53 protein-coding genes (2 of these 53 only partly in view) are annotated in these 57671 nt (G+C 37.8%); 11 read left to right on the top strand and 42 right to left on the bottom strand.

Going from position 1 to position 57671, the window contains the following annotated elements; translation table 11 throughout:
* Positions 1-285 carry the final stretch of a hypothetical protein gene (locus tag RCC89_12860; protein WMJ74047.1) on the top strand. The gene continues 750 nt to the left of window position 1, outside the view, so the window shows 285 of its 1035 coding nt (coding positions 751-1035); its start codon lies beyond the left edge, outside the window; it ends in the stop codon at positions 283-285.
* On the opposite strand, the gene RCC89_12855 is transcribed toward RCC89_12860, so the two are convergent.
* The 8 genes from RCC89_12855 to RCC89_12820 all read right to left on the bottom strand — a co-directional run bounded on the left by RCC89_12855 (position 269) and on the right by RCC89_12820 (position 8404).
* Complete coding sequence (locus tag RCC89_12855) at positions 269-1261, bottom strand: ribose-phosphate pyrophosphokinase (protein ID WMJ74046.1); 993 nt, start codon at positions 1259-1261, stop codon at positions 269-271. The genes RCC89_12860 and RCC89_12855 overlap by 17 nt on opposite strands.
* A 23-nt stretch (positions 1262-1284) precedes the next feature.
* A complete protein-coding gene (locus tag RCC89_12850) occupies positions 1285-1839 on the bottom strand; it encodes a nicotinamidase (GenBank protein WMJ74045.1) in 555 nt (184 codons plus the stop codon).
* Positions 1817-3250, bottom strand: a complete 1434-nt coding sequence (locus RCC89_12845; GenBank protein WMJ74044.1) for a nicotinate phosphoribosyltransferase — start codon at positions 3248-3250, stop codon at positions 1817-1819. Before RCC89_12845 ends, RCC89_12850 begins: the two co-directional genes overlap by 23 nt.
* Positions 3251-3299: 49 nt before the next feature.
* Entirely contained in the window at positions 3300-5405 is a 2106-nt protein-coding gene (locus RCC89_12840; protein ID WMJ74043.1) for a CHASE domain-containing protein, read from the bottom strand.
* Positions 5406-5873: 468 nt separating this feature from the next.
* Positions 5874-6332 carry a DUF6428 family protein gene (locus tag RCC89_12835; protein ID WMJ74042.1) on the bottom strand — a complete coding sequence of 153 codons (459 nt, stop codon included), beginning with the start codon at positions 6330-6332 and terminating at the stop codon, positions 5874-5876.
* A 16-nt stretch (positions 6333-6348) separates the two neighbouring features.
* Positions 6349-7380: an ACR3 family arsenite efflux transporter gene (gene arsB / locus RCC89_12830; protein ID WMJ74041.1), complete on the bottom strand. Its 1032-nt coding sequence runs from the start codon at positions 7378-7380 to the stop codon at positions 6349-6351.
* Positions 7381-8019, bottom strand: coding sequence for a protein-tyrosine-phosphatase (locus tag RCC89_12825; GenBank protein ID WMJ74040.1), 639 nt, complete (start codon positions 8017-8019; stop codon positions 7381-7383).
* A 55-nt stretch (positions 8020-8074) separates the two neighbouring features.
* Positions 8075-8404, bottom strand: a complete 330-nt coding sequence (locus tag RCC89_12820; protein WMJ74039.1) for a metalloregulator ArsR/SmtB family transcription factor — start codon at positions 8402-8404, stop codon at positions 8075-8077.
* A 174-nt stretch (positions 8405-8578) separates the two neighbouring features.
* On the opposite strand from RCC89_12820, the gene RCC89_12815 reads away from it, so the two are divergent.
* Positions 8579-10186, top strand: a complete 1608-nt coding sequence (locus RCC89_12815) for a PAS domain-containing sensor histidine kinase (protein WMJ74038.1) — start codon at positions 8579-8581, stop codon at positions 10184-10186.
* Positions 10187-10452: 266 nt separating this feature from the next.
* Here the strand turns inward: RCC89_12815 and uvsE are convergent, their stop codons facing one another.
* The 6 genes from uvsE to RCC89_12785 form a co-directional block, all read right to left on the bottom strand.
* Positions 10453-11208 carry a UV DNA damage repair endonuclease UvsE gene (gene uvsE / locus RCC89_12810; GenBank protein WMJ74037.1) on the bottom strand — a complete coding sequence of 252 codons (756 nt, stop codon included), beginning with the start codon at positions 11206-11208 and terminating at the stop codon, positions 10453-10455.
* A gap of 432 nt (positions 11209-11640) precedes the next feature.
* Positions 11641-11835, bottom strand: a complete 195-nt coding sequence (locus tag RCC89_12805; GenBank protein WMJ74036.1) for a cold-shock protein — start codon at positions 11833-11835, stop codon at positions 11641-11643.
* Between the two features lie 94 nt (positions 11836-11929).
* Positions 11930-13039, bottom strand: coding sequence for a hypothetical protein (locus tag RCC89_12800; GenBank protein WMJ74035.1), 1110 nt, complete (start codon positions 13037-13039; stop codon positions 11930-11932).
* A gap of 339 nt (positions 13040-13378) precedes the next feature.
* The gene (gene gyrA, locus RCC89_12795) at positions 13379-15892 is read right to left on the bottom strand and encodes a DNA gyrase subunit A (protein WMJ74034.1); all 2514 of its coding nucleotides are present in this window, start codon (positions 15890-15892) and stop codon (positions 13379-13381) included.
* 220 nt (positions 15893-16112) lie between these two features.
* Positions 16113-17990, bottom strand: coding sequence for a DNA topoisomerase IV subunit B (locus tag RCC89_12790; GenBank protein WMJ74033.1), 1878 nt, complete (start codon positions 17988-17990; stop codon positions 16113-16115).
* A gap of 86 nt (positions 17991-18076) precedes the next feature.
* Positions 18077-18298: a CDGSH iron-sulfur domain-containing protein gene (locus tag RCC89_12785; protein ID WMJ74032.1), complete on the bottom strand. Its 222-nt coding sequence runs from the start codon at positions 18296-18298 to the stop codon at positions 18077-18079.
* A 263-nt stretch (positions 18299-18561) separates the two neighbouring features.
* On the opposite strand from RCC89_12785, the gene RCC89_12780 reads away from it, so the two are divergent.
* Genes RCC89_12780 through RCC89_12760 form a run of 5 tightly spaced genes read left to right on the top strand, consistent with a single transcriptional unit; the run spans position 18562 to position 26578 of the window.
* Positions 18562-18933, top strand: a complete 372-nt coding sequence (locus tag RCC89_12780; protein WMJ74031.1) for a globin — start codon at positions 18562-18564, stop codon at positions 18931-18933.
* Positions 18934-18988: 55 nt separating this feature from the next.
* Positions 18989-19969 carry a PorP/SprF family type IX secretion system membrane protein gene (locus tag RCC89_12775; GenBank protein WMJ74030.1) on the top strand — a complete coding sequence of 327 codons (981 nt, stop codon included), beginning with the start codon at positions 18989-18991 and terminating at the stop codon, positions 19967-19969.
* Positions 19970-20010: 41 nt separating this feature from the next.
* Positions 20011-22407, top strand: coding sequence for a PKD domain-containing protein (locus RCC89_12770; protein WMJ74029.1), 2397 nt, complete (start codon positions 20011-20013; stop codon positions 22405-22407).
* Positions 22408-22429: 22 nt separating this feature from the next.
* Positions 22430-23437, top strand: a complete 1008-nt coding sequence (locus RCC89_12765; GenBank protein WMJ74028.1) for a hypothetical protein — start codon at positions 22430-22432, stop codon at positions 23435-23437.
* 12 nt (positions 23438-23449) lie between these two features.
* On the top strand, positions 23450-26578 hold the full coding sequence (locus RCC89_12760; protein WMJ74027.1) for a two-component regulator propeller domain-containing protein: 3129 nt from the start codon (positions 23450-23452) through the stop codon (positions 26576-26578).
* Between the two features lie 426 nt (positions 26579-27004).
* Here the strand turns inward: RCC89_12760 and RCC89_12755 are convergent, their stop codons facing one another.
* The 8 genes from RCC89_12755 to RCC89_12720 all read right to left on the bottom strand — a co-directional run bounded on the left by RCC89_12755 (position 27005) and on the right by RCC89_12720 (position 33751).
* Entirely contained in the window at positions 27005-27412 is a 408-nt protein-coding gene (locus tag RCC89_12755; GenBank protein ID WMJ74026.1) for a DUF2809 domain-containing protein, read from the bottom strand.
* The gene (locus RCC89_12750) at positions 27409-27774 is read right to left on the bottom strand and encodes a diacylglycerol kinase family protein (protein ID WMJ74025.1); all 366 of its coding nucleotides are present in this window, start codon (positions 27772-27774) and stop codon (positions 27409-27411) included. Before RCC89_12750 ends, RCC89_12755 begins: the two co-directional genes overlap by 4 nt.
* A gap of 404 nt (positions 27775-28178) precedes the next feature.
* Positions 28179-28430 carry a hypothetical protein gene (locus RCC89_12745; protein ID WMJ74024.1) on the bottom strand — a complete coding sequence of 84 codons (252 nt, stop codon included), beginning with the start codon at positions 28428-28430 and terminating at the stop codon, positions 28179-28181.
* Positions 28431-28438: 8 nt separating this feature from the next.
* A complete protein-coding gene (locus tag RCC89_12740; protein ID WMJ74023.1) occupies positions 28439-29881 on the bottom strand; it encodes a DUF4173 domain-containing protein in 1443 nt (480 codons plus the stop codon).
* 59 nt (positions 29882-29940) lie between these two features.
* Positions 29941-30246 (bottom strand): transcriptional regulator, encoded by a 306-nt coding sequence (locus RCC89_12735; GenBank protein WMJ74022.1) that lies wholly within the window; start codon positions 30244-30246, stop codon positions 29941-29943.
* On the bottom strand, positions 30243-30863 hold the full coding sequence (locus RCC89_12730) for a hypothetical protein (protein ID WMJ74021.1): 621 nt from the start codon (positions 30861-30863) through the stop codon (positions 30243-30245). The genes RCC89_12735 and RCC89_12730 overlap by 4 nt, the downstream gene beginning before the upstream one ends.
* A gap of 1166 nt (positions 30864-32029) precedes the next feature.
* Positions 32030-32821 (bottom strand): murein L,D-transpeptidase catalytic domain family protein, encoded by a 792-nt coding sequence (locus RCC89_12725; GenBank protein ID WMJ74020.1) that lies wholly within the window; start codon positions 32819-32821, stop codon positions 32030-32032.
* Between the two features lie 486 nt (positions 32822-33307).
* Positions 33308-33751, bottom strand: coding sequence for a peptidylprolyl isomerase (locus tag RCC89_12720; protein WMJ74019.1), 444 nt, complete (start codon positions 33749-33751; stop codon positions 33308-33310).
* A 95-nt stretch (positions 33752-33846) separates the two neighbouring features.
* Here RCC89_12720 and RCC89_12715 point away from each other — a divergent pair, with 95 nt between their 5' ends.
* Positions 33847-34437: a hypothetical protein gene (locus tag RCC89_12715; protein WMJ74018.1), complete on the top strand. Its 591-nt coding sequence runs from the start codon at positions 33847-33849 to the stop codon at positions 34435-34437.
* Positions 34438-34956: 519 nt separating this feature from the next.
* On the opposite strand, the gene RCC89_12710 is transcribed toward RCC89_12715, so the two are convergent.
* The 4 genes from RCC89_12710 to hisA form a co-directional block, all read right to left on the bottom strand.
* Positions 34957-37011 carry a WG repeat-containing protein gene (locus RCC89_12710; protein WMJ74017.1) on the bottom strand — a complete coding sequence of 685 codons (2055 nt, stop codon included), beginning with the start codon at positions 37009-37011 and terminating at the stop codon, positions 34957-34959.
* Positions 37012-37233: 222 nt separating this feature from the next.
* Positions 37234-37833 carry a bifunctional phosphoribosyl-AMP cyclohydrolase/phosphoribosyl-ATP diphosphatase HisIE gene (hisIE, locus tag RCC89_12705; GenBank protein ID WMJ74016.1) on the bottom strand — a complete coding sequence of 200 codons (600 nt, stop codon included), beginning with the start codon at positions 37831-37833 and terminating at the stop codon, positions 37234-37236.
* The gene (hisF, locus tag RCC89_12700) at positions 37830-38585 is read right to left on the bottom strand and encodes an imidazole glycerol phosphate synthase subunit HisF (protein ID WMJ74015.1); all 756 of its coding nucleotides are present in this window, start codon (positions 38583-38585) and stop codon (positions 37830-37832) included. Before hisF ends, hisIE begins: the two co-directional genes overlap by 4 nt.
* Positions 38586-38615: 30 nt before the next feature.
* The gene (hisA, locus tag RCC89_12695; GenBank protein WMJ75659.1) at positions 38616-39338 is read right to left on the bottom strand and encodes a 1-(5-phosphoribosyl)-5-[(5-phosphoribosylamino)methylideneamino]imidazole-4-carboxamide isomerase; all 723 of its coding nucleotides are present in this window, start codon (positions 39336-39338) and stop codon (positions 38616-38618) included.
* 220 nt (positions 39339-39558) lie between these two features.
* Between hisA and RCC89_12690 the strand changes: the two genes are divergently transcribed.
* Complete coding sequence (locus RCC89_12690; GenBank protein WMJ74014.1) at positions 39559-40170, top strand: HupE/UreJ family protein; 612 nt, start codon at positions 39559-39561, stop codon at positions 40168-40170.
* A complete protein-coding gene (locus RCC89_12685; protein ID WMJ74013.1) occupies positions 40170-40682 on the top strand; it encodes a hypothetical protein in 513 nt (170 codons plus the stop codon). Before RCC89_12690 ends, RCC89_12685 begins: the two co-directional genes overlap by 1 nt.
* A gap of 13 nt (positions 40683-40695) precedes the next feature.
* Here the strand turns inward: RCC89_12685 and RCC89_12680 are convergent, their stop codons facing one another.
* The 15 genes from RCC89_12680 to RCC89_12610 all read right to left on the bottom strand — a co-directional run bounded on the left by RCC89_12680 (position 40696) and on the right by RCC89_12610 (position 55941).
* Positions 40696-41277 carry a hypothetical protein gene (locus RCC89_12680; protein WMJ74012.1) on the bottom strand — a complete coding sequence of 194 codons (582 nt, stop codon included), beginning with the start codon at positions 41275-41277 and terminating at the stop codon, positions 40696-40698.
* Positions 41278-41771: 494 nt separating this feature from the next.
* Positions 41772-42662, bottom strand: coding sequence for a formate/nitrite transporter family protein (locus RCC89_12675; GenBank protein WMJ74011.1), 891 nt, complete (start codon positions 42660-42662; stop codon positions 41772-41774).
* A 514-nt stretch (positions 42663-43176) separates the two neighbouring features.
* A complete protein-coding gene (locus tag RCC89_12670) occupies positions 43177-43740 on the bottom strand; it encodes a DinB family protein (GenBank protein WMJ74010.1) in 564 nt (187 codons plus the stop codon).
* 57 nt (positions 43741-43797) lie between these two features.
* Positions 43798-44304 carry a Crp/Fnr family transcriptional regulator gene (locus RCC89_12665; protein WMJ74009.1) on the bottom strand — a complete coding sequence of 169 codons (507 nt, stop codon included), beginning with the start codon at positions 44302-44304 and terminating at the stop codon, positions 43798-43800.
* A gap of 42 nt (positions 44305-44346) precedes the next feature.
* Complete coding sequence (locus tag RCC89_12660; GenBank protein ID WMJ74008.1) at positions 44347-44877, bottom strand: hypothetical protein; 531 nt, start codon at positions 44875-44877, stop codon at positions 44347-44349.
* Positions 44878-44955: 78 nt separating this feature from the next.
* The gene (locus RCC89_12655) at positions 44956-46173 is read right to left on the bottom strand and encodes an ISL3 family transposase (protein WMJ74007.1); all 1218 of its coding nucleotides are present in this window, start codon (positions 46171-46173) and stop codon (positions 44956-44958) included.
* A gap of 137 nt (positions 46174-46310) precedes the next feature.
* Positions 46311-47366, bottom strand: a complete 1056-nt coding sequence (locus RCC89_12650) for a hypothetical protein (protein ID WMJ74006.1) — start codon at positions 47364-47366, stop codon at positions 46311-46313.
* 35 nt (positions 47367-47401) lie between these two features.
* Positions 47402-48124, bottom strand: coding sequence for a hypothetical protein (locus RCC89_12645; protein WMJ74005.1), 723 nt, complete (start codon positions 48122-48124; stop codon positions 47402-47404).
* Positions 48125-48338: 214 nt separating this feature from the next.
* A complete protein-coding gene (locus tag RCC89_12640; protein WMJ74004.1) occupies positions 48339-48707 on the bottom strand; it encodes a hypothetical protein in 369 nt (122 codons plus the stop codon).
* A 19-nt stretch (positions 48708-48726) separates the two neighbouring features.
* Entirely contained in the window at positions 48727-49221 is a 495-nt protein-coding gene (locus tag RCC89_12635; GenBank protein WMJ74003.1) for a hypothetical protein, read from the bottom strand.
* Between the two features lie 105 nt (positions 49222-49326).
* A complete protein-coding gene (locus tag RCC89_12630) occupies positions 49327-50400 on the bottom strand; it encodes an ISAs1 family transposase (protein WMJ74002.1) in 1074 nt (357 codons plus the stop codon).
* Positions 50401-50777: 377 nt separating this feature from the next.
* Positions 50778-53027, bottom strand: coding sequence for a glycoside hydrolase family 9 protein (locus tag RCC89_12625; protein ID WMJ74001.1), 2250 nt, complete (start codon positions 53025-53027; stop codon positions 50778-50780).
* Positions 53028-53516: 489 nt separating this feature from the next.
* Complete coding sequence (locus RCC89_12620; protein WMJ74000.1) at positions 53517-54590, bottom strand: ISAs1 family transposase; 1074 nt, start codon at positions 54588-54590, stop codon at positions 53517-53519.
* A gap of 253 nt (positions 54591-54843) precedes the next feature.
* Positions 54844-55617, bottom strand: coding sequence for a DNA-formamidopyrimidine glycosylase family protein (locus RCC89_12615; protein WMJ73999.1), 774 nt, complete (start codon positions 55615-55617; stop codon positions 54844-54846).
* A gap of 75 nt (positions 55618-55692) precedes the next feature.
* Complete coding sequence (locus RCC89_12610) at positions 55693-55941, bottom strand: hypothetical protein (GenBank protein WMJ75658.1); 249 nt, start codon at positions 55939-55941, stop codon at positions 55693-55695.
* A gap of 738 nt (positions 55942-56679) precedes the next feature.
* On the opposite strand from RCC89_12610, the gene RCC89_12605 reads away from it, so the two are divergent.
* Positions 56680-57096, top strand: coding sequence for a hypothetical protein (locus RCC89_12605; protein ID WMJ73998.1), 417 nt, complete (start codon positions 56680-56682; stop codon positions 57094-57096).
* A gap of 135 nt (positions 57097-57231) precedes the next feature.
* On the opposite strand, the gene RCC89_12600 is transcribed toward RCC89_12605, so the two are convergent.
* Positions 57232-57671, bottom strand: the 3' portion of a protein-coding gene (locus tag RCC89_12600; protein WMJ73997.1) for an MgtC/SapB family protein. It continues 268 nt past the right edge of the window; the window shows 440 of its 708 coding nt (coding positions 269-708); its start codon lies beyond the right edge, outside the window; the stop codon is at positions 57232-57234.

Genomic DNA, 57671 nt, shown 5'->3' with positions numbered 1-57671 from the left:
CCTGCTGAAGAACTTTCATATCTTTCTCTTGAATGTGATATGTTAAATGCCTCTTGGACAGGCCATATAGTTTTACAGGAGTACCAGTCTATAGCACATGATTATTTTCCATCGCATTTAGTTGACTTTTATAAGTCTAAAAGGGCTGTATTAAGGTCTTTACTGTGTTTTAGACACATAACGGAACCTAATGATTACCATAGAGAAAAATGGAAGCACAAAGGCATTAGATATTTGGAAGTAGCATCAGAATACGCTGATAAGGTTTCTAAAGTTCTTCAATGATTTCTGTTACAGAGCCTCCTGTTTGCAAACATTGGATGCATCTTCCTATCAAAGGGGCCACATCAAGCACAACAATTTTTTGCTTTACCAAATCAGGGTTTAGTTTCTCGGGCAATGGAATAGAATTGGTAAGAATGAGCTTGTCTAGTGCTGGGTTTTTCAGATTTTCATTTGCTTTTGAGCCAAAAACGCCATGCGTTACCATTGCTAAGACTTGCTTGGCCCCTGCTTCTTTACACATAGCGGCCGCCCGTGACAAGGTGGTTCCGCTGCTGATGAGGTCATCGATAACAATGACTGACTTGCCTTCTACATTGCCTACCAAAGCACTCCCACTGACAACACCCATGCTGCGCTTCTTTTCCATGAATGTGACGGGGACATATGTACCGATACTTTTGCTCAAAACTTCACTGAATGCTTCTGCGCGTTTCATGCCGCCAGCATCAGGTGAGAGTACCACTACATCACTTTCTTTAATGTTGTTCTTTACATAACAAGCAAAGAGCGCTTTGGCTTCAAGGTGGTCTGTGTAGCACCTGAAGGAGTTTTGGAATGCCTGTAGGTTATGAACGTCTAGGGTCACTACATGGTCGACGCCGGAAGTTTCTAGCAAACGAGCAACGTATTTGGTGGTAACAGGGTCTCTTTGTTTGGTTTTCCTGTCCTTTCTGGCATAACACAGGTAAGGGATAATGGCTGTTACCTTGGCTGCAGAAGATTCTTTTAAAGCGCCGATAAAAAACATCAGCCTGCACAATTTGTCATTGACACTCATTTCAGGGTCTGAGTGCAAAGATTGGACAACATAAACATCCTTATTTCGCACATTTTCTATAGGCCTTATTTTGTGTTCTCCATCCTCAAAATCCCGTTCTTCGTGATCTGCCAATCGAACATTGATTTCGGCCACGGTTTTTTCTGCAAAATATTTCCCTGATTTTAGTGAAAAAACACAAAAAGGGTTAGTTTTCATAACTTAGTTTTTTGTCGATGTTCTTAAACAACTTTTTCGTATACCTTATCAGATGTTACAATTTCGATGTTGTTCTGCCTCATTTCCGAAAAAGCTTTTTCCTCATCTCCTTCTTTTTTCTTTACGCCCTCTACCGCATCTTCTATTACATAAGTTTGGAAACCTTTGTTTACTGCATCTAAGGCAGAATTAAAAACACAGTATTCGGTAGTAAGCCCGGTAATGTAGAGTTCATTTACTCCTTTTTTTTTAAGGTAGCCTTCTAAATCTTCATTAGTTGCTTCAAATGCAGAATACCCATCATCGCGGTTGTCGGTTCCTTTGAGAAAAACCTTATCAATGATGCCTGTCTCAAGCTTTGGATGAAAAGCTGCACCTTGTGTGTTTTTGACACAATGAGCAGGCCACTTTTTGAAATGTACAGTATCAGCTGGGTGCCAATCCTTGGAGGCTACTACCAAAGGAAACCTTTCTGTAAGTTTATTAATGACCGGTATGATTTTGTCTCCCTCAGGTGCTGGAACGCTACCTCCTGGACAGAAATCATTTTGAACATCAACTATAAGTAAAGCTCTCATATTTACTTTTTAATTGGTTGACAATGTTTGATCGTAAATGAATGAGTCCACTGGTGGCCCAAATATTATAATCTGGAAAGTTGAGATATGTTATTTTTTCTTTGCTAAATCTTTGAAACCTGGTGTTTGTGTATTGAGCCTTCGTGTATGGGGCCTTGCTTTCTACAAGTATTTTTCCGTCGTCCATTACTTTTGACAGCAAAGGCTCTGACTGGGAAACCTTAACCGTAAACTTTCTGTCTTTTTCAAAAAGGTCATATACCTCTTCTGTTAAATTTTCATTCTCCATGGCTATGATGTCCGCAAAAAAGATTCCATTATAGTCGCTTGTTCGTATCACTTTTTTATAACCAGGAAGTATAATTTTGTTAAAGTCTTCGGATATTTTCAGTCTAGGCTTGCCATCAAAATATGAAAGCTTATAAACGCCATCCAGTGCGCCACTATCTTTTCCTGTGATCATACTTGTACCTACTCCATAAGCGTCTATTGGAGCTTTTGAGTTTTCTAGTTGGTGTATGACCTCCTCATCAAGTTGACTAGATGCAACAATTTTGACATATGGTAAACCAGCCTCGTCAAGCATTTTTCTTGCTTCCTTGCTTAAGGAGTTTAAATCTCCACTATCGAGTCTTATGCCGTAGAGCTTTTGACCTTTTTGTTCCATTTCTTTTGCTATTGTAATGGCAGCCGGCATTCCCATGCGAAGTGTGTCATAGGTATCTACAAGCAAAACACATTTGTCTGGCCAGTTTTCTGCAAATACACGAAATGCTTCAAGTTCATTTTCATAGCTTTGAACAAAAGAATGTGCCATAGTACCAGATGGTACAAGGTCGAACAGGAATGCACTGTAAACATTGGATGTGCTGTTCGCTCCGCCCGCAACGGACGCTTTGGAACCATGGATCCCTCCTAGCCCTTGGGCTCTTCTAAGGCCAAAATCAATGACTTGTTTATTTCCGGCAGCTTGTTTTATTCGAAAAGCTTTGGTGGCAATAAGTGACTCGAAATTTATGATATTTAATAATAGGGTTTCAATTAATTGGGCTTCTACAATATTTCCCTTTATAGTTATGATAGGTTCATACGGAAAAACAATGTCACCTTCTGTAGCTGCACAGACTTCTCCTTTAAAAGAAAAATGGCTTAGGTATTCCAAAAACCTTTCATCGAACCCTATGTTTTTGAGGTAGTTTATGTCATCATTGGAAAAAGCTAAATTTTGTAAAGATTCAAGAAGTTCCGATAGGCCGGAGAATACTACAAAAGGGCTTGAAAAAGGAGTTTTCCTAAAGAAATAGTCAAAGCTTGCTTGGCAGTTTCCTTTTCCATCTAGTAGAAAGGCCTGAGCCATTTTTAGTTCATATAGGTCTGTGTACAGCCCCAAGTGTTTGTCTAAATAAGCCATACCTTTCTAATAAAAAGAAAGGTAAAATGTTTGCTTTTAAACGGCTGCTTTAATCAGTAGAGTTTAGAGGTAAAGTTATCTTAAATTCAGTACCTTCTCCTGCTTTGCTGTTTACCTCAATTTTTCCTTCTGCATTTTCAACAATTCTTTTTACAATGTAAAGGCCGATGCCCGTGCCTTCTACATGGGTATGTAACCTCTTGAACATGTCAAAGATCTTTTCTTCTTGTTCTTCTGTTAGGCCCAGGCCGTTGTCGGATACAGATAATATGAAATTGCCATTGGTTTGTTCTGTCCTTATAAAAACTTTAGGATCTCTGTCTGGACTACTATATTTAATGGCATTACTTACCAGGTTGTATAAAATGCTACGGAAATGTTTTCTTGAAAACCTTATTTCCTGAATTGGTAAATCTGTAGTAATGGTTGCATTGTTTTGTTCTATTAAATCTTTATGATCTTGTTTGAACTCATCTAGGATCATTTGTATATTTACTTTCTCCTCTTGGTTTTCGTATTCTCTTTGAATACGGCTAATTTCTGTAAGATCTGAAATAGTATTTTTCAATCTTTGTATAGATACATTGATCATGTCAAACAGCACAGTTACGTCACTGCTGCACTGCTCTTTTGTTTCATCATAAACAGTATGGAGCAATCCTTCCATATTTGAAATAGGAGCACGTAAATCATGAGAGGCTGTATAGACGAAATTGTCGAGATCTGAGTTTGTTTTTTTCAGTTCCTCCATCTGAGATTTTTGTTCATGGATATCAATATGGGTGGCCATCCACGATATCAGATTGCCTGATTTGTCCTTACGGGCAGTTACCAAGGTTAAATGCCACCTGTATACCCCATCTTTTCTTTTTAACCGGTGTTCAATTGTAAAGCTTTTGCCAGAAGCATAGCATTCTTTGTAAATGCTTTCTGTTTTGTCTCTGTCATCGGGGTGCACAATGGACTTTAGGTTAGAAAAAGTAAAGCCTTCGGATGGTAATCCTGTATAATTCTTCCATTTTTTGTTGACATAAGTAAAGTTACCTTGCTTGTCTGTCAACGAAACTTTTTCTGGCATGGCTTCAATAATAAAGTTGCGAGCAGCCACAGATTCCATGGCAGCTCGTTTGGCTATTTGAGATCTTCCATGGAACACCATTATAAAAAAAATTAAAATGCTAAAAGCAATTCCTCCGAATAAAACGAAATATGGAAGATTTTGCTCTGATCTTGACATGAAGCCGGCGGAAGCATACCTGATAGTCCAAGTACTCCCATAGATTTGAAGTTGGCTAATTTTTTCCAGATCCTCTGTTGAATTAGTTACGCCAGCTTCTTCGTATTTTTTTTGATATAGCAAGGCGTCATCATTAATATTTTCTCCATCATAAATCTGAATAGAAAGCTCCTGAAACCTGTCCATCAAAATAGCATTGAAAAGGTCAAATGCACGGAATGGGCTGTAAACATATCCCATAGTTTTTGCCCTTCTTTCACTTACATTGGTAATTACCCTCCCCTCGTTCTCATAGACTGGTACATATAATAAAAATCCAGGTTGTATATCAGCACCGGCTTCTTGCACCAAAGTAACCTTGCCTGATAAAGCGGACGTTCCACTGTCGCGAGCCCTTTTCATGGCTTCTCTCCTGACAGGCTCGCTAAACATATCATACCCAATAGCCCTTTGGTTGGCCAGAGTGAGAGGTTCAAGGTAAATGATTGAGGTATATACCGACCTTTCGTCTTTTGGAGTGATCTTATAGTTTGAAAAACCTCCTTCATGTCTCATAAACCGGATGTGGTCCTCAAGTTCATCAGGAGCAATGAAAATGGAATGGCCTATCCCTTGAATGCCTGGGTAGTTTTCGTTGACATCTAAGGTTTTGTAATAGTTTCTCCACTCCTCATGGGTAACGGTATCAGACTCTTCAATGAACCCTTTAGCTCCCAACAATATCTGGTTGTAATCAATCATTCTTTTCTCGACTACCATTTCAGCTCTGTCAGATCTTTCTTGGAAAAAGACATTGCGTCTTTCGTCCCTTACACTCTGCAGGTACCAGAAACTAAAAAGGGTGATCAATAAAACTATTATTGAAGAAAATGAAGGCAAAAAATCGGTTTTTAGAACATTGCCCAAGATCGTATTCATTTAATGCTATCTGTGTTAGATAACAGTTAAACAGGTAAGTCTTAAAACTGTTTAAAGAAAACAATAGATTAAAAAATACTTAGTCCTTAACGTTCCAATATGTTTGGAACATAAAAATATATAAGATTTTCTTATTAATTAGGGTCTGCTGAAAAAGTCACAAGTGTGCAAGATACGCATGGCCTTACATGAAGACGTATTGGAATACTTTGATTGTAAGGCATTAGGGCGCGATGAAAAACGCCCAAAATACTGATCTGTTCATATTTGTATAAAAATTATGAGCTATAGGTGCAAGAGTTTTTCGGTTATTTCTTATTTTCCTTGTACAGTAAATTGATAAACTTTTAGTCCAATACTTATTTTGGGCTAGCCACAAGCGCACAACCTACTTTAATTATATATCCTTTTCAAGCCCATGGATCTGTAGAGCTCTGTTTAAGCATTAGCAAAGATTTGTTTTCTGGATTAACAACAGCCTCCACCAGGGGTGCACGAAGTTTGATCCTGCTGGTGTTTTATATTGGTTTCTGAAGGGATATTACATTTGTCCTGAGCTAAACATGTGGTGTGTAATCGCTCGAGATGGAAAAGCTCTCCGTCAAAACTAATCCCAAATTTGGTAATAGAGTCTGTCTGATACTCTAACTCAATTTCATGATCTTCGATTTTTAGTTCTCTTTCTGCTAGTGTAATTATTCTCAAGAGTTTTTCAGCGCTTAAACGGTGATTGTAATCAACGGAATGCCATAATTGAAAACTAATTACGGATTCATTTCTTATTGTGCCACCACAGTCAATATACTTTTTGTCTATTTGGCCTATTTCAGTTACATGAAAATGATCAGGAACTATAGTACCATCCGGTAGTTTAAAGTTTACCTTTTTTAAATCAGTCAAATGTTCTTTTAGTTGGCTTAGTTTCATAAAATATAGGGGTCGGTTAATATTTCCACTTTTTAGCTAATTGCACTAAGGATAGCATAATTGGTACTTCTATCAATACACCTACTACAGTGGCCAACGAAGCACCTGAGTTTAAACCAAAAAGAGCGATTGCCACAGCTACAGCTAGCTCGAAGAAATTGCTCGCACCAATCATAGAAGCAGGCGCACAAATTCGGTAAGGAAGTTTTAAAAAACGTCCAGAAAACCAGGTCAAAAAGAATATGAAGTAAGTTTGAGTGGTCAGCGGAATGGCTATTAACAGGATATTAATAGGCTGATCTACAATTTGACTCCCTTGGAAAGCAAACAGCAATACCAGTGTAGTAAGCAAGGCAACTATTGAAAATGGCTTTAAGCCTGGCAAAAACTTGCCTTTCAAGAACTCCTCCCCTTTCGTTTTCAGGATCCACTGATTGGTCAAGTAGCCTGCCAACAAGGGAATTACTACAAATACCAAAACAGAGGTAACGAGTACACCATAAGGAATCTGAAAGTCTGTAATGCCGAGAAGCAGTTGGACAATAGGTATAAATGCTACCAATAAAATCAAGTCATTTATTGATACTTGAACCAAAGTGTAATTTGCGTCTCCTGATGACAGATAAGACCATACAAAAACCATGGCAGTGCAAGGGGCAGCCCCTAAAATAATGGCACCTGCTATATATTCGTTTGCTTGCTGGGGTGTAATCCATGCTTGATATAAATTATCAAAAAACAACCAAGCAAAAAATGCCATACTAAAAGGTTTGATCAACCAGTTCACGATGACTGTTAAACTTAAACCTTTAATGTTGCTACCGGCCTTTTTCAGTGAACTAAAATCTACCTGTACCATCATGGGATAGATCATCATCCAAACCAGGATGGCAACAGGGATATTTACGTGATATACCTCTAGTGTTGATATGATTTCTATATCCTCTCCTGTATAGTGGCCAATCACAATGCCACCTACTATACACAAAAGCACCCAAACAGTCAGGTACCTTTCAAAAAAGCCTATTCCCTCAGATTTCCCTTCCATTTATTTCTTATTTTTGATTATTGACATAAGGTAAAACATTTCAGTGGCAATCTGTCTACAACGTTCATCATACCTTTCTTGCTCCATTGGGGTATTATCTGCTTCTTTAGGATCTTTGTACCTGAGGGGAAATCTTAAAATTGCCCCAGGTATTATCGGGCAGTTTTTGTCTGCGTCTGAACAAGTCATCACAGCTATAAAGTTTTTGCTAGGGTTAAACTTGTCATTATAAATTTTAGAAAAGCATTCCATTGGAGGGATGTTTTGCCCCATATATACTTTATAGATCGGGTTGTTGCCGCCAGGGTTCTCTATATGAAAACCAGCACGCTTAATAGCGTCAACAGCCCGCGGATTAAAAGCAGTTGTTTCAGTACCGCCCGAATATGTTAAGATATTTTGAATGCCGTGATAAGCCGCAGCAGTAGCCGACCAAATTTGACCTAAATGGCTCCTACGGCTATTGTGCGTGCATATAAAATTCAGCTTTACATTACCCCCACTTTGAATGCTGTGGTCTATATGAGTGGCTAAATCTTTAATGGCATTAGACCTTTCGTTAGAAATAGAATCATAAGATTGTTTTATTTCATCGATATAGTTTTGCAATGGAGAAAAAAATGCAGGACTGTTTTTCATTATTTGATCAAGTGAATTAATTTAAAATATTGCAATATAGCGATTATAAAAACTGCTAACAACATGTATTCTTTTGGGGGTATTTATCAAAAAAGTCAGTAAAGAGTTTTTTGATCTCATCCCACTTTTTTTCATCGATACAGTAGCAGACAGATGTTCCTTCTATACTCCCTTTAATGATACCAATATTTTTTAGTTCTCTCAGGTGCTGGCTAATAGTTGCCTGTGCTAAACCTGTTTCTTGAACAATATCACCGGTGATACATTGTTTACATTGTACCAAATACTCCACAATTGCTACACGAGCAGGGTGGCCAAGAACCTTAGCTATAGTGCTGAGGTTGTTCTGTGCAGTTGAAAATAGTTCTTTCTTCGTGACTCCCATATTTTATTGCAATATAACGATTGATTTTCTTTATTAGACCATTATATGAAAATATTTTTTTGTTTTGTCAGCGACATGAATGTGTAACTGTCTATTTTTTTTGCTGTATATTAATTTGTGTTAAACAATTTAGCTTACATTGAGTTTTAACGTTCCTTTGTTTTTATTTTTTTCATGGATCATACATTTCATAGAGATTTTATGCCCCACGGGCATTGTTATTTTTGGGAGCCTGGAATTGTCTGGACTCATGCAGTGAGTGATTCTATTATTGCTCTTGCTTATTTCATTATCCCTTTCATGCTTGTACATATTGTTAGAAAAAGACGAGATTTTAAGTACATCTGGATGGGGGTGCTATTTGCTGTTTTTATTTTAGGCTGTGGCACTACACATGTGTTCGATGTCATTAATATTTGGAAACCTTATTATGTTGCTGATGCGAGTATTCGGGTCATTACGGCACTAGCTTCTATTGGCACTGCTATCATGCTAGTTAAAATTACGCCCAAAATATTAGTGATACCCAGTACAGAGAAATGGAAACAAGTGAACGAAGAGCTTTTGACTAATCAGGAAAGTTTACTTAAGTCCAATGAAGAACTTTCTAAGACGGAACAAATCTTGAAAGACCTAAATGCCGACTTAGAAAACCGGGTTAAGCAGCGTACGGAAGAATCTCTAAAAAAAGCTGAAGAGTTTGAGTTTTTGTCAGATACAATTCCTCAATTAGTATGGACTACGGATGCTGATGGACAGTTTGAGTATTTGAATAAAAGGTGGCTACAATATACTGGGCAATCACTTGAAAAAGCAAAAGGTAGTGGATGGTCAGAAGCTATCCACCCTGACCATGTTGAATACGCGATAGAAAAATGGAGAACCTGTGTGCAAGAAGAGGTAGAGTTTCAAACAGAGTTTTGTTTGAGAAATGCTTCTGGAGCTTATAGATGGTTTTTGGCCAAAGGTATCCCAATGAAAAATAAAAATGGGAAGGTCACTAAATGGTTTGGTACTTGTACAGACATCCACGATCAGAAAGTACAGGCAAAGGAGTTGGAAGCGGCTAACATCGATTTAAAAAGAATTAATAATGACCTAGACAATTTTATTTACACTGCATCTCACGATCTAAGAGCGCCTATTTCTAATATGGAGGGCTTGCTGAATACGATCTATGGTGAAGCGAAAGATGTTTGCTCCACTGAAGTAAATACGCTCTTTATGATGTTAAATACATCGGTTGCCAGGTTAAAAACTACCATTGATGACCTTACTGATATAAGTAGGGTGCAGAAAAATGTCAATAAAGACCTTACTACCATTGATATTAGTGAAGTCCTTGAAGAATTCAAAGAGAACCATAAAGACCAAATAGCAACACACTCTGCTGTTATTCAAGCTAACCTTGCAGAGAACTTTGTGGCATTTTCGAAGAAAAACTTTAGGAGCGTGTTCTATAATTTGGTAAATAATGCTATAAAATACCACCACCCCGACAGGAATCCTGAAATTACAATCTCTACTGGTAAAGAAGGTAATTACATTACCCTGACCATAGCAGATAATGGAATAGGTTTTGACAACAGTCAGAGAGATAAACTTTTTGGCATGTTCAAAAGGTTGCATTCGCATGTTGAAGGATCTGGTATTGGATTATATATTGTAAAGCGGATTATGGAAAATAGTAATGGTAAAGTAGAGGTGGATAGCGAAGTGGGAAAAGGTTCTACGTTTAAATTATACTTCCCTATTTTGGGTATTGAGGAAGAAGGCAAATAAGGCAGAATGAAAGGCCTGCCTTACCAAACACTTGCCCTTAAATTTATCAAAAATGAAGCGCTAATCTGCTATAACCAGCTTTTTTTTCAAGGTAGCAGGAATCAAATTTAGGAAGCTTATTTGGTTTGCTGCAAATAATCTTTGGCATACTGTGCTATAGCCAATTCTTTAGCTTTGGCCTCTAGCATAAGGTCTACATTTTTACCATAGGTATTGATGTGTTCATATATATAATCAGCGTGTGCTTGTGCTGGTGCAGTAGGGTCTTAAAATAGTTTTTTGGAGCTAGAGTAATGGACAACCGGTTTTATATTTTCCGGCCAAGTACCGTAAGCCATTAGCATAGCTTCCTCTTCTGATAACCCTCCTGTGCAAAATGTGTGATGCAAGTAATCAAATACCAATGGGATGCCGGTTAAGAAATGAATTTCCTGTAAATCTTTTATGGAAAATAGGTTCGCCCTATCATCATTCTCTACCGTCAGTCGGCTTCTGGCAGAAAAAGGCAATTTTGAACAGTTTTCTGCAAACCTTTTTATTGCTGCTTCTTTGTTGCCATAAGCGCCGCCTACATGAATATTGGCATAAGGCGATATTGGCAATCCGATCATATCCATCACTTCCCCATGTTGTCGTAATTCTTTCAAAGTATTCTGTAATACCCTTTCATTCGAAGTAGCAAGTACATTAAAAGGGCCTGGATGGTATGTAAGCCGTAATTTATGGTATTTTGCCTTTTTCCCTACTCTTTCTAGAATGCTCTTAATGGAAGAATAGTCTGGGAGATCAGGAAGTTCATACTCGCTCATCCAGGGAAACATATCGCTACTCATTCTGTAAAGCTTGATATCGTGTTCGATATTCCAGTCAATGACCTGATCTAATGCTTTGATATTCTTTGTAGCTATTTCTGATGCATAGCTTAGCCCTTTGTTGGTAAAGGTCCTTTTTACCATGGACTTATTGACCTTAATATTTTGTCCTGCCAATGTTAGGTTGATGCAAGCATATCCTGTGTTCATACTTAATGAACAAGCATGACTGGAAAACAGTTTTTTGCGGCTTTCTTATTCTGTTTTAGCTCTGTCTAGAAAAACAAAAAAGGCAGACTTACAGGCCTGCCTTTTTTACATGTTAAACTTAATTTATAACTATCCATCCTATTCACCCCCTCTGCATTCAAACTTCATCACACCAACTTCACAAAACCAACACCGCTACCAACTTCTCGTCCTCTTTTTGAATGCCTTTAATATAACAACGAATGATAGAAAAAAATGTTTACCTCTTGTTCCTGCCTCTTAAAGAAATTTAAAATATGGGGGCCTGCGGAAGATACAGGTGGAGGTTTTTCGGTTAGGTACGAAATGAGCAAAACAAAAGAGCCACCCTGTAGAGGTGGCTCCTGTTTAAAAGACTTAAAATTACTTATATATGTTAATTATATAAAAATCTTAATCTGCTAATTCAACATTGACTGCGTTCATTCCTTTTCTGCCTCTCTCAACTTCAAACTGAACTTTGTCATTTTCACGGATTATTTCTGTTAATCCTGAAGAGTGAACGAAGATGTCTTCACCTTCAATTTCTGGTTTAATGAATCCAAAACCTTTGGTCTCATTAAAAAACTTTACTGTACCTTTTTGCATTTTGTTATATTATATAATGAATACAAGGTACGTAAAAATAAAGTTCATATTCCTATAAAACCTTAATTATTTTTAAAAAAATTTAAAATTTAATTTATGGTTGCGAAAGAACCTTGTTTATTTCCGATATTAATAGCTGAATATTCTTTTTATCTTCCGGGTCTTCAGCTTTTTTTGCTGCCACCTTGGCATAACCTAGAGAAGCTTTAAAGTCCTTCTCTCCTTGGGCTTTAACTGTCTTATACTCTTCAGACTTTTCTTTTCCTCTTAAGTCTTGCTGCTTCTCTAGAGACTTCACCCCTTTTTCATAATAAATCACAGCGCTGTTAAAATTGGCAATGTAGTGCTCAGGCTCATGTTCAAGAACCTTTTCGTAAAAACTTAATCCTTTGTCTTTTTCCCCAGACTGGTCATATAACACGCCAAGCTGAGTAAGGACAGTGACATTGTTCTTGTCATTTTTGTATAAGGCCTCCAGGTTTTCTATTGCTTCTTCCTTGCGGTCTTCGGCAATAAGGATGTTTGTTTGTTGCTCTAACAGGTTAGAATTTCCAGGAAACTCCTCTAAAGCCTTTTGGCTGATACGGATGGCTTCTTCAGGGTTTTTGTCTACATTGTTGGTAATGCGTACAAGAGTGTAGTATAAGTAAGGGCTTGAATAGTCAATTTCTTTCAAGTCGCGGATGTATTTTTTTATTTTATCATATTCCTGTACCTGCTCTGCTGCATACATAGCATACACATAGCCTGTGGTGTCTTTAGGGTTGGTCAACTGTGCATTTTCGAAGCTGCTTACAGCTTGCTCATATTTTCCTGCTTCATATAAGGCATATCCTTGGTTAATAAAAGCTGGGTAAAGGTTACTTAACTTTTCCGAAGACTGTTTATAGTACTTTTTCTTTTTAGTATCCAGCTCCATTGCTTTTTGAAAAGACTTTAGCGCTTTTTCAGGGGCACCTTCTTTGAAAGACTCAAACGCTTCGCCTTCACTATAGGCAATAGATTGATAAATAACTCCTCTATAATACCAGGTTTCAGCCTTTTCTTTGGTTTTTTCATGGTCAATGGCTTTTTCAATTTCAGAAACAGCCTTATCCAGTTCTCCGTCTCTTTGGTACAATATTGCATTGGTTACAGCTCCCTGCTGCGCCATGACTTGAAAAGATAAAAGAATAGCTGTGCAAATTGATGCAAATAGTTTCATAGGGTCTTGGGTTTATGCCTGAAAATTAAAAACGCAATATATATCTTTGATAGTGTAATTCATAACCTGATGATTTGTTTTGAATCTGCTCGGTTATAAGGTTTAACCTCAAATATGCGATAGGATTTTCTATTGCGGAGTAAAATAAATCAATCAGTTGTTTCGCTCACATTTGTGTCTTGACCATAGCGCTGCAAAAGTACTGATTAAGTGTTATTTTGTTCCTCATGACGAAATCTGTCGCATGATTCAGGTTTACTAATAAAAAGAAAAGCCACTGCTAATAATGCAATGGCTTTTTCTTCAATTATATCCTCCGGTATAAGTTATTGGGTGTTTTTATTCATCGTCATCGCTTTCGCTACCGTCAATGACTACATTTGGATCTATAGGCGCATCATCTTCATCGTCTTCTATCCGCTCAATTTTTGCAACCGAGCAGATTTCATCTTTCTTGTTCAACTTGATCAACCGCACACCTTGTGTAGCACGTCCCATAACTCTCAAGTCTGAAACCCTGAGACGGATAACAATACCTGACCTGTTGATAATCATCAGGTCGTCTTGGTCTGTTACATCTTTTATGGTAACAAGTGGACCGGTTTTCTCAGTTAGGTTAATTGTTTTAACACCCTTTCCACCTCTGTTGGTGATCCTATAGTCATTTATATCAGATCGTTTTCCATATCCTTTTTCAGATACGACCAGCAGGTTCGTTTCAGTATTACTAATATGAACTATACCAACTACTCTATCATGTTCATCTTGAAGGGTTACACCGCGGACACCTGCAGCGGTTCTTCCCATTGGCCTAACGTGTTCTTCGTTAAACCTGATAGCCCTACCAGAACGTAACGCTATTACCAGGTCATCGCTTCCTGTAGTTAGGCGCACATCCAGTAACTTATCCCCTTCATTGATGGTAATGGCATTTATACCATTAGAGCGAGGACGAGAGTATGCCTCAAGGCTAGTTTTCTTAATGGTACCTTTTTCAGTACACATAACCAGGAAAGTATTGTTGATATAATCCTGGTCGTGTAGATTTTTAACATTGATAACAGCTTGTACCTTCTCGTGCTTTTCAATATTTATAAGGTTTTGAAGCGCTCTGCCTTTAGAAACTTTACTACCTTCAGGAACCTCGTAAACCCTCAACCAGTATACTTTTCCTGCATCTGTAAATATTAGCAGGTAATTGTGGGTTGTAGCCATAAACAGGTGCTCCGTAAAGTCGTTGTCTTTAGTAACAACGCCTCTAGAACCCACGCCACCCCTACTTTGGGCCTTATATTCAGTTAGTGGTGTTCTTTTAATATATCCTTCATGAGAAATGGTAATGAGCATTTCTTCGTCTGCTAAAATGTCTTCTATAGAGATCTCATCTGAAGAATGTTCTATTTGAGTCCTTCTTTTGTCACCATAACGATCTTTCATTTCTGTAAGCTCGTCTTTGATGATCTGCATACGAAGCTCTTTCTTTGCTAGAATTTCTTTTAAACGGCCAATGAGTGCCATTACTTCTTCGTATTCCTTAACGATTTTATCGCGCTCCATGCCAGTAAGCCTCTGAAGTCTCATATCCAGAATGGCACGGGCTTGGATTTCCGAAAGTTCAAAGTTGCTGATAAGACCTTCCCTAGCAGTTTCTGGGTCGCGAGAGTTACGTATTAAGGCGATCACCTCGTCAAGGTTATCAAGAGCAATAAGGTATCCTTGCAAGATATGCGCCCTTTTTTCAGCCTCTTTTAGCTCATATTCAGTTCTCCTGGTCACTACCTCATGACGATGTTCCACAAAATAGTGGATCATGTCTTTTAGGTTTAGTGTCTGTGGTCTGCCTTTAACTAAGGCCACATTGTTTACCCCAAAAGAAGATTGAAGCTGTGTATATTTATAAAGGTTATTTAATACAATGCCTGGTACCGCATCTTTTTTAAGGTCATAAACGACACGAAGCCCGTCCCTATCAGATTCGTCTCTTAAATCAGAAATGCCCTCTAACCTTTTCTCGTTGATCAGTTGAGCAGTTTTCTCAATCATTGATGCCTTATTGACCATATAAGGAATTTCAGTAACAATGATCTGCTCTTTGCCTGTTGAGGTTGTTTCAAAAACCGCATTCGCCCGCATTACTACACGTCCCCTACCTGTTTCATATGCAGAGTTTATTCCTTGTACTCCATAAATGGTACCACCCGTCGGAAAGTCTGGTCCTTGGATGTGCTCCATGAGTTCTGGTATGGTGATTTCATTGTTTTCAATGTAAGCAATAATACCATTGACCACCTCAGTAAGGTTGTGTGGCGCCATATTCGTAGCCATACCCACCGCAATACCAGAGGTTCCGTTGATAAGTAAGTTTGGAACTTTTCCAGGAAGTACAGAAGGCTCCTCTAATGAGTCGTCGAAGTTAGGGCTGAAATCAACAGTGTCTTTGTTGATATCAGAAAGCATTTCCTCAGCAATCCTTTTTAGCCTGGCTTCGGTATAACGCATGGCAGCCGGAGAGTCCCCGTCTATCGAACCAAAGTTTCCCTGCCCGTCTACCATCGGATATCGCAAAGACCACTCTTGGGCCATACGTACCATGGTGTCATACACAGAACTATCGCCATGGGGGTGATACTTACCAAGTACCTCTCCCACTATTCTTGCTGATTTTTTATAAGGTTTGTTATAATTTACTCCGAGTTCGGACATTCCATACAAGACCCTTCTGTGTACGGGCTTGAGCCCATCTCTCACATCGGGTAGTGCCCGGGATACGATTACCGACATAGAATAGTCTATGTAAGCACTTCGCATTTCATCCTCAATGTTGATCGGAATAATATTGTCGTTCTCAGCCATCGTTTATTGAATAATAAAAATAAAATAATAAGGCAATTTAGTAAATCCTGTTGAAGAAACCTTCTTTTCTGTCAATTTTAAGTGGAGTTGACATAGGTTATATATTTCTTGTATAGGTTCAACTTCCTCAAACTTGTAGAATCTTCCCTTGGAATTACTTTTATACTTAAATCTTAACTTTATTTAATTTATTGTAATAATTTGATTAGTAGCTAATTAATTAAGCATATTTAGACGTACCTAAATCCATTGTCTCTACTATGTCTTTTTCTATAACTAGATTTTCAATAATGAACTGTTGTCTGTCTGGTGTATTCTTGCCCATATAGTAGCTAAGAAGCTTAGGTATACTTGTTTCTTTCTTTAATACAATAGGGTCGAGTTTAATGTCTTCACCTATAAATGTACCAAACTCTTCCGGGGAGATCTCTCCTAACCCTTTAAATCGTGTGATTTCTGGTTTGCTCCCTAACTTGTTTATTGCATTGCTTTTCTCTTCTTCACTATAGCAATAAATCGTCTCTTTTTTATTTCTGACCCTGAACAAAGGTGTGTCTAGTATATAAAGGTGTCCATTCCTTACCAAGTCAGGGAAAAACTGAAGGAAGAAGGTAAGTAAAAGAAGCCGAATGTGCATACCGTCGACGTCGGCATCAGTGGCAATGACAATTCTGTTGTACCTTAAACCGTCTAGTCCATCTTCAATATTCAAGGCATGCTGAAGGAGGTTAAACTCTTCATTTTCGTAAACGATCTTTTTGGTCAGCCCAAAACAGTTTAGAGGCTTTCCTCGAAGGCTAAATACTGCTTGTGTCTCTACTTTTCTGGATTTGGTAATGGAACCACTTGCAGAGTCACCCTCGGTTATGAAAAGTGTCGTTTCATATTTTCTTTCATCTTTTCCGTCATCCAAATGATAGCGGCAATCCCTTAATTTTTTATTGTGAAGGTTAGCTTTTTTAGCCCTTTCGTTGGCTAATTTTTTAATACCTGCTATATCCTTTCTCTCTCTTTCAGACTGCAAAATTCGCTTGTGCATTTGTTCTGCAGTCGCAGGATTTTGGTGGAGATAGTTATCTAACTCTGTCCGTACAAAATCGTTGATCCAGGTTCTTAAGCTTGGCCCATCGGGATATGTGTTTTGAGAACCTAACTTGGTTTTGGTCTGAGATTCGAATACCGGTTCCTGAATCCTTATAGCTATAGACCCTACGATAGACGCACGTATATCAGAGGCGTCGAAATCTTTTTTGAAAAACTCCCTACATGTTTTAACGATGGCTTCTCTATATGCTGCCAAATGGGTACCCCCTTGTGTAGTGTGTTGCCCATTAACAAATGAGTAATACTCTTCTCCATATTGGTTGCCATGGGTCAGGGCTATTTCAATGTCATTGCCTTTTAGGTGTATAATGGGGTACCTGATGTTTTCTTCGTCTGTTTTACGAAGTAACAAGTCAAGAAGCCCGTTTTCTGAATGGAACTTACGGCCATTGAAGTTTATGGTCAAGCCTGCATTGAGAAATGCATAATTCCACAGTTGCTCCTCCAGAAATTCAGGAATGAAGTGGTAGTTCTTAAAGATAGTACCATCAGGCACAAAACTGACAAAGGTACCATTCCGTAGGCTCGATGCCTCTTCTTTGTGCTCTTGAACTAGTTGCCCTTTCTCAAACTCAGCAATTTTTGTCATCCCATCACGGACAGACTGCACTTTAAAATAAGACGATAATGCATTGACCGCTTTGGTACCAACCCCATTTAACCCTACCGATTTTTGGAAGGCGCCAGAGTCGTATTTTCCACCTGTATTGATTTTGGATACACAGTCAACGACTTTCCCCAAAGGGATTCCGCGCCCATAGTCCCGAACCTCAACCTTGTGTTCACTGATTTTGATATCAATGGTACGCCCATGCCCCATCATGTGTTCGTCAATGGCATTGTCCAGGATTTCTTTTACAAGTATATAGATACCATCGTCCTGAGAAGAGCCGTCTCCTAGTTTACCAATATACATGCCGGGCCTAAGGCGAATATGCTCACGCCAGTCCAGCGACCGTATACTGTCTTCATTATAAGTAACATTTTCCGCCATACGGGTAGAAACCTTTTGTATAGGTTAAATTTTAAAAACTTTTTGTTAAAAGCAGTAAGCTTTTTTTAAGATAAAGATAATAAATTTTATTTTTTTGGAGGTAAATCAAAAGCTTTTGCTTCGTGATCAAGCTTACCTTTATGAGCGCCATCACAAAAAGGCTTATTTTGAGAAAGCCCACAACGGCAAAGACTAACTAAATTTCTGCCTCCGAGATCATAAACATTGCCTTGCTGATCTACTATTTCAAAATCGCCTTCAACTTTCAATGATCCATTGTTGTTTACGGTTAGTTTTGTTGATGCCATAATGTACGTTCTTTCTATATTTTTGGGTTAAAAAATTAAATCGATATCCTTTGCTGTAAATAAGCGTTTTAAGCCAGTATCATGTCAGTTTATCTTTCTTTCAGCCCTGAAAAAGTCTTAAGTAACTGATCTGTAGTCTTATTTATATACAAGTATGCATTTTTTGCATATTCAGGCTTAAAATTAACGCAATTTTTTTTATTTAAAAATTATAAGAACAGCCGATCACTTCTTAGATTAGTGTAAAATTTACAAAAACGACCATGGATAAAACTGTTTATGAAAGATTGGGGGCTGAAAATTTAAAATTGCTTGTTGATAAATTTTATGATTTGGTGTTTGCTGATCCTGATATAAGCCACCTGTTCAGTAGAACACCAAAGGAAGAAATAAAAAAGAAGCAATACATGTTTTTGACTCAGTTTTTGGGAGGTCCTTCTTTGTATTCAGAAGCATATGGCCATCCGCGAATGCGGGCCAGGCATATGCCCCATGAAATATCCGAAGATTCGGCAGTAGCCTGGTTAAAGTGCATGCATGCTGCTATTCAGCAACTCCCTGTAGATGAACAGTTAAAAGAAGATTTGTTTAATAGGTTTCCACAAACCGCATTTTTTATGGTCAATAAGCAATAGGAATGTGATGTTTTATCGATTAAACAAATAAAAGAGTGGAAAAAAATATATATTATTGCACATTAATGTAATAAATGCGGATCCTACCCCATTTCAAAGTATTACTTCAACATTAGTTAAGGAAAAATTGATCACAGAACTATATAAAATTGTCTTTTTGGTGCTTGCCCTGTTAGGGTTTCACAGTGCTGCGTTGGCACAAGCTGATAAGCATAACCAGCTTCTGGATCAGTATATATTTAACCCTTTAGTCATTAATCCAGCATATGCTGGTAAGAACCAAGCACTCACGGCAGTAGCGCACCACCGGTATCAGGATCATCGTTTTTCTGCCGGACGGCTTATACAGTCAGTTTCCCTGCACAGTCCTATAGGTGGTGAGAACTACAATGTGGGAGGTATTATAGCGCTCGATAGGTTTGGAGATAGACCTACGGCTGATGTAATGGCTATGTATGCATGGCGAATACCTGTGAAGAAAGGACATCTCTCTTTAGGGGTACAGGGTGGTGCGAGGTTTATAGGGCATGATTTAAATACTTTTGATGACGAAAATACTTTGGGCAATGCTATTCTGCCACGTTTTGGCGGAGGCGTATATTATCATGTTGATGATTTCTTTGTAGGGCTTGCTTTGCCTGATAATGTAATTAGTACTATAAATATCCCAGAAACTATATCCAATATAGTCCCACATAGATTATATACTTTTATTATTGGAAACACTTTTCGTGTAAATGAAAATTTTGATGTATTGCCATCCGTTCTTCTGAGAAGGTTTGGTTCAGGTGGTGTCTTTGCAGACTTTAATGGAAGTGTCATTTATGACAAAAGATTTTCTATAGGTGGATCTTTCAGACCAGAGCGGTCAATAGCGTTAATAACTCAAATGGAATTAGGGCAATTTAACATAGGTTATTCTTTTGAACGGTGGGCACATCGGTGGAGCGGTATTACCGCCAGAGTACACGAGCTTGTATTGACCTATAATTTTCGCTATAATGTAAAAACTGTACATCCTAGAAATTTTAAATAGTCATGAGGTATTATTGCAATATTTATACGCTTGTTGTGATAATGCTAATTTTTTTTAGCAGTCAGCTGCACGGACAGCTTTTGTCGGAAGAACAAGCTGATACCACTTTATATAAAGTGATTCACATGCCATTTAACTCTACGGCTTCTGACTTTTGCGCAGTACCGTATAGAGATGGCATAATTTTCTGTTCGGCTCGGAAGAGTGTAAACAGTGTTTCTTTTTTCTCTGATGGTTCGGGGCATCAAATGAGTAATCTTTTTTATACAGAGAATACCTATGCCAACCGATGGACTAAACCAAGGTTATTTTCCAGGATATTCTTTAGCCGTTTCAACGAGGGGCCTGTTTGTTTTGATGAAAACTATTCTACTATGTTCTTTACGGCCAACCTTAACCCGGCTTCTGTAGGTAAAGAAAGGAAGAAAGATGCCTATTCTTTAAAAATTTTTAGGGCAAGGATGGTAAATAATGAGTGGGTGAATATTCAAAGCCTTCCTTTTAACAGTGACAAATATTCAAACGGTCACCCTAGCCTTTCTGCAGACGGGACTAAACTGTTTTTTGCATCCGATATGCCAGGTGGGTATGGAGGGAGCGACATTTACGTTTCTGTTTACAAAGAAGGAAGCTGGAGTAAACCAATGAATCTTGGTCCTGATGTCAATACAAGTGGTGATGAGCTGTTTCCCTATATAACCCATGACGGAAGTTTGTATTTTGCTTCAGATGGACACAAAGGTTTAGGTGGACTCGATGTGTATTCTGCTAGTTTTGTGAATGACAAATGGACAAATGTATCTAATCTCGGAAAGCCTGTAAACTCAGATGCTGATGATTTTGGGTTTCTCATTGAAAAAAATGGCATTACTGGCTACTTTTCTTCTAACCGTAATGGATCTGCAGATAATATTTATAGGTTTGAAAGAAGCAGTCCTAAATGTGACACAGTTCAAAATGTCGATTTTTGCTTCACTTTTTTCGAAAAAAGTTCTTTAGAGGAGTCTTCTTTACCTTTGGCTTATGAGTGGTCTCTTGGTGATGGCAATAAAAAAAGGGGCGCAGAAATAAACCATTGCTATGAAAAATCTGGCTCTTATACTATACAGTTAAATATTATTGACAGTATTACAGGAAAAGTCTTCTTTAATGAAGCTACTTATGAAATTTCTATAGACCCTATCAGAAAGCCTTATTTTGAGCTTGTGGGCGGAAAAGTTGTTGACAATACAGCTATATTTGATGCTTCCAGATCATCCTTGCCGCATTGTATTATAGATGAATATCTATGGGACTTTGGAGATGGTTTTACTTCATTAGGCAAGCAAGTGAAGCACAGGTATTCGTCACCTGGTGTTTATGAGGTTTACCTTAATATTTCAGGCGTATCCGATATCTCTGGTGGAGAATGTTCTTCTTGCGTAACTAAAAAGATAAAAGTCCCTGCCAATGATAGTTTGATGGTTGACTCTTTGGCAATGCAGGCGTCTGGGCAATTGTCTTCTGTGCACCATGCATCGGAAAGTGACTCTCTTATATATAAAGTGCAGCTTACTTCTTCTGAAACCCCTATCCCTTTGGATTCTGAACGGTTTTGTGGTATTGATCAACCTGTTTCTGAATATTATGACCGGGGGCAATATGGGTATACAGTGGGAGAAGAAACCGAACTTTTAGCCGCATATCCTTTATATGTAGACATTAAAGAAAAGGGCTTCGAGGATGCTCAAGTCGTTGCTTTTAGCAATGGGAAGCTTGTATCTGGAAACGACACATCCAATACATCGCAAAGTCAAGAACCTACATCTGTTACATATTTGAGCGGAAGAACCATAAATCGTTTTGGAGAACCATTGCCGGCGACAGTATATCTTGAGGATTTAACTTATGGTAAAAAAATTGCTGTTTTTTCTACAGATTCTTCTGAAGGGCGGTTTGAAATTATGCTAATGAACAACCGTCTTTATGGGTTTTATGCAGAATACCCAGACCACTACTCTGTTTCTAATCATATAGACCTTAGGGATGAAAGCCGGAGTTTAGAAATCAAAAAGAACATTGAGCTTGTTGCCATAGAGCATATGGCTGATGACAATTTTTCCTTAAGAATAAATAATCTTTTCTTTGACTCTAACTCATCAAAAGTATCCAGCGAATCATATGCAGAGTTGGATAGGTTGGCAAAGATGATTAAGAAACATAATAATGTAAAAGTAGAAATTGCTGGGCATACAGATAATATCAACACACATGACTATAACTTAAAGTTGTCTCAGAAAAGAGCGGAAGCCGTGAAAGATTACCTGGTGTCTATAGGCGTTGGTAAAAACCAAATTACAGCTAAAGGATATGGTTTTACAAGACCTTTGGTAAGTAATTCTACTGAAAGAGGTAGATATCTTAACAGAAGGGTTGAATTTCGTTTTGTTTTTGACTAAATTTAAGTAAGTTTAAACGTGCATGCTGAATAAAAACACTATATCAAAACAGGTTCCTGGTCTTTTTATGGCCGTGTTTTTCTGTGTTCTTTCAGGATGTTTATCTAACCTTAAAGCTCAACCAGTACCTTCATCGGAAGAAAATATTCCTTTTTTGGTAACTTTTGGTAAAGATGCTGATCCTTCGTGGGGAGATGACGATTTTAGCCAAACCTTTTTCTTTGTAATACCGCCTGATCAGAAAAAACCAGTTTTTATACGGGTTTATGACCCTGATACAGGTGGGAGTTATGATGAAGTTAAAGGAGTTGCTGATACTAAAACAAAGTTTAGTATTTATGGAGGTAAAGGCTGTATAACTGACCCTGCTGCCACTTCCGTAGATCCGGAGGGAAAGAATAAATCAGGCATACTGATCGCTTCAAAGACATTTGGAAATCAATCCATGTATGATAAAAACTGGTACTCTTTTGGCCCTTTTAATCCCGTAGAAGGTGAGTATGTAAAGGAGTATGGAGGTTATGTTTTTAAAGTAATTGCAGAAGGCATTTCAGGAGATGATGGAAACCTTTATAAATACTTTTTGAGTTCTTCGCCTGTTGAGAACATCCCAATTGAAGGGGCTAACTCTTTTACCTTCGAATATACCTTCCGTTTGCCAGATAAAGCTGGGTCAGTTTCTCATATCTATCCATTCGTAAGCAAAGATGTCGTAGCAGTAAAAATCCATACCTTCGACTTTGACTATGATGGTAGGATTAGAATTGTTTCAGTGGCAAAAAAGCATGAAGATGTACAAATTTCTGGTGATAACGACTGGGTAACTAGTACGCATAAAATTTCTGATCAGGAAAAGAATACTTCTTTGGATATTCAGATCATCAAAACTGAAGATTTTAATAATAATAATGTAGTTTTCTATATTACCAACCAATATGGAAAGGCACTGCCTTTTTATACATCTCCTATAGGTGGAACGCCAAAGTTTAAATATGAAATAGGTGTTAAACCTTTCAATTCAAACAAATAAATTAGTCGGTCCTTGAGTTTTAAGAAGCTTTATATTTGGAGTGTAGTTTGGGTGCTTTTTCTCCAAAATGCATCTTCACAAACATTTAATTTTCGCAACTTTGATATTAATGATGGCCTACCGCAATCATATGTGTATGCCTTACAGCAAGACCAAGATGGTTTTTTATGGGTAGGTACGGGAGAAGGCCTTTGCCGATTTGATGGACGGAATTTCCGAACATTTAAAATTTCTGACGGTCTCGCAGAAAATTTTATTACTGCCTCTCATTTTTCTCCTGATGGAATTATGTGGACAGGTCATTATCATGGAGGAATCTCTTACTTTAATGGTACTGACTTTAAGCACCTGCCCACAGGTGCTTACGCTACAAGTAGTATTACAGGGTTTGCAGACCTTCCTGATAAAACATTATTGGCTTCTACACAGGCCAGTGGACTTGTATTAGTTGGACTAAAATCAGGGGTGCACCATATAGAGCTTCCTGAAGAAAGAATTATCACCTCTATTAGGAGCTTTGCAAACGGTGAAATCCTTATTGGTACCAATGAAGGATTGTTGTTGTGCAAGCTAGAAAAAAAAGAGATTATCGTTCTTAAGGAGTTTTTGAATGATGTCCAGGTTCTTAATATTTCCCCTGCAAAAGAAAATAGCGCTTTTTGGATCTCTACCGGGGAAGAAGGCATTTACAAGTACCGGCAGAAAAGTAAAAATCCTTTACAAAAAGTGTCCATACCTTTGGATTTTGCTGAACAAAAAATTAACCTGACCTACGAAGACCGGGATGGTAACCTTTGGTTAAGTTTTTTGGGAGAAGGTATTCACAGGCTTTATAATAATGACGACGGCTATGAAAAAGCTGGTCATTATACTACATCTTCTGGTCTAAGCAGTGATTATGTCAGGTCGATATTGGAAGATCGCGAAGGCAATATTTGGATAGGCACTGTAGGTGGTGGCCTAGATCAGTTAATGGATCCTGTATTTACGCTCTACACCCATAAAGATGGCCTTCCCAGTGATGACATTGCTGCTTTGTACTTAGATGACCAACAGCAGTTGTGGCTAGGATGTGAAAACAAACTTGTTGGTATGGTCGGTGGTAATAAAGTGCCAGAAGTGGTCTTTGAATTACCCAATGAAACTTCAAGTAATAGCTTTGAAATCACAAGCATCTGTGAAGATGATTCAGGTGATTTACTATTGGGGACTGTTAGGGAAGGTGTATGGAAATACAGCAGGAAAGATAAAATAGCTGAAAAGTTTTTTTACTCTTCTCATAATCTTTTACATAATAGGATAAAAGGTTTGTCTAAGGATAAAAACGGCAATATATGGATTGCTACTGAAGAAGGTGTTTTTAACTACCGCTCTAAAGATAAAAGCTTTAAGCACCTTACTATGGAAGATGGCTTGGCACATAATAATGTTTTTTATGCTTATCCTGACAACTTAGGATATATTTGGTTTGCTACACATGGTACTGGTCTCTCTTGTTTTTTAAATGACTCAATTATTAACCACCCCTCTCCTATCGATACACGCGGTATCGAAACCAACTGCTTTGCCAGGGATAAGGATGGTAATCTTTGGATTGGAACCTATGGACAGGGTATCTTTATTTTTGACGGCAAAGAGTTTGTTTATAACTATACAGCCAAAGATGGACTGGTTTCTAACTATTGTTACTCTATACATGCAGACCGTAACGGTAATATTTGGGTGGGGCACAAAACTGGAATTTCTAAGTTTTTGGTAGAAAAAAACACTTTTAGTAAATATCAAAAAAAGGAAGGTTTTTTAGTCGAAGGAGTCAATAGCCACTCTATAATAGAAGACCAAAGCAATATTTATTTTGGAACTGGAAATGGCCTCTTAAAATATAATTTTAGAGCTGATAAAACAATGATGGCTGGACCATTGATCAGTCTTTCGGACATAAGCCTTTTCTTTAAGAAGACAGACTGGAACCAGTTTTCTAAAAATGTAACCGGACTGGCAAGGTTGCCTCAAAACCTGGTCTTGCCCCATAATAAAAATCACCTGACATTTTCTGTTTCTGGCATTAGCTTGACAGCTCCTGACAAAGTCAAGTATCAGTATAAATTGGAAGGCTTTGACAGTGAATGGTCACTCATTACCAATGAAGACTTTATTACTTACTCCAATATTCCTCCTGGTGATTATACATTTAAAGCCATGGCTGTGAATAATATGGGCGTAAACAGTAAAGCTGTATCATTTGAGTTTTCTGTGTCATCCCCATTTTGGAAAACGTGGTGGTTTATGATTCTAACAGCCACTTCTGGGCTAGGGTTAATGGCTATGTTTGTAAAGGTGAGAACTGATAACCTTAGAAAACAACGAGAAGTCCTTCAGGAAGAAAAATCTAAATTACTATCTGAAATCAGGGTTCGTAAACGGGCTGAGCGTAAGCAAAAAATAAGTGAAGAGAAGCTAAAGCAAACTAATAAAGAACTTAATTTATTTATTTACAAGTCTTCTCATGATATAAGAGGGCCACTAAAATCTGTTAAGGGTTTGACTGAACTAGGCAAAATGGAGTTAAAAGAACGATTAGCGCATAGTTATCTAAATATGATAAATGACAGCGTTGACCGTTTAGACGCTATAACCAAAAACCTGATTGAGATTGTAGAAATGACAGAAGCTGATATTGATAGCTGCATGGTTGATTTCAATCAATTAGTTGCTTCTGTAATAGAAGATGGAGTAGAACAGGAGTGTGCTGTAAAAAATATTAAGATTGATGTTACAATAGAAGTTGAAAAGGAGTTTTACAATGATTTTAAGCTTCTACACACCATTTTAAAAAACATTATTGACAACTCTATCTTTTTCTATAACCCAGAAAGGCCATCTTCTTACATCAAAATAAGGATTGCTACTTATAGAAATGGGATAATCATTACTGTGAGCGATAATGGCTTGGGGATTGATAAATCTGTACAAGACAGGTGCTTTGAGATGTTTTATAGAGGGTCAAGTTTGTCAAAAGGGTCTGGCTTGGGCTTATATGTGGTTCAAAAGATTGCAACAAGGCTTGAAGGGTTTGTTAAGCTTGACTCAAACTTGAATGAAGGTACTAGTATTGATATTTATATACCCAACCTTAAATAGGGGAAATGTATAAACTTTTTTAGCAGATATTAAATAAAAAAGGCAGACTTACGGGCCTGCCTTTTTTTTATTTACTAACTTAACTTCTGCACTTACCAACGCTACGCATTCAATTTCCCCTCTAGCCTATCAACACATCTAAACACTTCTGCCAACTTCACTCCTTTTGAATGCCTTCTATTAAAAGAACTGGCAACTTGGAATTTTGTTATTTAACACCAAAAATTAGCGGAAAAACAAATACTACTATAATAGTCCATACGCTATAAAGAGGTAAAAATAAAGCTATTGACATTCCTACTTCAGCTATACTTCCTTTCCTTTGCAAGCTCCGGAGCAATTTAATAGCCACCAAAAATAGATTGGCAAGTATGAGAATATTACCCCCGAGAACCGCTAAACGGTTTGGAGAAATGCCCCATTCATTTATACGGAAAAGAATTTCCGAATCCTTCTATTCAAAACTTTAGGTACATAATCTAAAGAATATGCTAAGGCAATTCCTATGGTGTACCGAACAAAGTCAATTAGAACAAAACTACGCCCCAATACTAAAGCGCCAACCGTTGTACTTCTGAGATAATTAAGCCATTCAGCCTGATACAGCTGGCTTAGCTCTATAAAAAAGCTAAAAGACAAACTTAGTACAACAGAGAAAACCATCCCTCTATCTGGCCAAAGCATCCTGCATCCAAAGTAAACCATGGCTGCCCAAAGTGCATCGCCGGCATGATCCGCTATAAAAACCGGGATTTGAGAAGCAAAAACTCTGGAAGACATTCCCAAGACAATAATTATTAGAACAATACCAAAATATAAAAACCTTATCTTCATAAATTTAAAAAGGCCATAATGTAAGGAGTAAAAACCAGTAAAGCCACCGTTACCGAAAACAAAGCAGCCAAAAGTACACCGGCAGCCGCCACATCTTTTATTAATCCAGCCAATGCGTTTTTTTCCGGAGAGACTAAGTCTACCAGTTTTTCCATAGCGGTATTAAACGCTTCAGCCAGCCAGACAGAAAATATAGACAGACTAATCCACAACCACTCCCCACTCGAGAGCTTTAAAGATAAGCCAAGAAGTAGTACGAAAATTGTGGCCGTAAGATGTACCCTAACATTGTTTTCCATCTTTATCATAATCCATAACCCCTGAAAGGCATACCGGAAACTTTTAATGCTTTTAAGAATCATATTTTTCAAGGTTTTGATTATCCATAAATGTTGCAAGCAAAAAATATATGCACAACAATAAGCCTGTAAACAAAACAGTAATTGTTATGGCTGTTTTGTCTGTAAGGTGTAATAAGGCATCTTTGAGAAGGGCTTCTGTATTAAAAAATAAGTCCCAGGAATTCCACCTTCGCACCCTGCCGAGGTAAATACCATAGCCGGAAAGGGAAAGTATAAAAACAATAAAGAGCCAGTTATAAGCAAACCTGACCAGTTTTTGAAATGCCTGATGCACATAATAAAGGGAGATGATACCGCTAAAAAGCCCGGTAATTGAAAAGGTAAAAAGCAGAAAAGCATCGTACCAAAGCGGAATGGAAGGTTTTTCTTTAAGATGGATTAGATCTGTAACAATGTACGGTGCATTAGGAAAAAACAGAAGCCATAAAAGGGCCCAGCAATACCATTACAAGGGTATTTTGACTACTTTTTTTGCTCAAAGCATAAAGGTTAAGCCCTAACACTAAGGGGATCAATGCCAGAAATAAGTTCCATATCAAAAACAGGTAGGTAGTCTGTCCGCTCAAAAATATCCTAAGACCTAGCATACCGCAGCACATAGCGGACATGATAGCCATTATCGCTGCAAGACGAATTTCACTATTAGTTTTTATCATAGTTGGTTTTACTTTAGGTTTTGATGAGCTTTAATGAACTGCCAGTTTTCCTTAATGGCCTGTTGTACCCTTACATCATCCAAGTTCAGAGACTGCCAGCCTTTATCGTTTTGTTTATAAGCATAGCTTATAGCTTTCTCACTCAGTAGCATACTGACCGTTGGGTCAGAACCATAGTTTTGCTGGTAACGGAGCATTTCAGGTATTACAGAAGCGGATAAGGATAATAAATACCTTTCATCAGGCGCAGGTTTGGAAAGGTTGTGCGAGACAATTATTTGATCCCATGGAAAAAAGCAACTGCCTATTAATACCACATAAAAAGCCCAGCTACTTTTTCGGAACAGAAACCAATTACTATGAGTATTTTTATTCTTTAAATAGGTAATAATTAACCCTATCAGGCACAACAACAGATACACATATACGCCTATCCTTTTATAGGTCAATGCATATTCCATGATGTACAGATTGTTCTTTGCAGCGCTGGTTATGATGAGAATACCATTCTGAACAATCCAGGCAAAAGCCAGTACCTTCAAGTGTTTCCTGTTTTTATGAAAGTTTAGGTTTCCCCGGAAATAAAATAGAATAACAGCAATAGCAACAATGATAGAAAAAATTAGCGTGTTAATGCTTTGGTGTAGAAATGTTGAATAAGTAATTCCATGAGGAAGCTTATTTAATGATAAAAGAAATTGAAAATCAACAACATTTACAACTAGCAAAAGACCATTTAGCAGGTACAACAAAATCACACCAGACTGAAATTCATTGACTATAGATGACAAGAAACCGCTATCAGAACTGTTTTCCTGTAGTTTATCAGAAGCAGCCTGGTCTATTTCCTTCAACCATGGGATATGCTTTTGGGCAAATGTTCCATATACTAAAGGCATACCCGTGAGGGTGAAAAAGAGCATTCCCCACGATATAAAGCTTAAATCGATCTTTGCCACCAGTTCATCAAAAAGAGGATTGGCACTTCGGTAAAGAAGAACAAAACAGAATGTCACAAGCACAGGCAGGACAACAACCAAAACCTTCTTTATCCAATCCCCGGATGGGTTATCTGGATGTTTTTCGAGCCTTTCGGCAAATTGGATAAACATCTCAGGCAAGCTCATCACGTAACTATACAAGGCATGCAACAAGGAAAAGATAACCGAAGCCTTACGATTAGCTGAAAAGCCAGCAGCCAGAAGCATGGATAAGATGTTTGCAAAAACCGACAGCGTGTTACCATAAAGGAACACACAAACTGAGGCCAATATACTCCCTATAGCCGCCACCAACCATGCAGGGCTTTTCATCAAAAAAGGCTTTTGGAGTGCAATACTGCTTGTTACCAAAATAGTAAACAAGAGAAAGTTTATGCCTGCCGATTGAGCATAAAACAAGTAGCTGTAAGCAGCTATTAAAACAATAAACAAAGCATCAGATTTTTTCATAGTTGTTTTTATTTAAAAGTACTTTGAGTTTCAAAGTTAAAAGGCAAAAAAATATAGGCTCATAAGTTTTCATTGTTTCGAATCAATGACTCCAAGGCATTAAGGTGTTCCTTAAAAGCTTTGCGTCCTTCATCCGTTACCGAAAAAGCAGTATTGGGCTTTTTACCAATAAATGATTTTCGTACCCTTATGAAACCAATCTTTTCCAGGGCGGCCGCATGACTAGCCAGGTTGCCATCAGTGACATCCAGTTTCTCTTTCATCTCGCGAAAGTCTACCCAGTCAGTTACCATTAGTACTGACATAATACCCAGTCGAATCCGGTTTTCAAAAGCTTTATTTAAATTGGTTATTAAAGACTTCACTTTTCGTATTTAAAGTACATAACGGTTCCGTAAATAATATGCATAAAACCAAAGCCAGTGACCCAGAAAAGCAGTCCATAGCCAATAAAAAACATAGAAATTAAACCGAGTCCTATCTGGCAAAATGCTAAATACCGTATATCTGTAAGGGTATATTTACTGCCATTGAGTAGAGCCAAACCATAAAACACCAAGGTTGCCGGAGCCACCAACCCCACTAGTCCGTGGTACAAAAGCCCTATAATAAACCCCCCTCCTGCCATCATAGGAATTGCTACATTCACAATCAACCGGCGGCTAGTGCTATCCCAAATCTTTTGCCCCTTTTTCTTCGTTTGCCTTACCGTAAGAAGGATTCCTGTACCGATTGTGAATAAAAGAACGAGACCGGCATCAATAAAGAAAAAAAGATAAAAGTCCTCCTTCTCCATGTAATGCGTTCCTGTGGCTGCTACCAGGTGCAGATTTAGATACCATGCAGCAGCGGCTGCTCCAATAAGTGCATATATCCCAGCAAAAACACCGGATAACCCACTCAGAGATATAAATCTTGAGGACTTATCCATTAAAGAGCGAATCTCTTTGAGTTCCTTTAGGTGTTCTAATGTGTCTGCCATATGTTAAAGTACTTTGTTGTTCAAAGTAAATTAACAAATTCTCAATTTGCAAGAGAAAGGTTTTATTTTTTTTGCGTTGGTTTGCCTCTTTTTTTCATGTTTAGGGACAAAGCATTTTTTTTGTTTAAGTACAAATGTTGTCAGTTAGAGCTAAATTTTATTGGTAAGTGTAACTGTCTGGCAGATCCCTCCTTCGTCGGGATGAAAGGTTATTATTATTAAAGTTGTAGATAGCAGAAAATCAGAATTTAACCGTCATTGCGAGGTGCGAGATAGTGGTTGTTAAAGTTCTTGAAGTGAAAGTTTAAGGCTTTAGGTCCTTATGAAACAATGCCACAGCAATCTGTTTGGGCAATCTGTTTTGGTTGAATATTTGTAGGGGAAAAATACTAGACCTTACGATCAGATTGCTTCGTCGTTCCTCCTCGCAAAGACGTGGTTGGGTAAAGGGGCTGCTTGGTTTAGGGATAGATTTGTGAGCTTTTTTGATGTACTGGTTAAGAGTTGTAATTATCAGAAAGCCAAAACTTACCCGTCATTGCGAGGTGCGAGATAGTGGTTGTTAAAGTTCTTGAAGTGAAAGTTTAAGGCTTTAGGTCCTTATGAAACAATGCCACAGCAATCTGTTTGGGGCAAGCTGTTTTGGTTGAATATTTGTAGGGGAAAAATACTAGACCTTACGATCAGATTGCTTCGTCGTTCCTCCTCGCAAAGACGTGGTTGGGTAAAGGGGCTGCTTGGTTTAGGGATAGATTTGTGAGCTTTTTTGATGTACTGGTTAAGAGTTGTAATTATCAGAAAGCCAAAACTTACCCGTCATTGCGAGGCGTAAGTTAGTGGTTGTTAAAGTTCTTTAGGTGAAATTTTAAAGCTTTAGTTCCTTATGAAGCAATGCCGCGGCAATCTGTTTGTGGTAAGCTGTTTTGGTTGAATATTTGTAGGGGTATAATACTAGACCTGACGATGAGATTGCTTCGTCGTTCCTCCTCGCAAAGACGTGGTTGGGTAAAGGGGCAGTTTGGTTTAGGGATAGATTTGTGAGTAAATCCTGAAATTCTGAGAATTCTGATTCAGACAGTTTAAAATAGCTCCGTAGGGGCGGATTAAAAAAGAGACCGCTGATACAAGCGGTCTCTTTATGGTTGATGGGTTGGTATTGGATCCAATCAAGCGTTCATCGCATTGTAGATTTTGATTGCAGCGTTTTCATTTAAAAAATCTGAGTAGTAATCTGGACTTCCAGAGTTTATAAAAACACAGCTACCTCCATGGACTAGGTCAATAATTGTATTGGTCTTGTCTACAGGCACGGCTGGACATCCGTGGCTTCTGCCTAATCTTCCGTTTTGACTAACAAAGTCATCGCAAACATAGCTTGCTCCGTGAATGACTATGGCCCGTGACAAAGCGTTGTTGTTGAAGTTTTCATCAAGGCCTTCTATTCTCAATGATTTTCCATGTTTTCCTTGGTAAATGTTCTTGGTAACAAAAAAACCTTGGCTACTCATATGTGAGCCTGGTGCATTAGAAAAGTTTAATGCTACATTATCACCAGTGTTTTTACCATGGGCTACTAATGTATGCTCCACAATCTCCCTTTTATCCAAATCAATGATCCAAAGCCTTTTTTCTGTAGATGGTTTGGTATAGTCTATAATGGTAACAATTGACTGGTTTTGCAAAACCTGGTTTTCCAACATGTTATAATACCCAGTAACACCTTTACGGAACACTTCGAAACTTAACCCGGTAGAGTCTAGTGCAGCAGCTTTATAGATTTCCTCCAGGTGTTGTTCATAGTTTTCTCTTTCTTGTGAACCTTTTACTTTGTCTACTGCTTTGTCAAGTGACTCAGTGCTTTTTACAACATATTCTGAATAATTCTCATCACGAGAAAAAACACTTCTTGGTGTGTAAATAAATAGTGCAATTAAAGTGTAAATAATAAATCGTTTCATATAGGTCTTAAAAAACAGGTTCATAATAACTACAAAACCCTGCTTGCTTGCGTTCTGACAAAACCACACAATTTTTAACAGGATATGACATGTTGTTTAAATGGTTTTTGAGCATTATTACCATATAGAAGAATCTCCTTTTTGCTGGCAAATCAGGTAGGCTCCTAAATTATCCACAAGTTTACCTATGCTTGGTAAAACAAGGCAAAACTTACAGTCACGCACGATTTTTCTGGTTTTTATGCCGGTTTCTGCATTCTTATTTCCCAATGCACTGTTTTAAAATACTATATAAGAGTCAAGATACAACCTGTTAAATATTATGGACAAAACCTTACATGATTGTACGAATAAAAATGAATATTTATATAATATTTGAAAAAATATTTTTCTTCAAGAATAGCTACTGCTGGCTGATTTGGCCATAAATGACAAAAGCAGCCTGTGAAGACTGCTTTTGTTAAGTTGAGAAATGTGCTTTTACTATTATGATGCGCTTTCAGTGATTTCGATTTTTTGGATTTTGTCACCTTGTCTTATTTGGTCAATCACATCCAACCCCTCTACTACTTTCCCAAAGCAGGTGTGGTTTCTGTCTAAGTGTTGTGTGTTGTCTCTGTTGTGACAAATGAAAAACTGGGAACCACCGGTATTTCTACCAGCATGCGCCATAGATAAAACTCCTTTATCATGATATTGATTTTCCCCTTCAAGTTCACATTTTATGGTATATCCTGGACCACCTGCACCTGTACCATCAGGACATCCTCCTTGGACAACAAAGTTAGGGATTACCCTATGAAAGCTTAAGCCATCATAAAAGCCTTTTTTGGAAAGGTCTACAAAGTTTTTCACTGTATTGGGAGCATCCTTTTCATAAAACTCAATTTTCATTACTCCCTTGTCGGTATGCATTACAGCATTGATCATAGAAACTATTTTTAAATATTGATTAAATAATACTTATTTGCTTTCAATCTAAAAAGAAGATTTGAATAAAAGGAAATAAAAAGCGAATTTTATTAATGAATTTTTCCCAATATGAATTTTCTGTTTTAAAAAACACTGACTTTCTCATTACCAAAAGGTCTATCTTACAAAAAGTTACCGGTGCATTTGACGCACTTTCTTCGCAACTTAGCCACCATTTGGCAAAATCGTCAGTTGTCTTGCCTGCAAATACCAGGCTTACCCCTAAAATATCAAAAGGAGAAAATTACAGAGGGCTGCCGTATATAGTCTTAGATTTTCCAAGCTTATTCAGTAAAGATTCCCTTTTTATGTTTAGGGTAATTTTTTTATGGGGATATGCCTTTAGTATTGAAATGCTTGTTTCTGGGGATATGCTCAAAGAAAAAGCAGACTTATTGCTGGAGCATGCTCCGAAAATACGCGAGACACTACCCTTCATTTGCATTAGTAAAACACCATGGGAGTATTATTATGATGACACCATTTTTAAGCCATGTTCAGAGCTTGATAAGGAAGCTTTCAGGCACATTATTGAAAATAGGGATTTTGTAAAATTGGGTGCCAGGTTTCCCTTGGAGGACTATACAGTTTTAGACAAAGAGGTACGTACCCGTTTCTCAAGTCTAATGAGTATTATTTTCTGAGCTATCGTTTTCTGGATTTTTATCAGGTAGCATTAGGAGTATAAAAAGAGTAATAAAAGATAAGAAGCACCCTATAATAAACCATGTCCAGAATGACCTTCCTGTGGTACTGGCGTATTGGCCGCAAATAACAGGTATGATAAATAAAATTAACCCTGCTGCTACTATTACCGCAAAAACTTCCATACTCGTCTTAACAGGTGGTGTTTTGATAAAACATATAAACAGGCGGTAATTTACATGATATCCCTAGAAAAGCAAAACCTTTAGCCTGCCATTTAGTCCTAGTTTATTCAGGGTTTGAGCCGCTCATTTTAAAAGCAACTTCTGATTCAATGTTGCTTCAGCTTTCATTGAATGAAAAAGGACTTTATAAAAAATAATAGGCTTAAAAAAGATGCTTCGCTTTTTTTTAATTAATAGGGCAATAATGTTTTAGCTAATAAAAAAGCTTATAAACAATTACCAAGCCTTGCAGGAAAAACGAGACACGGCAGAATTTGTTTATAAGCTTTTTTACTATAATGATTGCAGACTCCCGTCTTCTTGTAACTTAAAAGCGTTATCGTCTTTATAAAGGAGCCGTTCGCCATTTTTTTCTTCAAAGCTTTCATAGTCTGCATCCACTATAAATTTTCCTGAAGTGTCTATTACCCCCCATTTTTTACCTTTTTGCACTACGGCCATATGATCTTGGAACATACCTGCTTCTTTAAACTGAACCGGTATTTTCAAGTCTGTCCTAGTATTCAGGTAACCCCATTTATTTTTCTTTTTCACAGGCACCAATCCATCGGAAAACGTGCCTATAGCATCGTAATCAGCTTTGTACTCATTGGTACACCTCGAGTTCATCAGTCCATATTTTTTCTTCTGCTTTACAGCAAAATATCCTTCTCCTGCGTAGTGAATATCAACTGCTTTGATTGGTAGCACTTCCTCTCCCCGCTCATTGACCAGCCCATATTTGTTTTTCTTTTTCGCAATTGCTGGCCATGCAGGCTGTCCTTGATCTTCTATAGCATTGCTCAGGTAGTCAAAGTGCATGGGGGTTATCACATTGCCCGAAGTTCTGATAATACCATATTTACCTCCTTGCTTTACCTTTAAATAATTGGGCAAAGCCGGTGCTATCATATCGTATTCTGCTGGAACAACTACTTTTCCTGATACTTCAGCAATGCCTTCTTTTCCATCTTTCTCAATTTTTATTACCAATTTCTGGAGGAAGTATTCGAAAGTTGCTTGATCATATTCGGCCGGAAGCAACAGTTCCCCTGCGCGGTTTATCATACCCCACTTGCCATCTATTTTAACTAATGCGTAATCATCTTCAAAAGCAGATGCGTCTTCATAACTGTCATCGCTCAAGTAATTTTGAGCAACGAGATCTAAAAAACGTATTTGCCCATCTTTCACTACACGCATAGATGTTATGGTATCTTCTTCATAAATTTTTTCATAAGCATCAGCGCTAAGCTTTGAACCACTCTTGTCATAGATATAGAAAGTTGATTGACTCGCTGGGACAAAGAATATATCACCAGAACTGTTCCTGCTTATTTCTCTGTGCTCCGGTTTAATGACAAACTGATTCTTGAGGTTGATTACCCCATATTTTCCATCTTTTTTTACAATAGCGCGCTTATTTTTAAAATCAGTGGCTTCTTCGTATACAGGATCTATAAGAAGCCTACCTAAACGGTTGGCAAACCCATGTTTTCCATCTTTTGATACAGAGATATAATGTTCACTGAGCTTTCCAATCGCATCAAACTGAACAGGCAGCAAGGTGTCGCCAGTCATGGTACTCATGCCATATTGGTTTTCTTTTTTTAGAATCAGCAATTCATTATCGATCCTTTCGATGTCGTCAAACACTACTGCCGCTACTTTCTTTCCAATATGGTTGATCAGTCCATAGTGATCACCTTTTTTGATGGCATAGGTATAGGTTCCTACTTTTTTGATGCTTTCGATTTCCGGCTCGTATAGGTACTTGCAGTTAACATGGTTAAGAATACCAAATTTTTCATCCATTTTGATCAGTGTAGATCCGCTGGATAGTACCTGTACAAAAGGGAATTGTGGCTGGCATATAAAGTTGCCTTTTTCCTCATTAAAAAGTCCCCACAGGTCTCCCCTCCTAACCCAGCTAAGTTCGGTATACGGTACTTGGTTAACTTCTGCATACCTTGGCGGCATTAGCTCTCTTCCTTTATCATCGACCAAGCCCCATAAACCATCTTTCATCACCCAAGCTTTACCATACCTATAGTTAGACACCTTCTCGTACTTGGGCTGAAGGACCACTTTTCCGTCACAGTCAATAACTCCGGACAACTTACCCTTTTGCACAATGGCCATATTGCCGATATAGGGCGACACTTTGGTGTATATGGGTTCTATGACCCAATGTCCTAAAAGGTTGGCATATCCCCACTGCCTATTGCTCCCATACTTGGGTACCAAGTCTTCTGGGCAATTGCTTCCTCTTTGTGCATTGGCCGAAAAGGTAAAAAAAAGGCCGAAGCCCAATATAAATACTTTTGCTTTATTACGAATCTGTATCATAAACAAAAAACGGAATTACTAACCTGATTATTGATTGTTGCTTCAGGTTATTCGTGTCAAAAGGTCAAATATAAAGAGTTTGGGAAAAAAGAAAAACTTTGGACATGCAGAGGAAGTGAAGTTAATAAAACTCGGAATGTTTGAGATCTTATTGCATGTTATGGGAAAATTGGGAGGGTGAAAACTAAAGCAAGCATCGGTTGCCTGCTTTAGTTATAAGGGCTATTTGCCATGTCTTTTTATCAATACGTCCATCACCTCGTCCAGGTCAATGTTTTTTTGCTCTAAGAGTACAAGGTAGTGGAATAGCAAATCGGCAGCTTCTCCAAGGAACAGGTCTTTATTGTCATCTTTGGCTTCAATGACCAATTCTACAGCTTCCTCGCCTACCTTTTGCGCCACTTTATTGACTCCTTTGGCAAACAGAGAACTGGTATAAGACTTTTCATCAGGTTGTTCTTTGCGTTTCCTGATTACATTTTTGAGGTGCTCGATAAAGTAAGCTTTTCCTTCATTTTTTTCATTCCAGCAAGTATCACTACCTGTATGGCATGTCGGGCCTTGCGGATGTACCTTTATAAGAATAGCATCATGATCGCAGTCCCCTAGTATTTCCTTTACCAAAAGGTAGTTTTCGGAAGTTTCGCCTTTTGTCCAAAGCCGCTGCTTGCTACGGCTATAGAAAGTTACCTTTCCTTCACTTTTGGTTTTTTCTAAGGCCTCTTCGTTCATATAGCCAGTCATTAGTACCTGACGAGTGTTAATGTCTTGTATAATGGCCGGTACTAAGCCACTTCCGTCTTTTGAAAAATTTATATTCATATCCTTACCGGAATATTGTTATTAGAAAGATAGTTTTTGAGGTCTGGAATGCCAATTTCCCTAAAATGAAAAATACTTGCGGCCAAGGCTGCATCGGCCTTACCTTTGGAGAAAGCTTCGGCAAAATGTTCCATATTTCCCGCACCCCCCGAAGCAATAACAGGAATCGGAACCGAGCTTGATATGCGAGCGTTAATTTCATTGGCAAAGCCAGCTTTAGTACCATCGTGGTCCATACTGGTTATCAGCAGTTCTCCGGCGCCACGGTCAGTTACCTCTTTTGCCCACTCAAAAGTGTCAATGTCTGTTGGTTTTTTGCCACCATGGGTATGAATTTTATGTGTATTTTCGTACACTTTCGTATCAATGGCTACTACTATACATTGACTTCCAAAGGCTTTTGCTAATTGATCAATAAGCCCAGGGTTCTTTACTGCCGAAGAGTTAATAGATACTTTATCGGCTCCTGCATTGAGCAAAACAGAAACATCTTCAACAGAAGATATGCCCCCTCCTACCGTGAAGGGAATATTTATTTCGCTGGCAACTTTCCTAACAAGTTCAGAAAGGGTTTTTCTTTTTTCATTGGTGGCACTTATGTCCAGAAATACGAGCTCATCAGCGCCTTGGTCAGCATACAGCTTCCCTAGTTCTACTGGGTCTCCGGCATCCCTAAGGTTTTCAAAATTGACCCCTTTGACTGTTTTGCCGTCTTTTACATCAAGACAGGGAATGATTCTTTTAGTAAGCATATTTAGCTTTATAACTTCTATAAGTAAATTTTAAGAAGAAAATTCCGCAAGGTCTTCAAGTGAAATTTTCCCCTCATAAAACGCTTTGCCAACAATAGCTCCGTATATACCTGCCTCCTCTAGCCTTTTGATATCATCTTTGGTCGTTACCCCACCACTGGCTATTAGGTTTACATAAGGAAACTCATCCATAATGTCTTTATAAAGCTGGAATGATGGCCCTTGCAATAATCCGTCTTTGGCTACATCTGTACAGATAATGTATCGTAGCCCATATTTTTCACAATATTTTCTAATGAGATCCATGACACCGATCTCTGTCACTTCTTGCCAGCCGCTTACAGCTATTTTTCCGTTTTGAGCATCTGCCCCAAGGATAATTTTGTCAATACCGAACTTTGTAATCCATCTGGAAAACATTTCTTCGTCACGGACTGCAATGCTACCTCCGGTAATTTGGTAAGCGCCACTGTTAAAAGCTAGTTCAACATCTTCGTCAGATTGTAAACCACCGCCAAAATCAACTTTTAGGCTTGTTTGAGAAGCTATAGTTTCTAAAACCTTGCTGTTTATTATCTTTTTTTGCCTAGCTCCATCTAAGTCGACCAAATGCAGACGCCTTATGCCGGCACCTTCAAAAGCCTTGGCAACTTCAAGAGGGTTTTCACTGTAATCTGTCCGAAGGTTAAAATCACCACGGGTAAGTCTTACGCACTTACCATCAATAATGTCAATTGCAGGTATTATTTCAATCATAATAATTGGGAAAATACAAATAAACGCAAAAAGGGATTAAAAAGAAACGTTAAAAAGGAAATAAACCCCTTTCGCTGGTTTTATGGTTTCGTAATCTGTGTTAGGTGTTCTCTTAATTCTTTTCTCCTCGTTAAAAATACTTCATTTTCTTGAAAATCTTTTTATCTTTTTCGTTTGTTAAGCAACATATTGATCAAAATATTAAAGTATAGTTTTCATGAGCAGTTTTTTTGATGCGGAATTTGTTGATTACCTAATGATAGGCTGGGACCATATTATTGACATTAAAGCCTATGACCACCTTTTGTTTGTCATGACTTTATGTGCGTTGTTTACTTATCATGAATGGCGGAAGGTTTTGGTCATTGTGACAGCTTTTACCATTGGCCATTCATTGACCTTGGCCTTATCTTCATTAAACTATATTGTGCTATCTCCTGAGTTGGTAGAAACGTTAATACCTGTTACCATTTTAATAACTGCCATTGCCAATATCGTTCGGAGAAAAGATAATACATTGACAGAAAAAACCTTTGATAAAAAAGTTGCTGTAAACTACGTGATAGCACTTTCGTTTGGTCTCATTCACGGTTTGGGCTTTGCAGGTAATTTCCGGTTTTTAATGGGGGAAGAAAATAGCATCCTCAAACAACTGTTTGCTTTTAACTCAGGTTTAGAGTTGGGACAGATTACGGTTGTGATAGTGTTTATGATACTGTTATATGTTGCAACAAAGTTTTTTAAGGTAGTTCATCGTGAGTGGAACGTATTTTTCTCTGGTGCCGGTGCTGGCCTGTCTGTTATGATGATTATGGAAGCATTATTCTAATGAAAAAAGCTGTTCTTTGTGTTTTATTGCTGCTGGTTTTGTCTTTTCAGGTAGGTACCCACCCTCTAAAGATGGCGTATACTTCTGTTAAGTATGATCCCGGTAAAAAAGTCTTTAAAATTAGCCATACTATTTTTCAGGATGATTTTGAATATGAGCTTCAGAAAAAATATGGATTTCCCGATATAGATGTGTTTAAAACACGTGAAAACAAACAAACCAGGAAAGCGTACATAGATTATTTTGACAAACACTTTTCTATTGACTTCAATGGGAAGTCGCAGCAGCTAGTGTTCAAAGAAGTAGAAGACAAAGGCTATATGGGACTGGCTGTTTGGTTTGAAACTTCCACAGTCGACCATAAGCTTATTAAAACTGTTTCTGTTCAGAATACGATCCTATTGGCCAGTTTTAAAGACCAGGTAAATATGTTTCACCTTAATATCAATGACCAGGTAAAACGTACAATAAAATTTGATAGGAAGAAAACTAAAGACAGCCTTAGTCTTTAAGTTCATTTATAGTTTAAGCTTCTTTGGCAATATGCTGGAATGCTTGCTTTCGCTCATATAGGTTTATTAGTTGAGCAAGTTCTTTTGGAGACGGATAAAATTGACGGATTTTGTTTTTATATGTATCCGTAAAATCTTTATGGTTAAGAATAAACTTTTTGGTTGCAACTATATACTCTCCCAAGCCATGGGCAATTGCGTATCTATCTGCCTCCATTTCTACTTTTTTCATATATGTTCCCGAAAAAACGTATCCTAAACCAAAAACAGCCAAGGAGGACAACGACCTGTTTAGGTAGTCCATTACATGACCTAACTCATGACCAAGCCAACCTAATAGCACATTGTAAGGCATCTCATGGATACTGAAGGTTTGCCCGTCCATGTTAAAAGTCTCAGAAATCTTAATGATATAAGCCCTTTTATGGTTAGGTTCAAATATAGTTCTTGGCAATGGTTGCGCCTGCATTACAGAGCTTCCTATGGGAGAAACTAGTTTAAAGTGGATCTCGGTTTGTTTGAGCTGTGGATAATGGGACAAACTTTGAAGAACTGCTTTTTCCAGTGTTTTAGGATAGTACTTATTCAACTTCATGAAATGGTTAATGTAAAATTCCGCTTAAACGTTCACTGATTTTCTATTTTCTTAATTCCTTCCCTCTCCCCCTGTTTCCTTCCATAAGTGTAATCTAAATATGCGATAGGTTTCGTCATAAGGTGCAAAGCAACAATAAATCAGCATTTTGGGGTCGAATTGCTATGTAATAGAAAGTTCTATTGCATATTCAAGGATGAGTTATTCTAACGAAAGAGCGTAGCAATTATTTTTTTGGAAAGAATAAGCTTTAATCAGCGACTTGCTCTAAAACAGAACAATAAAGTATTAACTAGGAAGTGAACAAGCTCTTGAAGGTTTAATAGCTAGGGGATACTTAAAAAGAAGGGATAAATAAATTAAAAGGGAGAATGGTTTTCAGAATTAGCCAACAGTAAGCCTTTTTCTGCAAAGCTGTAATTAGGGGGATTGGGAGGCTCTAGGAAAATAAAAAGCCCTAGCTTAATAAAAGCTAAGGCTTTTTATAGGAAATACTAGTTTTGGGCTACCAGTGTTTCTTTTTTAATGGTGGAATTGAAGGAGGCTCTCTGCGATTGTTTTTTCAGGGCCTTCGGTCTATGTGTAGCATACATAGTCAATCCAGTGAAGGTGATACCACCAGCTAAGTTTCCTAAAACAGTAGGTATCTCATTCCATACCAAGTAATCCATTGCAGAAAATTCTCCACCCATCATCAAACCAGCAGGAAACAAAAACATGTTAACTACCGAATGTTCGAAGGCCATAGCGAAGAAGAGAGCTATAGGCATCCACATGGCAATTACTTTTCCACCTACAGAAGTTGAAACCATAGCCATAACTACTCCGGTAGATACCATCCAATTACAAAGTACACCTCTTGTGAAGAGCGTTAACATTCCTCCCGCACCATGTTCTTTATATCCCAATGTTCGCGCTTCACCAATAGATGCAATAACCTTACCTACAGGACTTGGGTCATCTGTAAACCCGTATGTGTAGACGATACTCATCATTAGCGCAACCGTAAATGCCCCCAGGAAATTTCCAGTAAAAACTAAACCCCAGTTTCTTAAAACACCTTTGGCGGTTACACCCGGACGCTTGTCCAAAAGTGCTAAAGGCGAAAGTACAAAAACACCTGTAAGCAAATCATACCCTAAGAGGTATAGCATGCAAAACCCAACAGGAAACAGGAGTGCACCAATGATCGGGAAGCCTGTTTGATAAGTAACGTTAGTTGCAAATACTGCTCCAAGTGCTAAAATACCTCCAGCCATAAAAGACCTGATCAAAGTGTCTTTGGTGGACATCAACACCTTGGATTGCCCGGCATCAATCATTTTGGTAACTAGTTCTGATGGTTTCAGATAAGACGTGTTGGAAAAAACAATTTCTTCTTTCATCGTGTTTTATTTTAGTTTTTAAACTGGTTTGACTTTACCTGCCCCTTTTCTGGTGGCTTACCTTAATGTTATTGGCAAATATATATAAAGATTTTTTAATTACGTAAAATTACGTAAAAAATCTACGTAAAAAATTTAAGTTAATTACTTTGTTAAAGAGTATAAGTATAGGTTTTTTTACCTATTAATTATTTGGGGTCAATAATTAAACACCTGCAAATAAGTATTTTGTAGTATTTTTACAAGCGCCGTTTTGTGAGTAATGTATTATCTTAAAAGTTGTGTGTTTATGTGTAGATTTTACGCAACTACGTAAGTTTACCTAGTTAGATGCAGCGTTTTCAACAAGCATTATTTACCATAGGGGGTTTAGAGAGGGCAAGTAAAATGTAGGAAAGCTGTATTGTGCTACGTTGCGTAGACATATAGCTTGAAGTGGAGCGGTTTGGAGTAACTTATCCCGTTAAAAGGTCAAACTAAAAAAAGCCTCACATTCCTTTTGGTGCAGTGGCTGTTAATCTTTTTTTCTGTATATCTCTTCCTCCACCTGAATACGCTCAATTTGTTTTAAGTGCCTTAAAATGTGGTTTATATAAAATTGAAATGTATCTCCCAACTTCAGTTTGATCAGCTTTGATATTGATATACTAATTTTCACTTTACTTAAACTGACACTTTTAGACTGCTTGAGCAGTTGCAAAAGTATAATTTGCTGGTTAATAAATACATCAATGACACTTTTGTCAAGCTTTTCGTCCAATGGGTTTTTGTCTTTGAACGTTTTCATTTTGTTCAGCTTATCTTTGGGCAACATGCTTTTGGCAAAAAAGCTGCCTAGAAAACCACTTTTGAACTCAGCTTCTTCTTTACTATTAGATTTTTGTATACTGGTTTCGATTTCTGGCAGGTAGAATTTACCATATAAATTTAGGTGTTCCAAACATTCTAATATATTCCAGGAAGATTCGTCGGGTTTCCATGTTAGTGTTTGTATATCAATACTTTTAAGCTTTTCAACTTGACCTAGGGCCTTCTGTGTTTGCTCAATAAGGGAATCTATTAGTTTCTCTGCTTGCATATGTTTTTTGTTTTTATGCAAGATGTCAAAAGTAAGTTTTATAATCCTTGATCAAAGTCAAGACTTTTTTAGTCGTGAAAGTGTTTCGGCACTCATTCTTAAATAATTTGCAATATGTTTATTGGGGATTTCCTGAAATAGCTGAGGGCTTCTTTTTAAAATACGTTCATACCTTTCTTTGGGAGATGTTGTTAAAATATCTATCTCCCGTTCCATTTGCTCCAGAGCCATGTTTTCTAACACCTTAGTCCATAATGACCTGTTGTCTTCGGTTTCCAGAAAACTATCAAAGCACTCTTTGGGAATAACTTTTAATACTGTTTTTTTTATGGTTTGAATACATAAATCAGAAGGTTTTCCGGTTAAAAAAGAATCCAGCGAAACGATTAGATTTCCTTTATAGCCAAACCTAATTACTTGCTCTGTACCATTATCCCCTATAAAAATCCTTACACTCCCGCTTTCTATATAATAAACATTGGTATCAATACTTCCCTTGGTCTTCAAAAAACCATTTCTGCCGATGGTTATGGTTTTGCTAGCAAGTTCAACAACTTCTTTCATTGTCTGTGGTGTATCATAGATAAGTTCCTTTTTTAAAAAGCTTTAGTTTCCTTCAATTTCGTTAAATTGAATTTCACCATTCCAATATTTAATAAGCTGTTTTTTTGATAATTTTTGTTTTTTATAGAGGTCGATAATTTCATTTTGATAATCTTGTAGGTCCATTTTTTTCATTTCACTCAATGTTTTCTCCGCCAACAAAATGTGGCCCGAAGCTTCTAATACTCCAACATACTCCAACATTAGGTCAAAATTTACTGTGTCAGAACTCAGGTACTCTCGATATTTATCAATAGCTTTTTGATAATATTTTACGGCATTTAAAGAGTCTCCTGCTAATTCTAGGAATAAAGCTTTTTTCCCAAGGTAAAATGGCCTCTCAGGGCTGATTTTAATGAGTTTGTCAGTTACTTGCAGCAATTCGTTTATGTCTTTTCGTAAAAATAGAAGTGTGTTTTTATGTTGAAGGGCTGATATGTTACGACCATCTAAGGCCAATGCTTTGTTTGTTAATGCCAAAGAACTGTCAATTCTAATACTATCTTCAAGCTTTGTTAAATAATATATATCCATTGCTTGTTGTAGTACCACTTGTGATTCTTTGCTTTTTCGGCAAGAAATTATTAATACACCAACAATTACATAAAGGCCCTATGTGGAATACTGTGGGTAATTGAATTTCAATTTAGAGGAAATAAAGTAAATCATGTTGATAAAATTTGTAATATTCCGATATCCACGAGCTCTTCTTTTAGCTAGTTGTATTTTGCTGTTAATCCCTTCCATGACACCATTGGCAATCTGGGACTCGACATAATTGGTAATTCCTTGCCAGTGGGACTTTATTGTGTTTACAAACTTCTTGAAGGCATACAAGCCTTCCTCTTCAACAAGGTCACACCAGTAAGCCAAGAAAGCAGAGCCCTCTTCTTTTGTTTTAAACTCCCAAAAGCTCTGAAATAAGGTCTTTAACCGATAAGCCTTCCCAATAGTTGGTAACAGTTCAATAAGTACCTGCCGGTCCTGCTTCTGTTTAGCGCTAAGTTTGTGTGTGGACTTTAATAGCGTGTATTTGTGTCCTTTAAGTATTGAGTGTTCTCGGACTTCTCGCTTACGTACATCGTCCATAGCTTCATTAAGCAGTTTGACTACATGAAATTTATCAAATGTTACCGAGGTGTTAGGAAAATGTTCGAGCATGCCTGCGATAAAACCTGTAGACATATCAATGCATGCGTCGGTAATTGACAGATGTTCAACACCCTTTGCTTTTAAATGGTCTTTAATTCTTCCGATAGTGTGCCGATCCTTGCCTGGAGTAACATGAATCACACGGCGAGTAGCCAAATCTGCTGCTACGGTCACATAATCATGTCCTTTTCTTACAGAAGTCTCATCAATACCCAATTGGGTCACCGAGCTTTGATCATCTGCCCGATAGGCAATTTGTATCCAGTAGTTAAATATATTCCATATGCGCTGTGGGTACTCATTCACTAAATCAGCTGCTTTGTTCACGGGCATCTCTCGCTCAATCAAAGCCATGCTAAAAGCCTCAAACAACAAAGTAAAACCACTTCCTTTTCTAGCCCACGGCACTTCCACGGTTTTTACCTTTCCATCCGTTGTTTTGATTCGAGGGACTTTGCAATGAAGATAACATTCATGTTCAAAAAAATTGAGGTGACGCCAAGTCCTATATTGAGTATCATGAACTTTACTTTCTGGTTCAAATACGAAACCACGCTCAAAGCTAATGGTTATATGAAGTTCTTGTTTACCATTGGATGCTTCCTGAAACCTAACATCGGTTACCGACCAAGGCTTTGTTAACTGCAAAGCCAATTGAAATATTTCGATACTGTTCATTTTGTAAAAATAACTACATTATATCACCTTTCCACAGTAAATCATATAGACCCTACATAAAGTACAATTTTGACATTCAAAACTTGATATGGTTTTATATGACATAGGTCCAATTAGACATACTAAGGCTTCTTCTGCTATTTCTTCATCAAGGAAACTAACTCTTGCTCATTGACGACTTTCATAGGTAAGGTTACTTTTTGATTCTCTTTAACAACTGTTTTTAGTGACGATGCCAGAATGGTTTCGTCTTTTGTTGAATATGAAATCACATGAACTTTACTGCCTATCGGTATTGTAAAGCTATTTTCTTTATTTTGACCTGTAATAAAGAAAGATTGAATCACACTGTTTATGTCTTCAAATATTACAAATGTATTAACAAAGCTCAAACTATCAGAATCATTGAACTGTACAGTTAAATTTGTCCTATTTTTCATTTTTAAAAACCTGTCTACATTTATCCACCCTAACTTGGATATTCCTGTTTCTTCATATAGTTTTTTGGATAAACGTCTGTGATTTTCTTTTGCTTTTTCGGTAGCCGTATCATAAGTAAGGCCACCATTTATTAAGAAATCTTCTGTAACATCCTCATCTGCTGCTACAGCCTCTGTTTCTTGAGGAAATTTCAAACTTTCATTAGCCTCTTCCCAGTTCAACTGTTCCAATGAATCACGTGTGCCATAAAAAAGTTGCATTTCTTCATCAGATTTTATGGGAAACTGTACCTTTAGTTTCTTGTTTTCCTTTAATTTCAATGGTTCCCCATTTGAGGTTAAGTTGATGTAATAAGCTCCTCCTGAAACCAATAGGTCACCATTGGAAACTGTTGGTGTGTTTGACTGTAAAAGGTCAAATTGGTTGGTCAACTCTTTTAATTCAACTTCAATGACCTTACCCAATGGATTTCCGCTTTTTGTGGTTAAGTCCGAAGGGTTAATTTTTATAACTGTCCCTTCTCTTCCTACAACCTCTGAAGGCTTAGATGCCGTTGTTTTTAAAATTTGGCCTGAACTATCAAAACGACTCCAAAGGTTTACAAGTTTTAGCAATTCTTCTTTGGGATCAACTTTAGGCTCCTTCGGAACTGTTACCTGCTCCTCTACATTTTGAGAACTGTCTTTATGTTGCTCATTACAAGCGACTAGTATGGTGAGCAAAAACATTAATAATCTTAAATGACTTTTCATGAGTGAAAGTTTATAAAAAATATTGCGTAATAGTTTTATTGTGATATTTGGTAATCAGCTTCTAATTTATGTACTACGGGAAACAACTGGTTTATGAAGTTTTTGCGTTGTACGTTAAAAGCTTCAATATGAAAACTGTCATTTTTCTGAAGGTTAAAATTGAGTAGTGAAACTTTTCCTTCTTTCGTAGTGAATTTTCCTATTGTTTTTCCATCCCTAACAACTGAAATAACTAAGCTATCAGAAGTATAACGACAATCTTTTGGGTAAACCCTTTTATATTTTAGGTTAGGTTGCTCAATCTTAATCAGGACCGAATCCTTTTTGTGACTTAAGCTATTCTTTGCCAACTCTTGTTCTGAGTAAACGGAAATTTTAGGCTCTTCAAAATCAATTACGTTAAAACTTATCTCTTCAGCTAAAAGATCATTTTTAAAAATACTTAGCTTGAAGTTATCGTCTGCTGGTACAACACAAACTCTTATTCCTTCAGTAGATTTTATTACCATTGAGTTAGATGCATTTATCGTAAATTTGTCAGTGCTATCTTTCGGAACTAACCAAAACTCTGTTCCTCCATTGCGAGGAAACTTGTCTGGAATATATGAATAAAGAGTATAGTCTTTTCTTAAAAAAGAGGCTGCTGTATCCAAAGGTGAATGTGCCAATGTGACTATATCGGCTTTTGCTTCAGGTTTATTTTGCCCTGTACAGCTGATGGAAAATGTGATTGCCAATAAAGCAAGTAGTTTGTTCATGATACTAATTAAATATGACCCAGCCAGACCAACAACACAAATACCTCCTTCCCCCCTCCGGGATTAACGTGTAGCAATGGATTTTGAAAATATTAAAATATTTCTAAAATATCGATTTCCCAACAACTTTCTTCGATAAGTGCAGTGTACTTTTGTTTGGTAAGTTTTATACTCTTGCAATGAGCAACTTTTGCCAGAAAACCTAAAAACTGTTTTAGCCTGAAACTCGGGTAAACAGCTCCTTTCTCAAACTTTCTATAACATCTTTGTGGGTATGCTCTAAAAACAAAAATCTTTTTGTTCCGCTCTTGAATATTATCTCTAACTTCTTGCTTTCCCCAGAAACAGGATTGCCATATGATTCAAAAAACAACAGTAGAATGAACTTAACTGCTGACTTAAACCAGTTAACTTTAGTGTGACAATAATTAACTGCTTTAATATCACTGTAGTAAAACCTTTCATCTTTGTGGCAACCTTCACTACTAACTATACTAAAGCAGGTCTTACCAAAGGCTATTTTTCGCCTACTGTCCAAGACATGCTCAGTTGTTCCGTGTGTTTGTTTCGCCTTTTTCTGCATTGACGGTACCTTAGGCCTTTTATTCCTGGTTAGGCACATAGGTGCCAATTGAGCCTTTTATAGTAGGATAGCTGTTATCTGCTACTTCGTCAAATTCAGGGTCTCTTGCCACTTTACTGATGGTTTTTGACGGTTGGCTTTCAATATCTTCAAGGCTTTTAATGTCTTCAATGTCATCTGGATCCATCTGCATGATTTTCGATGCAATATTATCTTCAGTGAAAAAGTTAAACACTTTATTTTTATCTTCTAGTTTTAGCCCGTTATCAGCAGTGGTAAGAATGTTGACGGTGTCGCCTGATTTTTGAGAAACAGCAATTAAATGGATATAATAGCTCATCTTTTTGTTGTTGCCTGGACCACGGCTTGTATATAGAATTTTCACTTCCTCATATTCTTCCAAGGCTTTATCATCAATATTGAACTTTTCAATATCCCAAAACTCGTATCTGCTAGTACCACAGCTATATAATACAAATAAGGTAAATGCAATGAATGTTAGTTTCTTTGTCATTGGAGTTATTATAGTTCTAACCAAACTTAAGTATTTTTATCGACAATATAAATTATTCAGTACACAATTATTGTTAAAGCACCGATCCTGGCAGGGCTAACGCATTTAGAAAACATCTAAAATTTCTTCCCTAAAAGCATCGTTGAATATTGCTTTATACCTTTTTTTTGGCTTTGTTTCCTTAGATTTATGTTTTTGTAGCAAGATCAGGGACACTTTATTCAAGATGTGGAAGTTTTGTGCTGTATACCCCTTTCTTCTTCTGGAACTATCTTCCCCAAAAACCACATCCAGGCTCCAGTGCAGCTTGTTTTCAATTGCCCAGTGGTTGCGTATTGTACCGTTAAGCCATTCAGCGGTCTTGTCATGGCTGCTTATATAATACCTCACCTGTTGCTCCTGCTTTCCTGTAAGCTTGTTATAGCGCTCTGACTCTAACCTTGCCACTGACTTTATGCCGCACCATTGATGTGCTGCATCTATGAACCTCAGGTCATTTATCAGTTTGCAGGTGCGGCTCTCCAACCTGCCATGTCCCGTGTCTATCTGTTTGTGCACATCTGCAACCCCCTGTTTTTCAAATACCCTATCTATTTGCTGGAATAGCTCTTTCTGGTTGTTCTTTACAGCAATTACATAGTCACCGTTTTTCCGGATTATTTTTTCCGTAATATCTTTTTGGCAGCCCATGGCATCTATTGTCACTGTTGTGTTTTCAACAGTTATCATATCCAGAAGCTTGGGGATGGCTGTGATCTCGTTGCTTTTGTCTGGCACGGCCAATTGACCGAGGGTAAGATGGTTAGCGGTGGCATAAGCCGATACCATGTGCAATGCATTGGCGCCCTTTCTGCTGTCATACGATCCACGGATTCGCTTCCCGTCAATATTGATTGTCTCGTTTTCGACTGGCCTGAACATGGTTGATGCCCACTCTACAAAACACTCGCCAAACTCATCCGGTACTATCTTTGCAAATACCCTTTCCAGGGTATCGTGCGAAGGGACACCGTTACGGTAAGGGAAAAATTTACGTAGCCATTCAATTTTTTCTTTGCCGAATGTAACAATCTCATGCCAGTCCCCCGCATTGCTGACAACGGCACTTACGCACAGAAACAGGATCTCCTGCAGCGGATATTTGAAATTGCCTTTGATGGTTCTTCTTGGTTCTGACACAGTGCCAAAGATACGAACAAATGAATCGGAAACTGAATTTTTTAATGGAGTTCTCTATATAGAAAAAAGTCAAGCCAAAAATAATAAAACACTGATTATCAATTAAAAAATTATTATATTTGTATCGTCAGTGCCCCGTAAGGCACCCATAAATTAAATAAACCCAATAAAGGTTATGAGACTTACGGAACGCCCTGTAAGGCAGTTCCTTACACCCTAAAGTCTAAATGCGTCAGCCCTGCCGATCCTGGATAGTTACATTTTAATAACTGGTGAGAAGTCTGTTTATGTAGCGTAATACTTTTCAGACAAAGCAGGCATAAAAAAAAGAGGCTGAAAATATCCAGCCTCTTTTTTTATTATAAGTTGATTAAAGCTTACTTTTTAGCTTTTTCGGCCATAAGAGCTTCAATTGCAAGGGTCATATAAGTTAACGGAGAGTTCCAGTTAATGGCTACTTCGTTAGCTGCATAACTACACTCTTCATCAAGATAAGATTTTGCAGGAAGCTTAGAAGGGTAAGGCTTCATGCATGCATATTTGTCTTGCTGCTCATAGTTAGGCCCGCCAGTCATAAATCCAGGAATCACCTCTTTAACTCCGTCAGTCTGAGAAGGACGGTGGTGAGGATTTTTCATAGGCTTAGATCCAAAACCACTCACGTAGCTATAACCTGTACCGTTTCTACCTAAAATGTAGTCAAGGTTGGCAATGGCAGCATATAAGTACTCAGGATCTTTAGTCAATCTGTATGCCTGAATAAGTACAATGCCTTGGTTGGTAGCAAAAGAGTTACTTCCCCATACAAAGTTTCCTTTTTCGATACCCATAGGCGTACCAAATTCAGACTCTGCAGCATGGTTTTTCAGCTCATCCGCTAGCGCAACGATTCTGCCTTTAATAGCATCAGCGTCTTTGATTTTGCTTCCTTGGTTAGCAAGGGAAATCAAGCCCAAGGTATTTACTTCTGGCCATGCTGGAACAGCAAAACTGTCTAATGTAGCAACGATGTTAGCTGCTTTGTAGTACTCTTCATCTCCTGTGGCAATATAAAGCTCAGAAGCAGCCCATTGGAACTCATCACTTACTTTTTTGTCACCATATTCACCAGTAACAATAGCAGGCTTGAACTTCTTGTTCATTTCGTTTTGGTCGTAGTACTCTTCTGGGTTTTTCTTAGCCCATTCATACGCCTGTTTAGCTGCTGCTAAAGTAGAGTCTGCAAAACCTGGAAGTTGCTTTTCATAGTTTTTGAAAATCCTTGAAGCAGTTGCCATAACTGCAGCAAAATCCAATGTAGCAGCGGTAGATTTTTTCACTACATATCTTGGTTCCTTAGCTTCGTGAGGCATGATTTCCCCATCAAAGTTAGGATTGGTCAATTTATGGTAAACTCCACCGTCATTAGGGTCTTGCATAGCAAGCATCCATCTGATATTATACAATGTTTCATCCAAAAGGTCAGGGATGTCATTGTCGCTTTCTGGGATGTTTACATCAATGTTAGCAGCAAACTCAGGGAAGTGCTCATAAAGCGCCAACATAGTATAAGTAGTGATACCTGAGTTTACGATATACTTGTTATAGTCACCTGCATCGTACCAACCGAAAGGTGCAGAAATTTTTGTTCCTTCAGGTCTTTCTTCAGTTGCCGCAGAAGCATGTACTAGTACTTCTTTATCAGGGTGACCTGCTTTCCTAGCCCATTTTCCAGCATATTTTTCATCAAGATCAATTACTGTTCTTTGGAAGTAGAAGGTCTTCAAACTAGCCTTACCCATTTCCAATGCTATATTATCAGCTATTTTGAATGGGTGAGAGTTTGCTAAACCTGGTACTTCTATGTAATATGTTCCTGGTTTGGTAAGCTTAGAAAAATCAGCATGGCTAACATCTTCACCAGAGTGTTCCCATACTCCTTTTTTATCAAGTTTGCCTTTAAATACCTTTTTGTTGGTCTCGGCATCAATAACCTTGAATTTTTTCGCATCAGAAGAAACGACTACCGCTTTTTTAGGACCGTGTGGATAATATCCTAACTGGTTAAGTCTGATAAAATCTTCTGGTTTTGGAGGTTCAGGCTTAATGACGCCTGCCTCTAATACATTCTCTTCAGGGTCTTTTAGCACTGCTTTAATTTCGTCGAAATATACAGTTCCAGTTGCGTTACCCAGTGCTAGTTGCACTTTGGCACTAAAAGCTTTAGAAGGCACTTGGTAAACCCTTTCGTAATGTTTCCATTCACGGGTACCAAATGATTCAGCTACAACAGGAAGAAAGCCTCCTACTTGGTGGTTGTCCTCGTCATAGAATTCAACGGCAATCCTTGCTTTTTCCCAAGGCTTGTTGCCTCTTACTACCGAATCAACTTTCATATAACCAGAAACAGTCAATGTTTTGACTCCTTCAGGCATTACGATCATTTGATCTGTACCACTCCATTTAAAGTCCAGGTTGCTAATTTTCAACGCATAATCACCGGTATGCCCCTTGTTGATTCTTTCTGCACCCCAGTGGTTCCAGCCACCTTCTTCTTCAAAGCCAGGGTTGTTCAAGACATTCTGCCCCTGTACATCTGAAACAAAAGGTGCCAGCATTAATAAAGCACATGCTAATTTTGATTTCATAATGTGAGTTTATTGTTTATTTTTCAGTTATTGTACTTTTTACAATAAAGTTAAAGTTAGTGAATTTTATGTCCGAATTGAAATTAAAATACAACTTTTGAACTTTTCTAGGTTTTTATAAGCAATATTCGTTCCAGATATTCATTTGGTTTGAAATATGCGAAAAAAGTTCCTTTATCTTTAATTTTTTGAGCTGGAACAGTATAGGTTCCTTCAAACTTATATTTAGTCATTGAAACGAAGGAATTAACACGATTCTGAAAAAAATGTTTAAGAAAAGTTTACGATAGGATAGTTTGCTAATTGGTTAGCTTGGTGTTATATGATTATATGTAATAGTGATGGTTAGTGTTGATTGAAAAATTTAGTACCCTCCAAGAGTTTTTTTCACCTGGAAGGGTACTGATATAGGAATTTTAGTTTTATACATAACCTTCAAAATGCTGTCCATTCTATTGGGGAGTTGGGTAGTCCCCAGGGCTGACGCATTTAAAAAACATCTAAAATTTCTTCCCTGAAAGCATCATTGAATATTGCCTTATACCTTTTTTTGGGTTTTGTTTCCTTAGATTTATGTTTTTGTAGCAAGATCAGGGACACTTTATTTAAGATGTGGAAGTTTTGTGCTGTATATCCCTTTCTTCTTCTGGAACTATCTTCCCCAAAAACCACATCCAGGCTCCAGTGCAGCTTGTTTTCAATTGCCCAGTGGTTGCGTATTGTACCGTTAAGCCATTCAGCGGTCTTGTCATGGCTGCTTATATAATACCTCACCTGTTGCTCCTGCTTTCCTGTAAGCTTGTTATAGCGCTCTGACTCTAACCTTGCCACTGACTTTATGCCGCACCATTGATGTGCTGCATCTATGAACCTCAGGTCATTTATCAGTTTGCAGGTGCGGCTCTCCAACCTGCCATGTCCCGTGTCTATCTGTTTGTGCACATCTGCAATTACCTGTTTTTTAAAAGCCCTGTCTATTTGCTGGAATAGCTCTTTCTGGTTGTTCTTTACAGCAATTACATAATCACCGTTTTTCCGGATTATTTTTTCCGTAATATCTTTTTGGCAGCCCATGGCATCTATTGTCACTGTTGTGTTTTCAACAGTTATCATATCCAAAAGCTTGGGAATGGCTGTGATCTCGTTGCTTTTGTCTGGCACGGCCAATTGACCGAGGGTAAGCTGGTTAGCGGTGGCATAAGCCGATACCATGTGCAATGCATTGGCGCCCTTTCTGTTGTCATACGATCCACGGATCCGCTTCCCGTCAATATTGATTGTCTCGTTTTCGACTGGTCTGAACATGGTTGATGCCCACTCTACAAAACACTCGCCAAATTCATCCGGTACTATCTTTGCAAATACCCTTTCCAGGGTATCGTGCGAAGGGACACCGTTACGGTAAGGAAAAAATTTACGTAGCCATTCAATTTTTTCTTTGCCGAATGTAACAATCTCATGCCAGTCCCCCGCATTGCTGACAACGGCACTTACGCACAGAAACAGGATCTCCTGCAGCGGATATTTGAAATTGCCTTTGATGGTTCTTCTTGGTTCTGACACAGTGCCAAATATACGAACAAATGAATCGGAAACTGAATTTTTTAATTGAGTTCTCTATATAGAAAAAAGTCAAGCAAAAAATGTTAAAACACTGATTATCAATTAAAAAATTATTATATTTGTATCATCAGTGCCCCGTAAGGCACCCATATATTAAATAAACCCAATAAAGGTTATGAGACTTGCGGAACGCCCTGTAAGGCAGTTCCTTACACCCTGAAACTTAAATGCGTCAGCCCTGGGGTAGTCCCTTCTATTTTTTAATTTTTTGGTTTTCTGAACATATATATGTGCTCCTGCCCGCTACTTTTAGTTTTTTTATACTTCCTCTTCCTTCTGGGCATGTATCCTGTTCTCCACGTTTTGGAGTAAGGAAGTTTTTAGGCAAATTATCTGGAATGGCTGATGCTTTGATAGATTGGGTCAGCACGTCTCTCATGCAGTGGTATAGGTGCTCTACTTCTTCGTTGCTTAAACTTTTGCAACGTGTTTGCGGATGTATGCTTGCTTGGTAAAGAATTTCATCTGCATACACATTGCCAATGCCTGCTATGTATTTTTGGTTAGTCAACGTAGATTTAATCATTCCGGACTTTGATAACACCAAAGCTAGAAATGCTTCTTTGGATATTTCCAAGGCATCAGGTCCAAGTTGGTAATTGCTTATAAAGTCTGTAGCATTGTCAAACACGTTGATATGACCTAACTTCCTTGTATCTGAAAAAGCCATCGAACTTCCGTTTTCGAAGTGTATTATAAAATGCGTATACTCCGGGCTTTCAGCTTCCGTGTATTTTAAAAAACCTGTCATACCAAAATGAAGGGACAAAATTTTTCCGTGGTCTAGCTTTGCCATAAGGTACTTTCCGGTCCTGCTTGCCTCTGTAAATGTATGACCTATTAATGCTTGTTTAGGAAAGTCAGGGGCTACCTTACTATTTAACACCTCCACATCCTTGACCTTTTTGTTAAGAAAATGTTCTTCGAAATACTGTTTGTATATTTCTACGTCAGGTAATTCTGGCATAATTACAATTGGTTGTTTATTAAATAACCTGATTGTTAAAAAGTAGTTATGCACGCACCCGCTTTCCTTTAAAAATTAAATTTTAGGTAGTCTGACTTGGTCTGCATAAAACTTCATCCTTGAGTGGTGTTTTTTCAAGGTCTCTATTTTCTCAATTTTGTCAAGTTTATGGTTGTAAAATACCTCTACATAATAATTGTTAAAGAGGTACAAGTTGATTTTATACCCGTAGTACCGTATCGCTACGATAAAGCTTCCTCCTGAGTATAGCAGGTGGATCTTGTTTTTTAGCGAAAATTTGTCAAACAAATCTGGGGTTATCATCATCTACGGGTTAAACTCCAAAGTAACCAAAAATAGCATGCATATAAAAATAAACGTGAAAAGCTTTAAGCAGATACAAAAAAAGAGCATTATCTCTTTGTCTTTATGCATTAGAACTTTCTTTTGCCCCTCCTAACAAAACCTAATGCATAATCGGTTAAAAAAAAATACCCATTTAGATATCTTATGTGTTATTAGCTTACTTAAGCTCGCTTAGTTGCTTTTTGCCTCGCCGGCAGGGCCTTACTTTTTTTCTTAGACAAAAAAAGTAAGCAAAAAAGTCAAGGCCTGTGATGAAATTTGCTAAACTTTATAACCATTACGCTAAAAAATTTGAAACTCACCCTCCTTTCGTCGGGTTCAAACAGCAAATTTTTTGGCCGCTCCATGCTTATAAAGTTCTTAACGCAATTTCATCAATGGCCGCCTTATTTTCTAACAATGGCACATACCACCATTTAAGGACGCCCGTTTTAAGCATTTTATCTTACAAAAAAACTTATTACTTCCTAGAGACTTAAATGGGTAATCCTAAAAATTAATATTTGTACCTGCATTTCAAATGAACGACGTTTAATGGCCATTGGTTTGATAGTTAATTCTTTAGATTTTGCAAAAGTTTCAGGAAGCATAAACTGTATGCTATTATTTTCATAAATATAACTGTAACTATTAACCTGCTACATCTTTTATGCGTAAATATATTGGAACAAAACCTTTTTTGTTATGAAAACTTCTATGAAGAAAATTAAAAGGTTGAACCACATAAAAAATTTGTATTTGGTGGCGACGGCTGATGGTCCTCTAAATAGGTATGAAGAAGCCTTTATTAAGGCCAGGGCCAAAAGCTTAAACCTTTCCGAAAATGAGTACGATTTTGAAAATATTCAGAGGGTTACTTCTATAGTTCCTGAAAAATTGGGGAATAGAATTTTGCAGGTGTATGATATGGTAAACCTGATATTAATAGATAATGTAATACATGAATCTGAACTTGCAACTTGTCGTGCTATAGCTAACCACCTAAATCTTGCAGAGGATGTAGTGGTTATGGTTGTTAAAGATATTATAAAAAGGCGGTCTGGGGTTTTTATCCTTAGAACGCGAAACCAACATGCAAAGTTAGTAAGATGCAGTGACAGTTTTGACTGGTAGGAATTGGCTTATCAGTTAATATCGCAGGGGAGTTTTTGGCCTCTCTCCTGCTTTTTTCTTTTTTGGGTATCCCCTCCAAAGACACCAATCAGCAAATTACTTTGAAGTGTACCCATAGACTGATATCCCCCTTTCTTAAAAGTCTTGTCCCAGAGATATTTGACTAACATTTGTTATGCCGTTTAAATCCTTGTACAAGGCTTTGAAGTTTATCTTTTCGGGTACATGGACAAACAGCTTCATTTTAGACCTTTTTTTATCGTATGACTGAAGTATATTGACAGACTGGGTGGTTATTTTATGTTTGTCGAGAATGGCAAAGACTCCATCAGTTTCAATTTTTGCGGTAGAAAAGGTAATTTGTAAGATCTTAAGTACATCTTCTTGAAAAAATCTACTTTCCAGTTTCCCGACAAAAATCAGGACAAACAAAACGAACAGGGTTACCAGTACAGACCCTCCATACATTCCTGACCCAATAGCAAGACCTATAGCTGCCACTACCCAAATAGTAGCTGCTGTAGTCAGGCCACGAATGCTTCCACCGAGACTAAAAATCGCCCCTGCACCCAAAA

Source organism: Cytophagaceae bacterium ABcell3, assembly GCA_030913385.1.
In the GTDB taxonomy this organism is placed as follows: domain Bacteria; phylum Bacteroidota; class Bacteroidia; order Cytophagales; family Cytophagaceae; genus ABcell3.
The sequence above is the reverse complement of the archived record's forward strand: the minus strand, read 5'-3'. Positions and strand labels throughout refer to the sequence as shown.

Excerpts from the sequence above, each read along its gene's own strand:
- gyrA (WMJ74034.1), bottom strand. The coding sequence starts at position 15,892 with ATGGCTGAGAACGACAATATTATTCCGATCAACATTGAGGATGAAATG.
- RCC89_12790 (WMJ74033.1), bottom strand. The coding sequence starts at position 17,990 with ATGGCGGAAAATGTTACTTATAATGAAGACAGTATACGGTCGCTGGAC.
- RCC89_12845 (WMJ74044.1), bottom strand. The coding sequence starts at position 3,250 with ATGGCTTATTTAGACAAACACTTGGGGCTGTACACAGACCTATATGAA.
- RCC89_12765 (WMJ74028.1), top strand. The coding sequence starts at position 22,430 with ATGCTGAATAAAAACACTATATCAAAACAGGTTCCTGGTCTTTTTATG.
- RCC89_12660 (WMJ74008.1), bottom strand. The coding sequence starts at position 44,877 with ATGGATATATATTATTTAACAAAGCTTGAAGATAGTATTAGAATTGAC.
- RCC89_12740 (WMJ74023.1), bottom strand. The coding sequence starts at position 29,881 with ATGAAAAAATCTGATGCTTTGTTTATTGTTTTAATAGCTGCTTACAGC.
- RCC89_12710 (WMJ74017.1), bottom strand. The coding sequence starts at position 37,011 with ATGATACAGATTCGTAATAAAGCAAAAGTATTTATATTGGGCTTCGGC.
- RCC89_12625 (WMJ74001.1), bottom strand. The coding sequence starts at position 53,027 with ATGAAATCAAAATTAGCATGTGCTTTATTAATGCTGGCACCTTTTGTT.
- RCC89_12825 (WMJ74040.1), bottom strand. The coding sequence starts at position 8,019 with ATGAAAAACAGTCCTGCATTTTTTTCTCCATTGCAAAACTATATCGAT.
- RCC89_12785 (WMJ74032.1), bottom strand. The coding sequence starts at position 18,298 with ATGGCATCAACAAAACTAACCGTAAACAACAATGGATCATTGAAAGTT.
- RCC89_12690 (WMJ74014.1), top strand. The coding sequence starts at position 39,559 with ATGAGCAGTTTTTTTGATGCGGAATTTGTTGATTACCTAATGATAGGC.
- RCC89_12610 (WMJ75658.1), bottom strand. The coding sequence starts at position 55,941 with ATGATAACCCCAGATTTGTTTGACAAATTTTCGCTAAAAAACAAGATC.
- RCC89_12745 (WMJ74024.1), bottom strand. The coding sequence starts at position 28,430 with ATGATAAAAACTAATAGTGAAATTCGTCTTGCAGCGATAATGGCTATC.
- RCC89_12750 (WMJ74025.1), bottom strand. The coding sequence starts at position 27,774 with ATGATTCTTAAAAGCATTAAAAGTTTCCGGTATGCCTTTCAGGGGTTA.
- RCC89_12615 (WMJ73999.1), bottom strand. The coding sequence starts at position 55,617 with ATGCCAGAATTACCTGACGTAGAAATATACAAACAGTATTTCGAAGAA.
- RCC89_12725 (WMJ74020.1), bottom strand. The coding sequence starts at position 32,821 with ATGAAACGATTTATTATTTACACTTTAATTGCACTATTTATTTACACA.
- RCC89_12680 (WMJ74012.1), bottom strand. The coding sequence starts at position 41,277 with ATGAAGTTGAATAAGTACTATCCTAAAACACTGGAAAAAGCAGTTCTT.
- RCC89_12605 (WMJ73998.1), top strand. The coding sequence starts at position 56,680 with ATGAAGAAAATTAAAAGGTTGAACCACATAAAAAATTTGTATTTGGTG.
- RCC89_12720 (WMJ74019.1), bottom strand. The coding sequence starts at position 33,751 with ATGATCAATGCTGTAATGCATACCGACAAGGGAGTAATGAAAATTGAG.
- RCC89_12800 (WMJ74035.1), bottom strand. The coding sequence starts at position 13,039 with ATGAAACTATTTGCATCAATTTGCACAGCTATTCTTTTATCTTTTCAA.
- RCC89_12840 (WMJ74043.1), bottom strand. The coding sequence starts at position 5,405 with ATGAATACGATCTTGGGCAATGTTCTAAAAACCGATTTTTTGCCTTCA.
- RCC89_12685 (WMJ74013.1), top strand. The coding sequence starts at position 40,170 with ATGAAAAAAGCTGTTCTTTGTGTTTTATTGCTGCTGGTTTTGTCTTTT.
- RCC89_12640 (WMJ74004.1), bottom strand. The coding sequence starts at position 48,707 with ATGCAGAAAAAGGCGAAACAAACACACGGAACAACTGAGCATGTCTTG.
- RCC89_12770 (WMJ74029.1), top strand. The coding sequence starts at position 20,011 with ATGCTAATTTTTTTTAGCAGTCAGCTGCACGGACAGCTTTTGTCGGAA.
- RCC89_12670 (WMJ74010.1), bottom strand. The coding sequence starts at position 43,740 with ATGCAAGCAGAGAAACTAATAGATTCCCTTATTGAGCAAACACAGAAG.
- RCC89_12675 (WMJ74011.1), bottom strand. The coding sequence starts at position 42,662 with ATGAAAGAAGAAATTGTTTTTTCCAACACGTCTTATCTGAAACCATCA.
- RCC89_12780 (WMJ74031.1), top strand. The coding sequence starts at position 18,562 with ATGGATAAAACTGTTTATGAAAGATTGGGGGCTGAAAATTTAAAATTG.
- hisF (WMJ74015.1), bottom strand. The coding sequence starts at position 38,585 with ATGCTTACTAAAAGAATCATTCCCTGTCTTGATGTAAAAGACGGCAAA.
- RCC89_12820 (WMJ74039.1), bottom strand. The coding sequence starts at position 8,404 with ATGGGAGTCACGAAGAAAGAACTATTTTCAACTGCACAGAACAACCTC.
- RCC89_12645 (WMJ74005.1), bottom strand. The coding sequence starts at position 48,124 with ATGAACAAACTACTTGCTTTATTGGCAATCACATTTTCCATCAGCTGT.
- RCC89_12805 (WMJ74036.1), bottom strand. The coding sequence starts at position 11,835 with ATGCAAAAAGGTACAGTAAAGTTTTTTAATGAGACCAAAGGTTTTGGA.
- RCC89_12850 (WMJ74045.1), bottom strand. The coding sequence starts at position 1,839 with ATGAGAGCTTTACTTATAGTTGATGTTCAAAATGATTTCTGTCCAGGA.
- RCC89_12755 (WMJ74026.1), bottom strand. The coding sequence starts at position 27,412 with ATGAAGATAAGGTTTTTATATTTTGGTATTGTTCTAATAATTATTGTC.
- RCC89_12730 (WMJ74021.1), bottom strand. The coding sequence starts at position 30,863 with ATGGCAGACACATTAGAACACCTAAAGGAACTCAAAGAGATTCGCTCT.
- RCC89_12635 (WMJ74003.1), bottom strand. The coding sequence starts at position 49,221 with ATGACAAAGAAACTAACATTCATTGCATTTACCTTATTTGTATTATAT.
- RCC89_12855 (WMJ74046.1), bottom strand. The coding sequence starts at position 1,261 with ATGAAAACTAACCCTTTTTGTGTTTTTTCACTAAAATCAGGGAAATAT.
- RCC89_12655 (WMJ74007.1), bottom strand. The coding sequence starts at position 46,173 with ATGAACAGTATCGAAATATTTCAATTGGCTTTGCAGTTAACAAAGCCT.
- RCC89_12650 (WMJ74006.1), bottom strand. The coding sequence starts at position 47,366 with ATGAAAAGTCATTTAAGATTATTAATGTTTTTGCTCACCATACTAGTC.
- RCC89_12665 (WMJ74009.1), bottom strand. The coding sequence starts at position 44,304 with ATGAAAGAAGTTGTTGAACTTGCTAGCAAAACCATAACCATCGGCAGA.
- hisIE (WMJ74016.1), bottom strand. The coding sequence starts at position 37,833 with ATGAATATAAATTTTTCAAAAGACGGAAGTGGCTTAGTACCGGCCATT.
- RCC89_12815 (WMJ74038.1), top strand. The coding sequence starts at position 8,579 with ATGGATCATACATTTCATAGAGATTTTATGCCCCACGGGCATTGTTAT.
- RCC89_12715 (WMJ74018.1), top strand. The coding sequence starts at position 33,847 with ATGAATTTTTCCCAATATGAATTTTCTGTTTTAAAAAACACTGACTTT.
- RCC89_12835 (WMJ74042.1), bottom strand. The coding sequence starts at position 6,332 with ATGAAACTAAGCCAACTAAAAGAACATTTGACTGATTTAAAAAAGGTA.
- arsB (WMJ74041.1), bottom strand. The coding sequence starts at position 7,380 with ATGGAAGGGAAATCTGAGGGAATAGGCTTTTTTGAAAGGTACCTGACT.
- uvsE (WMJ74037.1), bottom strand. The coding sequence starts at position 11,208 with ATGAACACAGGATATGCTTGCATCAACCTAACATTGGCAGGACAAAAT.